At 65.7% G+C, this 56,261-nt stretch carries 51 protein-coding genes (1 of these 51 running past the window's edge); 29 read left to right on the top strand and 22 right to left on the bottom strand.

The features are described from left to right. Positions 1–2,614: the 5' portion of a glutamate synthase large subunit gene (gene gltB / locus BMY12_RS16810; RefSeq protein ID WP_245732590.1), read on the bottom strand. It extends 1,853 nt beyond the left edge of the window; the window shows 2,614 of its 4,467 coding nt (coding positions 1–2,614); it begins with the start codon at positions 2,612–2,614; its stop codon lies off the left edge, out of view. Positions 2,615–2,870: 256 nt separating this feature from the next. Here gltB and BMY12_RS16805 point away from each other — a divergent pair, with 256 nt between their 5' ends. From BMY12_RS16805 to BMY12_RS16795, 3 genes are all read left to right on the top strand, one after another. Beyond that, entirely contained in the window at positions 2,871–3,131 is a 261-nt protein-coding gene (locus tag BMY12_RS16805; protein ID WP_093288967.1) for a type II toxin-antitoxin system Phd/YefM family antitoxin, read from the top strand. Between the two features lie 7 nt (positions 3,132–3,138). Next, on the top strand, positions 3,139–3,567 hold the full coding sequence (locus tag BMY12_RS16800; protein WP_093288857.1) for a PIN domain-containing protein: 429 nt from the start codon (positions 3,139–3,141) through the stop codon (positions 3,565–3,567). 182 nt (positions 3,568–3,749) lie between these two features. Beyond that, positions 3,750–5,048 carry a YXWGXW repeat-containing protein gene (locus BMY12_RS16795; RefSeq protein ID WP_177189045.1) on the top strand — a complete coding sequence of 433 codons (1,299 nt, stop codon included), beginning with the start codon at positions 3,750–3,752 and terminating at the stop codon, positions 5,046–5,048. 67 nt (positions 5,049–5,115) lie between these two features. Here BMY12_RS16795 and BMY12_RS16790 read toward each other — a convergent pair whose 3' ends face one another. The 9 genes from BMY12_RS16790 to pilM all read right to left on the bottom strand — a co-directional run bounded on the left by BMY12_RS16790 (position 5,116) and on the right by pilM (position 12,453). Then, positions 5,116–5,742 (bottom strand): outer membrane beta-barrel protein, encoded by a 627-nt coding sequence (locus BMY12_RS16790; protein WP_143068987.1) that lies wholly within the window; start codon positions 5,740–5,742, stop codon positions 5,116–5,118. A 147-nt stretch (positions 5,743–5,889) separates the two neighbouring features. Then, positions 5,890–7,038, bottom strand: coding sequence for a deoxyguanosinetriphosphate triphosphohydrolase (locus tag BMY12_RS16785; RefSeq protein WP_093288853.1), 1,149 nt, complete (start codon positions 7,036–7,038; stop codon positions 5,890–5,892). 8 nt (positions 7,039–7,046) lie between these two features. After that, the gene (gene aroB, locus BMY12_RS16780; protein ID WP_093288851.1) at positions 7,047–8,141 is read right to left on the bottom strand and encodes a 3-dehydroquinate synthase; all 1,095 of its coding nucleotides are present in this window, start codon (positions 8,139–8,141) and stop codon (positions 7,047–7,049) included. Between the two features lie 56 nt (positions 8,142–8,197). Further along, positions 8,198–8,719, bottom strand: coding sequence for a shikimate kinase AroK (aroK, locus tag BMY12_RS16775; protein WP_093288849.1), 522 nt, complete (start codon positions 8,717–8,719; stop codon positions 8,198–8,200). Positions 8,720–8,755: 36 nt separating this feature from the next. Next, positions 8,756–10,078: a type IV pilus secretin PilQ gene (locus tag BMY12_RS16770; RefSeq protein ID WP_093288848.1), complete on the bottom strand. Its 1,323-nt coding sequence runs from the start codon at positions 10,076–10,078 to the stop codon at positions 8,756–8,758. Then, a complete protein-coding gene (locus BMY12_RS16765) occupies positions 10,075–10,449 on the bottom strand; it encodes a hypothetical protein (protein ID WP_093288846.1) in 375 nt (124 codons plus the stop codon). Before BMY12_RS16765 ends, BMY12_RS16770 begins: the two co-directional genes overlap by 4 nt. After that, positions 10,446–11,042 carry a type 4a pilus biogenesis protein PilO gene (locus tag BMY12_RS16760; RefSeq protein ID WP_093288844.1) on the bottom strand — a complete coding sequence of 199 codons (597 nt, stop codon included), beginning with the start codon at positions 11,040–11,042 and terminating at the stop codon, positions 10,446–10,448. The genes BMY12_RS16765 and BMY12_RS16760 overlap by 4 nt, the downstream gene beginning before the upstream one ends. After that, entirely contained in the window at positions 11,039–11,590 is a 552-nt protein-coding gene (locus BMY12_RS16755; protein WP_093288843.1) for a PilN domain-containing protein, read from the bottom strand. Before BMY12_RS16755 ends, BMY12_RS16760 begins: the two co-directional genes overlap by 4 nt. Continuing rightward, positions 11,587–12,453: a pilus assembly protein PilM gene (gene pilM / locus BMY12_RS16750; protein ID WP_177189044.1), complete on the bottom strand. Its 867-nt coding sequence runs from the start codon at positions 12,451–12,453 to the stop codon at positions 11,587–11,589. Before pilM ends, BMY12_RS16755 begins: the two co-directional genes overlap by 4 nt. Before the next feature lie 209 nt (positions 12,454–12,662). Between pilM and BMY12_RS16745 the strand changes: the two genes are divergently transcribed. Both BMY12_RS16745 and BMY12_RS16740 read left to right on the top strand, forming a co-directional pair. Beyond that, on the top strand, positions 12,663–15,032 hold the full coding sequence (locus BMY12_RS16745; RefSeq protein WP_093288840.1) for a penicillin-binding protein 1A: 2,370 nt from the start codon (positions 12,663–12,665) through the stop codon (positions 15,030–15,032). 11 nt (positions 15,033–15,043) lie between these two features. Next, positions 15,044–15,634 carry a hypothetical protein gene (locus BMY12_RS16740; protein WP_093288838.1) on the top strand — a complete coding sequence of 197 codons (591 nt, stop codon included), beginning with the start codon at positions 15,044–15,046 and terminating at the stop codon, positions 15,632–15,634. Positions 15,635–15,641: 7 nt separating this feature from the next. Here BMY12_RS16740 and gyrB read toward each other — a convergent pair whose 3' ends face one another. The 4 genes from gyrB to dnaA all read right to left on the bottom strand — a co-directional run bounded on the left by gyrB (position 15,642) and on the right by dnaA (position 21,940). Further along, positions 15,642–18,113, bottom strand: coding sequence for a DNA topoisomerase (ATP-hydrolyzing) subunit B (gene gyrB, locus BMY12_RS16735; RefSeq protein ID WP_093288837.1), 2,472 nt, complete (start codon positions 18,111–18,113; stop codon positions 15,642–15,644). 66 nt (positions 18,114–18,179) lie between these two features. Next, positions 18,180–19,241, bottom strand: coding sequence for a DNA replication/repair protein RecF (gene recF, locus BMY12_RS16730; RefSeq protein WP_177189043.1), 1,062 nt, complete (start codon positions 19,239–19,241; stop codon positions 18,180–18,182). A 7-nt stretch (positions 19,242–19,248) separates the two neighbouring features. Next, entirely contained in the window at positions 19,249–20,349 is a 1,101-nt protein-coding gene (dnaN, locus tag BMY12_RS16725; RefSeq protein WP_093288834.1) for a DNA polymerase III subunit beta, read from the bottom strand. Between the two features lie 247 nt (positions 20,350–20,596). After that, a complete protein-coding gene (dnaA, locus tag BMY12_RS16720; RefSeq protein ID WP_093288832.1) occupies positions 20,597–21,940 on the bottom strand; it encodes a chromosomal replication initiator protein DnaA in 1,344 nt (447 codons plus the stop codon). A 202-nt stretch (positions 21,941–22,142) separates the two neighbouring features. On the opposite strand from dnaA, the gene rpmH reads away from it, so the two are divergent. Genes rpmH through mnmE form a run of 5 tightly spaced genes read left to right on the top strand, consistent with a single transcriptional unit; the run spans position 22,143 to position 25,998 of the window. Continuing rightward, complete coding sequence (gene rpmH / locus BMY12_RS16715; RefSeq protein WP_093288830.1) at positions 22,143–22,280, top strand: 50S ribosomal protein L34; 138 nt, start codon at positions 22,143–22,145, stop codon at positions 22,278–22,280. A gap of 31 nt (positions 22,281–22,311) precedes the next feature. Then, complete coding sequence (rnpA, locus tag BMY12_RS20950) at positions 22,312–22,701, top strand: ribonuclease P protein component (protein ID WP_093288828.1); 390 nt, start codon at positions 22,312–22,314, stop codon at positions 22,699–22,701. Beyond that, a complete protein-coding gene (yidD, locus tag BMY12_RS16705) occupies positions 22,632–22,937 on the top strand; it encodes a membrane protein insertion efficiency factor YidD (protein WP_366516815.1) in 306 nt (101 codons plus the stop codon). Before rnpA ends, yidD begins: the two co-directional genes overlap by 70 nt. Positions 22,938–22,961: 24 nt before the next feature. Continuing rightward, complete coding sequence (gene yidC, locus BMY12_RS16700; RefSeq protein WP_093288826.1) at positions 22,962–24,614, top strand: membrane protein insertase YidC; 1,653 nt, start codon at positions 22,962–22,964, stop codon at positions 24,612–24,614. A gap of 31 nt (positions 24,615–24,645) precedes the next feature. Next, complete coding sequence (gene mnmE / locus BMY12_RS16695; protein ID WP_093288825.1) at positions 24,646–25,998, top strand: tRNA uridine-5-carboxymethylaminomethyl(34) synthesis GTPase MnmE; 1,353 nt, start codon at positions 24,646–24,648, stop codon at positions 25,996–25,998. A 52-nt stretch (positions 25,999–26,050) separates the two neighbouring features. Here the strand turns inward: mnmE and BMY12_RS16690 are convergent, their stop codons facing one another. Next, positions 26,051–26,416, bottom strand: coding sequence for a hypothetical protein (locus BMY12_RS16690; RefSeq protein ID WP_177189042.1), 366 nt, complete (start codon positions 26,414–26,416; stop codon positions 26,051–26,053). Positions 26,417–26,964: 548 nt separating this feature from the next. Here BMY12_RS16690 and kdpF point away from each other — a divergent pair. The 9 genes from kdpF (at position 26,965) to BMY12_RS16645 (ending at position 37,706) form a co-directional block, all read left to right on the top strand. Then, positions 26,965–27,051, top strand: a complete 87-nt coding sequence (kdpF, locus tag BMY12_RS20945; protein WP_093288823.1) for a K(+)-transporting ATPase subunit F — start codon at positions 26,965–26,967, stop codon at positions 27,049–27,051. 21 nt (positions 27,052–27,072) lie between these two features. Further along, positions 27,073–28,782 (top strand): potassium-transporting ATPase subunit KdpA, encoded by a 1,710-nt coding sequence (gene kdpA / locus BMY12_RS16680; RefSeq protein WP_093288822.1) that lies wholly within the window; start codon positions 27,073–27,075, stop codon positions 28,780–28,782. A gap of 14 nt (positions 28,783–28,796) precedes the next feature. Beyond that, positions 28,797–30,839: a potassium-transporting ATPase subunit KdpB gene (gene kdpB / locus BMY12_RS16675; RefSeq protein ID WP_093288820.1), complete on the top strand. Its 2,043-nt coding sequence runs from the start codon at positions 28,797–28,799 to the stop codon at positions 30,837–30,839. A 20-nt stretch (positions 30,840–30,859) separates the two neighbouring features. After that, positions 30,860–31,423 (top strand): potassium-transporting ATPase subunit KdpC, encoded by a 564-nt coding sequence (gene kdpC, locus BMY12_RS16670; RefSeq protein WP_093288819.1) that lies wholly within the window; start codon positions 30,860–30,862, stop codon positions 31,421–31,423. Between the two features lie 74 nt (positions 31,424–31,497). Further along, entirely contained in the window at positions 31,498–34,206 is a 2,709-nt protein-coding gene (locus BMY12_RS16665) for a DUF4118 domain-containing protein (protein ID WP_093288817.1), read from the top strand. Further along, on the top strand, positions 34,203–34,898 hold the full coding sequence (locus tag BMY12_RS16660; protein ID WP_093288816.1) for a response regulator: 696 nt from the start codon (positions 34,203–34,205) through the stop codon (positions 34,896–34,898). The genes BMY12_RS16665 and BMY12_RS16660 overlap by 4 nt, the downstream gene beginning before the upstream one ends. 93 nt (positions 34,899–34,991) lie before the next feature. Then, entirely contained in the window at positions 34,992–35,426 is a 435-nt protein-coding gene (locus tag BMY12_RS16655; protein ID WP_093288814.1) for a YiiD C-terminal domain-containing protein, read from the top strand. After that, positions 35,423–35,944 carry an NUDIX domain-containing protein gene (locus BMY12_RS16650; RefSeq protein WP_093288813.1) on the top strand — a complete coding sequence of 174 codons (522 nt, stop codon included), beginning with the start codon at positions 35,423–35,425 and terminating at the stop codon, positions 35,942–35,944. The genes BMY12_RS16655 and BMY12_RS16650 overlap by 4 nt, the downstream gene beginning before the upstream one ends. Positions 35,945–36,767: 823 nt before the next feature. Next, a complete protein-coding gene (locus BMY12_RS16645; RefSeq protein ID WP_093288811.1) occupies positions 36,768–37,706 on the top strand; it encodes a hypothetical protein in 939 nt (312 codons plus the stop codon). A gap of 123 nt (positions 37,707–37,829) precedes the next feature. On the opposite strand, the gene BMY12_RS16640 is transcribed toward BMY12_RS16645, so the two are convergent. Next, entirely contained in the window at positions 37,830–39,968 is a 2,139-nt protein-coding gene (locus BMY12_RS16640) for an acetyl-CoA hydrolase/transferase C-terminal domain-containing protein (RefSeq protein WP_093288810.1), read from the bottom strand. Between the two features lie 66 nt (positions 39,969–40,034). Continuing rightward, positions 40,035–40,943 (bottom strand): LysR family transcriptional regulator, encoded by a 909-nt coding sequence (locus tag BMY12_RS16635; RefSeq protein ID WP_093288808.1) that lies wholly within the window; start codon positions 40,941–40,943, stop codon positions 40,035–40,037. Positions 40,944–41,062: 119 nt separating this feature from the next. Here BMY12_RS16635 and aceE point away from each other — a divergent pair, with 119 nt between their 5' ends. The 4 genes from aceE to BMY12_RS16615 all read left to right on the top strand — a co-directional run bounded on the left by aceE (position 41,063) and on the right by BMY12_RS16615 (position 47,371). Further along, positions 41,063–43,735 carry a pyruvate dehydrogenase (acetyl-transferring), homodimeric type gene (aceE, locus tag BMY12_RS16630; RefSeq protein ID WP_093288807.1) on the top strand — a complete coding sequence of 891 codons (2,673 nt, stop codon included), beginning with the start codon at positions 41,063–41,065 and terminating at the stop codon, positions 43,733–43,735. A gap of 14 nt (positions 43,736–43,749) precedes the next feature. Beyond that, positions 43,750–45,429: a dihydrolipoyllysine-residue acetyltransferase gene (aceF, locus tag BMY12_RS16625; RefSeq protein WP_093288805.1), complete on the top strand. Its 1,680-nt coding sequence runs from the start codon at positions 43,750–43,752 to the stop codon at positions 45,427–45,429. A 94-nt stretch (positions 45,430–45,523) separates the two neighbouring features. Continuing rightward, entirely contained in the window at positions 45,524–45,967 is a 444-nt protein-coding gene (locus BMY12_RS16620) for an acyl-CoA thioesterase (RefSeq protein ID WP_093288804.1), read from the top strand. Positions 45,968–46,444: 477 nt separating this feature from the next. Next, entirely contained in the window at positions 46,445–47,371 is a 927-nt protein-coding gene (locus BMY12_RS16615; RefSeq protein ID WP_093288802.1) for a DMT family transporter, read from the top strand. Positions 47,372–47,425: 54 nt separating this feature from the next. Here the strand turns inward: BMY12_RS16615 and BMY12_RS16610 are convergent, their stop codons facing one another. Further along, positions 47,426–49,291: a M1 family metallopeptidase gene (locus BMY12_RS16610; protein WP_093288963.1), complete on the bottom strand. Its 1,866-nt coding sequence runs from the start codon at positions 49,289–49,291 to the stop codon at positions 47,426–47,428. Between the two features lie 121 nt (positions 49,292–49,412). Here BMY12_RS16610 and BMY12_RS16605 point away from each other — a divergent pair, with 121 nt between their 5' ends. Continuing rightward, positions 49,413–49,691 (top strand): hypothetical protein, encoded by a 279-nt coding sequence (locus BMY12_RS16605; protein WP_093288962.1) that lies wholly within the window; start codon positions 49,413–49,415, stop codon positions 49,689–49,691. Between the two features lie 3 nt (positions 49,692–49,694). On the opposite strand, the gene BMY12_RS16600 is transcribed toward BMY12_RS16605, so the two are convergent. From BMY12_RS16600 to BMY12_RS16590, 3 genes are read right to left on the bottom strand one after another with little or no spacing between them, the layout of a single operon-like run. Further along, positions 49,695–50,261, bottom strand: coding sequence for a YceI family protein (locus BMY12_RS16600; protein WP_093288801.1), 567 nt, complete (start codon positions 50,259–50,261; stop codon positions 49,695–49,697). A 50-nt stretch (positions 50,262–50,311) separates the two neighbouring features. After that, a complete protein-coding gene (locus BMY12_RS16595; RefSeq protein ID WP_093288799.1) occupies positions 50,312–50,881 on the bottom strand; it encodes a YceI family protein in 570 nt (189 codons plus the stop codon). A gap of 18 nt (positions 50,882–50,899) precedes the next feature. Further along, complete coding sequence (locus BMY12_RS16590; RefSeq protein WP_093288798.1) at positions 50,900–51,445, bottom strand: cytochrome b; 546 nt, start codon at positions 51,443–51,445, stop codon at positions 50,900–50,902. A 187-nt stretch (positions 51,446–51,632) separates the two neighbouring features. Between BMY12_RS16590 and BMY12_RS16585 the strand changes: the two genes are divergently transcribed. The 3 genes from BMY12_RS16585 to BMY12_RS16575 all read left to right on the top strand — a co-directional run bounded on the left by BMY12_RS16585 (position 51,633) and on the right by BMY12_RS16575 (position 53,514). Next, positions 51,633–52,529: a PhzF family phenazine biosynthesis protein gene (locus BMY12_RS16585; protein WP_093288960.1), complete on the top strand. Its 897-nt coding sequence runs from the start codon at positions 51,633–51,635 to the stop codon at positions 52,527–52,529. A gap of 157 nt (positions 52,530–52,686) precedes the next feature. Continuing rightward, positions 52,687–53,037 (top strand): hypothetical protein, encoded by a 351-nt coding sequence (locus BMY12_RS16580; RefSeq protein ID WP_143068986.1) that lies wholly within the window; start codon positions 52,687–52,689, stop codon positions 53,035–53,037. 123 nt (positions 53,038–53,160) lie between these two features. Beyond that, positions 53,161–53,514, top strand: coding sequence for an MGMT family protein (locus BMY12_RS16575; RefSeq protein WP_093288795.1), 354 nt, complete (start codon positions 53,161–53,163; stop codon positions 53,512–53,514). Here the strand turns inward: BMY12_RS16575 and BMY12_RS16570 are convergent. Continuing rightward, the gene (locus BMY12_RS16570) at positions 53,511–54,836 is read right to left on the bottom strand and encodes a hemolysin family protein (protein ID WP_093288793.1); all 1,326 of its coding nucleotides are present in this window, start codon (positions 54,834–54,836) and stop codon (positions 53,511–53,513) included. The genes BMY12_RS16575 and BMY12_RS16570 overlap by 4 nt on opposite strands. Positions 54,837–55,264: 428 nt before the next feature. Between BMY12_RS16570 and BMY12_RS16565 the strand changes: the two genes are divergently transcribed. Next, complete coding sequence (locus BMY12_RS16565) at positions 55,265–55,897, top strand: gamma-glutamylcyclotransferase family protein (RefSeq protein ID WP_218140239.1); 633 nt, start codon at positions 55,265–55,267, stop codon at positions 55,895–55,897. Between the two features lie 74 nt (positions 55,898–55,971). Further along, the coding region (locus tag BMY12_RS20055) for a transposase (protein WP_143068985.1) at positions 55,972–56,261 on the top strand (290 nt) is incomplete at its 3' end.

The following is a 56,261-nucleotide window of genomic DNA, read 5'->3' as shown; positions in this document are numbered from 1 at the left end:
ACATGCCGGCGGAGTCGAAGCGCTTGAGGATCGCTTCCACCGGTTCCACTTCTTCCACCGGGATCGGCTCGGCCTTCTTCAGCGCGAACAGATCGCGGATGGTGGCCACCGGACGGCCGTTCACATGATCGGCATAGACCTGGTAGTCGTCGTAGTTGCCGGACTTCACCGCCTTCTGCAGGGTGGCGATCACGTCCGGGTTGTAGGCGTGGTACTCGCCGCCGGCCACGTACTTGTAGAGGCCGCCCTGGGCGATGGGCTTGCGCGCGCTCCAGGCGATGTCGGCCAGCGATTCCTGCTCTTCCTGCAGGTCTTCGAAGCGCGCACCCTGGATGCGCGAGACCGTGTCCTCGAAACACAGGTCCACGATTTCATCCGAGAGCCCGACGATCTCGAACAGCTGCGCGCTGCGATAGCTGGCGATGGTGCTGATGCCCATCTTCGAGATGATCTTGAACAGGCCCTTGTTGATGCTCTTGCGATACGACTGCGCCAGCGCCTCGACCGGCTTGTTCTTGATCTGGCCCGAGCGCGCCATTTCATAGAGCGTGGCGTAGGCCAGGTACGGATACACGCAGGAGGCGCCGTAGCCGATCAGGCAGGCGAACTGATGCGGATCGCGCGCGGTGGCGGTCTCGACGAGAATGTTGCAGTCACAGCGCACGCCTTCGACCACCAGGCGGTTGTTGATCGCGCCCACGGCCAGCAGTGCGTGCAAGGGCAGCTTGCCGCGCTCGATGGCGCTGTCGGAGAGCACCAGCATCACCTTGCCGGACTTCACGGCGGCCACGGCCTCGTCGCAGAGCGCGAGAATCGCCGCCTTCATGCCCTGCGCCGGGTCGTAATTCAGATCCAGCACCTGATGCGCAAAGCTCGGATCTTCGTTGCCGATGGCGAGCAGACGCTTGAACTTGGCCTCGGACAGCACCGGCGAGTCCACCAGCAGGCGCGCGGCGCGCTCCGGGGTTTCCTCGAACATGCCGCGCTCGGCGCCGAGCTGGCATTCCAGCGACATCACGATCTGCTCACGCAGCGGATCGATGGGCGGGTTGGTGACCTGCGCGAACATCTGCCGGAAGTAGTCGTAGAGCGAACGCGCCTGGCCGCTGAGCACGGCGAACGGCGTGTCGTCGCCCATCGAGCCCACGGCTTCCTGGCCACCTTCGGCGGCCGGACGCAGCACCTGGTCGCGCTCTTCGAAGGTGAGCTGGAACATCTTGTGATACGTGGCCACGGTGTCGGGCGGCATCACGTCCAGCGAACTCGGGTCTTCCACCAGCGCGGTTTCCACGCGCTTCATCTTGGTCTTCAGCCACTGCTTGTAAGGCTTGCGGCTGGCCAGCATCTTGTCGATGTCTTCCGGACGCAGCAGCGTGCCGTTCTGGGTGTCCACGGCCAGCAGCTCGCCGGGCCGCAGACGGCCTTTCTCCACCACGTCCTGCGCCTTGAAATCATGCACGCCGATTTCCGAGGCGAGCACGATGTGGCGGTCGGCGGTGATGACGTAACGCGCCGGACGCAGACCGTTGCGGTCCAGCGTGCAGGCCGCATAACGGCCATCGGTGATCACCACGCCGGCCGGGCCGTCCCAGGGCTCCATGTTCACCGAGTTGTATTCATAGAAGGCGCGCACGTCGGAGTCGAGGTCTTCGACGTTCTGCCAGGCGGGCGGAATCAGCGCGCGCATCGCCGCGAAGATGTCCATGCCGCCGGCGAGCAGCACCTCCAGCATGTTGTCCAGGCTCTGCGAGTCGGAGCCGTTCAGGGTCACCAGCGGGGTGATCTCGGAAACATCCGGCAGCGCCTCGCACTGGAACTTCTTGGCGCGCGCCTGCGCCCACTTGCGGTTGCCGGAGATGGTGTTGATCTCGCCGTTGTGGGCGAGATAACGGAAGGGATGGCAGAGCCGCCATTGCGGCAGTGTGTTGGTGGAGAAGCGCTGGTGGAACACGCACATCGAGGATTCCAGCTGCGCGTCAGCGAGGTCCGGATAAAACGCCGAGAGAAACTCCGGCATCACCAGACCCTTGTAGACGATCACGCGGCAGGACAGATGCGTGACGTAGAACTCGCTGTCGCCCTCGGCCTGGATCAGCTTCTCGGCGCGGCGCCGGGCCTTGAACAGCTTCAGCTCGAAAGCATGCGCATGCAGGTCCTTGGGCCCGGTCACGAACACCTGCTCGATCACCGGCACGCTGCGGGAGGCTTCCTCGCCCAGTGCGGCGGGATCGGTGGGCACCGCGCGCAGGCCGGCGAGCTTCAGGCCCTGCAGCTCCAGGCTTTCCTTGATCAGGGTCTGCGCGCGGGCGCGCTTGGCGGCATCGCGCGAGAAGAAGACATTGCCCACGCCGTAGTCACCGGCACCCAGCTCCACGCCGGCCTCGGCCGCAGCGCGGCGCAGGAAAGCATCGGGCTTCTTCATCAGCAGACCGCAGCCGTCGCCGGTCTTGCCGTCGGCTGCCACCGCGCCGCGATGGGTCATGCGGTGCAGGGCGGTGATCGCGGTCTGCACCAGCTTGTGCGAGGGCTGGTCGTCCATGTGGGCGATCAGGCCGAAGCCGCAGCTGTCTTTTTCGAACTCAGGCCGGTACAGGCCGTGGGGCGGGCGTTCCATCATCGCGGGCTCCTGACACACATAAATAAGGAGGCGGATTCCGGCTCGCGGAACCTCGCGCTCAAGCCACCGCCGCTGAGGCGGGAGCGGGACACTAAGGACAGTGCCGCTCCAGCTGCAAGCGAAAACGGGGGCTGATTGATGAGCACGAAATGTGCCTAATTGAATCAAGCGCTTATCCGGGCGTAAGATGGCCATCTAGATAGCCATCTTGTGCGCCCCTGCGCGGAAGCCGCGCCGCAAAAGCCTGTTTGCCATGAAATCCGTCTCCATCGCCGACGCCAAGAACCGCCTCACCGAGCTGCTCTACGAGGCCGAGGAAGGTCAGACCCTACAGCTGACCCGACGCGGCCAGCCGGTGGCGGTGCTGTTGTCCGAAGCCGACTACCTGCGGCTGCGCGCGGCGGCGGCCGGCAGCCTGAACTTCGCCGCCTGGGCCCAGCAATGGCGCTCGGAGCTGCCGGCGGGCTTCGAGGGCATCAGTGCCGGCGAGCTGGAACGCTGGCGCGAGCTGTAGGACATCCGTGGCCAACAAGCTGCTTTATCTGCTGGACCTGGCAGTGCTGGCCGAGCTGAGCCGGCCCACGGGCAACCGCCGCGTGTTCACCTTGTATGAGCAGCGGCAGCGGCAGTGCGCGCTGGCAGCGCCGGCACTGTATGCGCTCTTGCGCGGCATCAATGGCCTGCATGGCGGCGAGCGCCAGACTCAGTTGGGGGTCTTCGCCGATGAACTGCAACGCAGCGGGCCGCAGCTGCTGAGCTTCGATGGCGATGCGGCGCAGTGGCTGGCACGCGAACGCAGCGAGCGCTGGCGGCAGGAGCGCGGCTGGTCGGTGCTGGAAGCGCAGCAGACGGCGATCGCGGCGACGCGGGAGTTGAGTCTGGTGACGCGCAATGCCAGTGCGTTTGCGGGGATTGCAGAGTTGCGGGTGGAGGACTGGTTCCGGCCTTAGGGCACGTCCTGTACAAGACCGCGCCATCCTTGGCGCGGGGATCAAAAATGGCGCGCGGTAGGGGCCAGGGACATGCTTCGAGTCCTGCAGCGGTCTGGAAGTTTTCACGGCCGGTTCAGTGTGGCCGGGCATAGTGGCAACGCGCACGCTTGGTCGTGCATGGAGAATGTGTGATGCGAGCAATGCTGATTCGTTTGCGTTTTGTGCCGCTGCTGCTGGCCATCCTGCTGTCGCCGCTGAGCGCGCGGGCGGATCTGCAGATTTCGGTGAACTTCGCGCCGCCGGAACTGCCGGTCTACGACCAACCGTACTGCCCGGGACCGGGCTACCTCTGGGTGCCTGGCTACTGGGCTTACGACCCCGATTACGGTGAGTACTACTGGGTGCCTGGCACCTGGGCGCGACCACCGCGTCCGGGCCTGCTGTGGACGCCGGGCTACTGGGCCTGGAACGAGTTCGCCTACGTCTGGTATCCGGGTTATTGGAGCACGCAGGTGGGCTTCTACGGCGGCATCAACTACGGCTATGGCTATCCGGGCAGCGGCTTCTACGGCGGCTACTGGCGCGGCAATCAGTACTACTACAACCGCTCGGTGAGCCGCGTCGATACCCGCCGCATTCCTTACTTCTATCAGCGCAATGTGGTGAACAACATCACCATCAACCGCATCAGCTTCAACGGCGGCGACGACGGTGTGCGCTATCGCCCCAACGAGCGCGAGCGCGAGTACGGACGCCTGTCGCGCTTTGCGCCGACCTCGCCGCAGCTGCAGCACATCCAGTCGGCACGTCAGGACCGGCAGTTGTTCGCACGCGAAAACGGCGGGCGCCCGCCGATTGCTGCGACCTTGCGCCCCGGCGCTTTCGGTCCGCGCGATATCGTGCCCTCACGCGAGGCTTGGCGTGGCGGCGATCCGCGCCGCGATGAGCGAGACCAGGACCGCCGCGACGTACAGCAGCGCTGGCAGCAGCAACAGGAACGCCAGGACGCCTGGCAGCGTGATGGCGATCGCCGACGCGCCGAGCAGCAGCGTGAGGAGCGCGACCAGTTGCAACAGCAGCTGCTGCGTCGCAACGATGAGCAGCAGCGCCGCGAAGCGCAGGACCGCCAGAACTGGGCGCGCCAGCAGCAGCAGGCGCAGCAGCGTGAAGAGCGCATGCGCGACCAGCAACGCCAGCAGCAGGACGAGCAGCGCCGCCAGATGCAGCAGCGGCAGAACGATTTCGAGCAGCAGCAAAGGCAGATTCAGCAGCAGCGCGAATATCAGCAGCGCGAGGCGCAGCAGCAGCAGGAGCGGGCACGTCGCGAGATGCAGCAACAGCAGGAACGCCAGCAGCGGGAAATGCAGCAGCAACAGCAGCAGCAGCGCCAGCAACGTGAGATACCGCAGCGTCAGCAGCAGGGTGAGCAGCAGCGCCGACCGGACGCGCCGGCCTGGACACGCATGATGCAGCGCGGCCAGGACGATTCACGCAACTAGGCAGGCGCCGCAAACGAAAAGCCCGCCGGATGTGCGTCCGGCGGGCTTTTTTCTGTAAGCTGGGCGATCAGAAGCTCAGCTTCAGACCCAGCGTGAAAGTTCCCAGGGTGGTATCGACGCTGTCCTTGCTGAGGGCATAACCCTGGCCGCCGAGCACGGCGGCAAACATCGGCGTGAAGCGATAGCCGAGGTTGTACTCGAACACCGCGCCCGTGCCGATGTCACCCATGTCGATATAGCCCAGCGACACATCCCAGAGGAAGGCGCCCTTGCCGGCATCGCGCAGGCCGGCACCGGCGACGAAACCACTGTCATCGTCCGAACCACCATCACCACTGAGCTTGACCTTGCCGTAATCAGCCAGGACATAGGCAGCAAAACCGCCGCTGTAGAACTGATAGCGCAGACCGGCGCGCAACACGCTCAGATCCGTATCGCCTTCGTACTTGACACCGTCAAAGCGGAAGTCATTGGCGCTGGTGCTCAGATAGCTCACCTGAGCCGCCAGCTCGGGCGTCAGATTGAAGCTGCCGCGCAGATCGAAGCCATCGCCCTCCACCTCCGCCTTGTCGAAGTCGTCTTCGATTTCCACCTTGCTGCCGGCGTAACGCAGGTCCAGCGACCCGATCGGTGCCGCCTGGCTGGCGCAGGACGCGGACAACAGCAAACCCGTCAAAACCATTTTTTTGAACATGAACACTCCCGGTGTGTATTGCCTTTATCGCCGCCCTTGTTGTGTACCTCTCGGATACCAGCGGCGGTCGGCGCGCACCTTAGCAAAAACGCTGCGCTGTGGAGACGGCAGCGGCGAGGGCGACTGCCAAGCCGCGCACAATGTGCTTCAGCGCAGGCGGCGCGGGTCGAACAGACGTTCGTGCTCGTCCAGTGCGTAACGGTCGGTCATCCCGGCGATGTAATCGGCGACGATGCGGGCGCGGCCGTCCGCACCCAGGGCCTGCTCCAGGCGCTGCGCTTCCTGATAGTGCTCGGGTGGCAGCAGCTTGGCATCGTCGATCAGGGCCGCGAACAGCTCGCGGATCACACGCCTTGCCTTGACCATCATGCGGTGCACCTGATGATGGCGGTACAGCTGCTCGCGCAGGAAACGCTTGAGCTCTTCGTTCTCGGCACTGACCTGCGGCGAGAACGAGATCAGGGCCTTGCTCTGTGCCCGTACCGCTTCCAGGCTGTCGATGGCCTGTGCCTGAAGCTGCTGCTGGCTGTGCGCGATCAGGTCCACCACCAGGGTGTTGATGATGCGCCGGATGGTTTCATGACGCTGCTGCTTGGGGGTGATGCTGCCGTAGCGCGCCAGCACCTCGTCGTGGTGGCGGCGGAACAAGCTCACCTCGCGCAGCTGGTCCAGCGTCAGCAGCCGCGCGCGCAGGCCGTCGTCGATATCGTGATTGTTGTAGGCGATCTCGTCGGCGCTGTTGGCCAGCTGCGCTTCCAGCGTGGTCTGGCGGCGTGTGAGAAAACGCTCGGCCACCTCGCCGAGCTGTCGCGCACGCGCCGCCGAGCAATGCTTGAGGATGCCTTCGCGGGTTTCGAACATCAGGTTCAGGCCGCGAAACTCCGCGTACTTGTCTTCCAGCTCATCGACCACGCGCAGCGATTGCGCATTGTGCTCGAAACCGCCGTAAGGCTTCATGCAGTCGTTGAGCGCATCCTGACCGGCGTGACCGAAGGGCGTGTGGCCCAGATCGTGGGCCAGTGACACTGCCTCGCAGAGATCTTCGTTGAGCCGCAAGCTGCGCGCGATGGTGCGTGCGATCTGCGCCACTTCCACCGAATGCGTCAGCCGCGTGCGGAACAGATCGCCTTCGTGATTGACGAAGACCTGGGTCTTGTACTCCAGGCGCCGGAAGGCGCCGGAGTGGATGATGCGGTCGCGGTCGCGCTGGTATTCGCTGCGATGTCCCGCGCCCGGTTCCGGATGCAGCCGGCCGCGCGAGTGGCGGTCATTGGCGGCGTAGGGCGCGAGGTCCATCTGCGGCTTCAGGCGCTGGTGAAGTGGGTGAAGCAGGCGTCGAGCGCGGCCTGATCGAAGTTGCTGCTGACCAGACTCTGGCCCAGCGGCTTCATCAGCACCAGACGCAGCCTGCCGGAGACGTTCTTCTTGTCCAGGCCCATCAGATTGCGGAACTGCGCCGCGTCCAGACCGGCCGGCGGTTTCACCGGCAGGCCGGCGCGCGCGATCAGCGCGATGCAGCGCTGCGCGTCCGCCTGCGCCATCCAGCCCAGGCGCGCGGACAGATCCGCCGCCATGCACAGGCCGGTGGCCACCGCCTCGCCATGCAGCCACTCGGTGTAGCGCGTGTAGGTTTCGATGGCGTGCGCGAAGGTGTGACCGAGATTGAGCGTGGCGCGCGGGCCGGCGCCGCCGGAGACGGTCTCGCGCTCGTCCTGGGCCACGATCGCGGCCTTCATCTCGCAACTGCGGCGGATGGCGTAGCTCAGCGCTTCGCCGTCGAGCTTGAGCAAGGCATCGAGGTTCTCTTCGATCCAGTTCAGGAACTGCAGATCGCCCAGCATGCCGTACTTGATCACCTCGGCCAGACCCGCGAGCAGCTCGCGGCGCGGCAGCGTCTTGAGCGTGTCGGTGTCGGCCAGCACCAGCTGCGGCTGGTGAAAGGCGCCGATCATGTTCTTGCCCAGCTCGTGATTGACGCCAGTCTTGCCGCCCACCGAGGAATCCACCTGCGCCAGCAGGGTGGTGGGCACCTGCACGAAGTCGATGCCACGCTGATAGATGGCGGCGCAAAAACCCACCAGATCGCCAATCACGCCGCCGCCCAGGGCCACCAGCACGCCGTCGCGCGGCAGGCGTGCGCGCAGCAGCAGGCCCATCACTTCATTGACGTTGGCGAGGGTCTTGGCGGTTTCGCCCGGCGCCAGGGCCAGCGCCCTGGCGGGGTCGCTGCCCAGCGACGCGCAGAGGCGCTCCAGGTACAGCGGCTTTACGTGTTCATCGGTGATCACGAACAGCGGCCGGCCCCGCAAGGGTTCCAGCAATTGCGGCTGGGACAGCAGGCCTGGGCCGATGTGGATCGGATAGCGGCGTTCGGCGAGTTCGACGTGCAGGGTGTTCATGAGGTGCTGCTGGGATTTTCGCCGCGCATCGTAGCAAATGCCGGCCGGGCGCCGGTTCAGTCGCGATCCACGTGCCGCTCGATTTCACGCAGCAGGGTGCGTGCGCCGCGATGGTCGGTGTGCAGCACCAGATCGGCGATCTCGCGGTACAGGGGATCGCGGATTTCAAACAGGCGCGCGAGGGTTTCGCGTCGGTCGCTGGAGGCCTGCAGCAGCGGCCGGTTGGCAGCGCGCGCGGTGCGCTGCACCTGCTGTTCGACGCTGGCGTGCAGATACACCACGAAGCCGTGCGCGGCCAGGGCCTGACGGTTGCGCGGATCGAGAATCGCGCCGCCGCCGGTGGCCAGCACGATGCCCTGGCGTTCCACCAGCTCGGCGATGGTCTGCTGCTCGCGCCTGCGAAAACCCGGCTCGCCTTCCTTTTCGAAGATGTAGGGAATGTCCACGCCGGTGCGCGCTTCGATCTCGTGATCGCTGTCGATGAATTCCAGACCACGCTTGTCCGCCAGGCGGCGGCCGATGGTGGTCTTGCCGGCACCCATGGGGCCTATGAGAAAGATATTGCGGCTGCTGAGCATGGTGTCGGGCCCGCTCCCTACGGGCAGAACGACACTTTACCGTGTCGCCGTCTGCTCTTCGAGAATGCGGGGCGTGACGAAGATCAGCAGCTCACGCCTGGCGCTGCTGCGCGCGCTGTTGCGGAACAGATAGCCCAGCAGCGGAATATCGCCCAGCAAGGGCAGCTTGCCGGTGCTGCGATTGCGTTCTTCCTGCGTCACGCCGCCGAGCACCAGGGTCTCGCCGCTGTGGATCAAGGCCTGGGTCTGCAGGCGCCGCGTGTCGATGGTCGGCGCCGCGCCGCCGGTGCCGGTGCTGACGCTGCTGCCCTGGCTGTCGTTGGTGACGCTGAGGTCCATGATCACGCGACCATCGGGCGTGACCTGCGGCGTCACGGTCAGCGACAGCACCGCTTTCTTGAACTGGGTGTTGGTGCCGTTGTTGCTGCTCGATGTCTGGAACGGAATCTCGCGGCCTTGCTCGATCAGGGCCTGCTTGCCGCTGGCGGTGAGCACGCGCGGCTGCGCAATCACATCGCCGCGGCCTTCGCTTTCCAGGGCCTGCAGTTCCAGGTCCAGCTGAAACTCGGGGCCGAGGATGGACCAGCCCAGCGTGCCGATGGCGGTGTTGGCGGTGGGCGCGTGCACGGCCAGTGCGCTGTCCAGCGCCGGCTGACCGCCGGCCAGGCGTTCGCGCGCCGCCGCCGCGCTGCCGGCGATGGCGTAGTGCCCGCTGCCGCCGGCGCCGCCCAGACGCGCGCCGAGCTGCCGCGCGAAATCCTCGCTGGCAATCACGATGCGCGACTCGATCAGCACTTGCGGCTGCGGTTGGTCCAGTTCGGTCAGCAAGCGCATCAAGGTCGGCAGACGGTCTTCTTGTTCCTGCAGCAGCAGCGTATTGCTGCGCTCGTCCACGCCGACGCGGCCGCGTTCGCTGAGCAGCGAATTCTTGTCGGACTGCAGCAGGTTTTTCAGCTCGGCCGCCTTGGCATAGCGCAGTTGCAGGGTCTGCAGCTGCAGCGGCGCGCTCTGCGCATGCGCGCGCTCGGCCTCTTCCAGGGCTTTTTCACGTTGCGTGAGTTCGGCCGCCGGTGCGATCAGCCACACCGTGTCGAGCTGTCGCAGGCCCAGCCCCTGGCTGCGCGCAATCACGCTCAAGGCCTGTTCGGGCGGCAGATCCTGCAGGTGCAGGCTGATGCGGCCCTGCACCGAGGGGCTGATCACCAGCTGCAGGCCGGCGATGGCGGCGATGCTGCGCAGCAGCTCGCCGAGTTCGGCATCGCGCACCGACAGGGATATCGGTTTCGCAGGCTCCGCCAGCGGCACTTGCGCAGCCGAGGCCGTGCTCAACAGCAGGAGCAGCGCAGCGAGGGCCTTCATGGCAGCGGCGGCGGGTTCGCCATGCGCAGCCGCAGCGGGCGCCCGTTTTCGATTTGGAGCAGCAGCGCCTGTTCATCCAGGGCCAGCACGCGCGCCTGCTCGATGCCGATGCGCTCGCGAGCATCCACGGCCTGCGTGCGGCCGTCGCTCGTACCCAACAGGATCATCTTGCGCTCGCCGTAGCACAGCAGGCCGAGCCACTGCAGGGTGTAGACCGACACCGTATGCAGACCGCGCATGGCCTCGGGCTTGGCCGCTGCGGCGCTGGCGGCGGGAAGCAGAGCGGCGAAGGGATCGCGCGCAGGCGACGGCCCGGGCCGGCCCTGCGCGCCGCAGAGCAATGCCGCGAGGGGCAGCAGCAGGATTCTCATGGCGACTTGCCCTCGGCCGGACGGTAATGACGCAGCACCAGACTCAGGCGCAGAACCTGGTTGTCGTTCTCGCTCTGCAGCTGCCAGTGCATCTGCTCGATCAGCAGCAACTCGCTCAGCTGCGGCAGATCATCCAGCCAGCCGCGCAGCTCGCCGTAAGCGCCGCTCAAGCTCAGGCGATAGCCCGGCGCGTCACAGCAGTCCAGGTGGATGGCCGGCAGCGGTTCGTAGCTGTCCTGGCGCAGACCATGCGCGGCACGCAGTTCTTCGAGCGCGTGCAGCAGACCGGCCGTCTCCGTGCCGGCCAGGGCGCGAAGGGCGCGTTCGTAGTCCGCTTGCAGCGACCGGTCACCGGCCTGCTGCTTGCGCAGGGCTTGCAGACGCAGCGCCTGCTCCTGGCTTTGTTTGGACAGCGCCTGCGTCTGCTCGCGCTGCTGTTGCCAGCGCTGCCAGCCGGGCAGCAGCAGCCAGGGTGCCAGGAGCACGCATGCCGCGGTGAAAACCAGCATCTGCAGCAGGCGTCGCCAGCGCGGTGGCCAGCGCTGCGCTGCGCGCCAGCGTTCCGGCAGCCAGGGCAGGTGCAGCGCCGTCATAAGCCTGCCGCCAGCGGCGATGGCTGCAGAAAGAGCACGAAGCGCTGCAGGCCGCCTTGCGCTTCGCTCTGCTGCGCCTGCAGCTGCACCTGGGCAAACACCGCGCTTTGCTGCAGGGCTTGCAGATAATCGCCCAGCTGCGCGGCGTCTTGCGCCTGGCCCTTGAGCAGCAGGCCATCGGCGGTCTGCTGCAGCTCGCTCCAGCGCAGGGTAGGCGGCAGGCTTTGCTCCAGGGCCTCCAGCCACAAGTCCGGCAGCTCGCGCTGGCGGCGCAGGGCCTCGATCTGCTGCAGCTGCAGACGCCAGCGGCGCGCCTGCTCGGCGTGCCGGTAATGCGCCTGCAGCTGCTGTTCCTGCTGCTGAAGCTGCTTGCGCAGCTGCGCCTGCTGCCGGCCTTGCCGTTCGCTCAACAGCTGCAGGCCGCCATAGAGCAGCAGCAGCAGGAACAGCGCCGCAAGCAGGCTCAGCTGCAGCTGCCGGCGCAGGCGCTGCTGCGCCTGCACGCGGCGCAGACTGCGCCAGTCCAGCAGATTCAAGGCCGGACTCATGCCCGCCTGAGCTGTGCGCGCACAGCCACGCCGTAAGCCAGCAGCGCGGCGCCGTGGGCACTGGCAGGCAGACGCGCGGGCGTGCAGCGGCGTCGCAGATCCTGCGTCAGTCGCGCAGCCAGACTGTTCAGCGTCGGGCCGGCACCACCGAGCAGCAAGGGCAGATCGGCTCGTGGACTGCCGGCCAGTGCCGTGCGCAGCTGGCTGAGCACGCGCGCATAAGCCGGCGGCTCATCGAGCCACAGTCCGTAGCCGGGCAGTTCCTGCATGAGACTGGTTTCACCGGCGTCGAGCAAAAGCAGATCGCAGCGGCGCCGGCGCAGGTAGAGCAGCGCACCATCGCCTGGCGGCGGCAGGCAGGCGCGCAGCCCCGCTTCCAGGGCGTAGCTTTCCAGGTCGGCGGCGATCACCTCCAGGCCCGCCAGCCGCAGTGCTTCGCAGCGAGGTTCCAGCTGCCGACGCGCACAGGCATAAAGACGCAGCTCGGTGTGCGCGCTGCTGGCGGTGGGAAGACATTCGAAATCGAAACAGCATTCGGCGGCGGGGTAGGGCAGATAGCGCTCGGCGTCGGCGTGCAGCAGTTCCTGCAGGCTGTCCTCGTCCAGCCCCGGCGGCAGTTGCAGGCGACGGATCTGCAGCATGGCGGCGGGCAGGGCCAGTGCCGCCCGATGCGCGCGCAGACCGCCGCGCTTGAAGGCCTCGCGTATGGCGGCGGCGGTGATTGCGGCGTTGAAGCCCTCGGCTGCGGGCAGTTCCGCGCTGACAGCGGCGCGAACCTCTTGCCCGCCGCCGAGTTCGAGCAGATGCACCTGCTCGTCGGCGAGATCCACGCCGACCACGGCAGCTTTCTGTCTATGCCGCATCCATGCGCTGAGTGATGCCCCCATAGCGGCGCCCCCTCTGCGACTTGCGTTGACTTTCCCCCGCCGGACCTCAACACTGCCGCCCGGACCGACGACGCCCGCCCTTGTCAGGCGATGACGAGCTCCGATGTGGTCTATAACAGCACGGCACCGATGCCGACCTTGAATCCGTTCACAGCCAGCAGCCTGCACGCTCCGGCGCCCTTACGATGAAATCCCTCACGATCAAACTCGCCGGCGCCGCACTCGCGCTGGTTCTGCTGGGCTTGCTGGCCGCCTGGGCCGGTATCCAGCATCTCAAGCAAGACCTGCCATCCGTAGCCAGTCTCAGCGAGTTGCAGCTGGCGCAGCCGCTGCATGTCTACAGCCGCGACGGCAAGCTGATCGGCGAGTTCGGTGCCGAACGCCGCGCGCTGCTCAAATACCAGGACATTCCACCGCAGCTGGTTCACGCCTTTCTCGCCGCCGAGGATGATCGCTTCTTCGAGCATCCCGGCGTGGACTGGCAAGGCCTGGCCCGCGCCAGCCTCAAGCTTGCGGCTTCCGGTGAGAAGGCCCAGGGCGGCAGCACCATCACCATGCAGCTGGCGCGCAATGTATTCCTGAGCAATGAGCGCACCTTCACGCGCAAGTTCCGGGAGATTCTGCTGGCGCTGCGCATCGAGGATGAGCTGTCCAAAGAGCAGATCCTGGAGCTGTATCTCAACAAGATTTTTCTCGGCGAACGCGCTTACGGCGTGGGTGCCGCCGCGCTGGTTTATTTCGGCAAGGACGTGCACGAGCTGAGCTTGTCGGAAGCCGCGGTGATTGCCGGTCTGCCCAAAGCACCTTCGCGTGACAATCCGGTGAGCAATCCGCAGCGCGCCCGCGAGCGTCGCGACTATGTGCTGTCGCGCATGCATACCCTGGGCTATATCAACGACGCGCAGTACCAGGAGGCGCGCGCGGCGCCGGTGGCGGTGCATCCTTATCGCGCCGCAGTGGATGTCGATGCGCAGTATCTGGCCGAGATGGTGCGCACGCAGCTCTACGAGCAGTATGGCGAAGATCTCTACTCGCGCGGCCTGAGCGTGATCACGACCATCGACTCGGCCAAGCAGGCCGCCGCCAATGGCGCGGTGCGTCGCTCGCTGCTTGAATACAACGAGCGCCACGCCTGGCGCGGGCCCGAGGGCAAGCTGTCGACGCAGGCCATGAGCAGCCCCGAACTGCTGCGCGAATCCCTGGATGCGCTGCCGCAGCTGAGCGATCTGCCGGTGGCGGTGGTCACGCATTACGAACCCGAGGCCCTGAGCCTCAAGCTGCGCGACGGCAGCGCGCTGACGCTGGAGAGGAGCGCGTTTGCCTGGGCCAACTGGGCCAAGAAGCCGCCGGAAGTGGGCGATGTGCTGCGCCTGCGGCGCAGTGGCGGCAACTGGCGTCTGGCGCAGATTCCCCAGGTTCAAGGCGCGTTTGTCGCGCTCAGTCCCAGCGATGGTGCGATTCAGGCACTGGTCGGCGGTTTCGATTTCTTCGTCAACCGCTATAACCGCGTGACGCAGGCACGGCGCCAAGTGGGCTCGGGCTTCAAGCCTTTTCTCTATGCTGCCGGCATGGCTTACGGTTACACGCCGGCCTCGGTGTTTCTCGATGCCCCGGTGGTGGTCGGCGATGGTGCCAGCGATTCGGCCTGGCGTCCGGAAAACTACGAAGGCGATCTGCAGGGCCCGATGCGCCTGCGTGAGGCGCTGGTGCATTCCCGCAATCTGGTTTCGATCCGTCTGCTGCAGGCCATCGGCCTGAACTATGCGCGCGATTTCATTCCGCGCTTCGGTCTGCCGGCAGACCGCCTGCCCAATGATCTGACCATGGCCCTGGGCAGCGCCGTGTTCACGCCGCTGGAGCTGGCACGCGGCTATGCCACTTTCGCCAATGGCGGCTTCGTGATTGATCCTTACTTCATCGCCGAAGTACGCGATGCCGGTGGCAAGGTCTTGTTCCAGGCGCAGCCCAAGCGGGCCTGTCCGCTATGCGGCGACGTCAGTGCGGCCACCACCACCACCAGCGCCGACAGTGCCGCGCCGGCCGCTGCAGCCGCACCGGCCAATACGGCCGACAGCCTGGCGCGCAGCATCGATCCGCGCGTGATCTGGCTCGCCACCAGCATGATGCATGACGTCACCGTGCGCGGCACCGGCGCGGCGGTCAATGCGCTGGGCCGCGTCGATCTGGCCGGCAAGACCGGCACCACCAACGACGAGACTGATGCCTGGTTCGACGGCTTCCAGAAGGACGAGGTGGGCATCGCCTGGGTGGGTTTCGATCAGCCCACACCTCTGGGTCGTGGCGAAGTCGGTGCGCGCGCGGCGCTGCCGATCTGGATCGACTACATGCGCACCGCGCTCAAGGGCGTGCCGCAGCAGACACTGCCGCAGCCCACCGGGCTGGTGAGCGTGCGCATCGATCCGGCCACCGGCAAGCTGGCAGCGCCGGGCACGACAAACGCGATCTTTGAAACCGTGCAGGAAGACCATGTGCCGGAAGCCGCGCAGGCTGACGAACATGAGCCGGGCAAGAAGTCCCTGGAAGATCTCTACTAAAGGCGCACCGCATGTCGAGTCCGCAGCGCAATGGCATCGCCGAGGAAGCGGCGCGCCTCGTCTGCGAGGAGCTGCTGATCGACTATCGCAGCGCCAAGCTCAAGGCCTTGCAGCGTCTGGGTCTGCCACCGCGCACGCCGCTGCCGGACAACGCACGCGTGCATGAGGCGGTGATTGCGTACCAGCGTCTGTTTGGTGGCGAGGCCTATCAGAAGCAGCTGGCGCGCATGCGGGCGGCGGCGCCGAAGCTGATGCGCTTGCTGGCGGCGTTCTCACCGCGGCTGGTCGGTGGCGCGGTCAATGGCGCGGTGACGGAGGCTCATCATCTGCAGCTGCATCTGTTCGCCGATCAGCCCGAGCTGGTGGACGTGTTTCTGCTGGAACGCAATATCGATTTCGAAACCAGCGAACGACGTTTCCGTTACCCCGGCGGACGGGAGGAAAACCTGCCGGTGCTGAGCTTCGACTACCAGGGCCTGGGCGTGGACCTGAGCCTGTTCGAGCAGGACGATCTGCATCGCCTGCCGCTGAGTCCGCAGGACGGCCAGCCCTATCAGCGCCTGGATCTGGCCGCCGCCGAGCGGCTCGCCCAGCAGGCCTGAGACCGCTTCAGAGATCGAGGTTGCCGACCAGCAGCGCGTTCTTCTCGATGAACTCGCGGCGTGGTTCCACCTGCTCGCCCATGAGCATGGTGAAGATCTGATCGGCAGCCACGGCGTCCTCGACGTCCACCTTCACCAGACGGCGGTTCTTCGGTTCCAGCGTGGTTTCGCGCAGCTGTTCCGGATTCATCTCGCCCAGACCCTTGTAGCGCTGCACATGCAGGCCGCGCCGTGCCTCACTCAGCAGCCAGGCAAAAGCCGCATCGAAACCCTGCACGGTGCTGCCGCGCTCGCCACGCTTCAGCTGCCACTCGCCGCTGCCCAGCTCCAGCAGGCGGCTGCGCAGTGCCGCGATCCGCTGATAATCCGGGCCGTTGAAGAAATCGCTATTGAAATTAAAGATTTGCTCATTGCCGTGGATGCTGCGCACGACCTGGAGCAAGGGGCTTTCGGCACCGGCACGCAGCTGCACGCTGAACTGGCCGCGCAGGCCTTCGCCATTGAGCGCGTCGGCGTAACGCTCGGCCCAGCCCGGCAGACCTTCCGCCTGCGTCGGCAGCGGCGCGAGACGAGCCAGCTGATTGAGCACGTGATGGTCGTAGCGACGCGCCTGGCGCTCGATCAGCTGTTCCACGGCCGCGTACTCGCGGGTTAGCTCGGCGAGCGTCGCCGCCGGCAAGGGGCCCGCCGGCAGATTCAGGCTGGCGTCGTTCAAGGCCGCGTCGATCAGCCAGCTGTTGAGCTCGCCATCGTCCTTCACATAGGTTTCCAGCTTGCCGCTCTTGACCTTGTACAGCGGCGGCTGCGCGATATAGACGTGGCCGCGCTCGATCAGCGTGTACATGTGCCGGTAGAAGAAGGTCAGCAACAAGGTGCGGATGTGCGCACCGTCCACGTCGGCATCGGTCATGATGATGATGCGGTGGTAGCGCAGCCTCTCCGGCTTGAATTCGTCCTTGCCGATGCCGCAGCCCAGGGCTGTGATCAGGGTTGCAACTTCCTGAGAAGAAAGCATTTTTTCCAGTCGGGCGCGTTCCACGTTGAGAATCTTGCCCTTCAGCGGCAGGATTGCCTGGAACTGGCGGTCGCGGCCCTGCTTGGCGCTGCCGCCGGCCGAGTCACCCTCGACCAGGAACAGTTCCGATTTGGCCGGGTCCTTTTCCTGGCAGTCCGCCAGCTTGCCGGGCAGGCCGATGCCGTCCAGCACGCCCTTGCGGCGGGTCATTTCGCGCGCCTTGCGCGCGGCCTCGCGGGCGGCGGCGGCTTCGACGATCTTGCCGCAGATGGTCTTGGCCTCGCTGGGACGTTCCAGGAGGAACTCGGCGAGCTTGGCCGCCACCACTTCCTCCACCGCCGGGCGCGCTTCGGAGGACACCAGCTTCATCTTGGTCTGCGAGGCGAACTTCGGATCCGGCATCTTCACCGAGAGCACACAGGCCAGACCTTCGCGCATGTCATCACCGCTGATGTCCACCTTGGCCTTCTTGGCGAACTCGCTTTCCTCGATGAACTTGTTGATCACGCGGGTCATGGCCGCACGCAGACCGGTCAGATGCGTGCCGCCATCGGCCTGCGGGATGTTGTTGGTGAAGCACAGCACCTGTTCGGCATAGGAGTCATTCCATTGCATGGCGACTTCCACCTGCACCTGCACCGGACCGCCGGTGCCGCTGCTGACCTCGGCCACGCCGCCTGCGTGGAACACCGTGGGATGCAGGGCGGTCTTGGCCTTGTTGATGTACTCCACGAAGCCCTTCACACCGCCGGAGAAAGCGAAGTCTTCCTCCTTGCCGGTACGCTCGTCGATCAGACGGATGCGCACCCCGTTGTTGAGGAAGGACAGCTCGCGCAGACGCTTGGCCAACACTTCGTAGTGATATTCCACCTTGCCGAAGATGCCCTCGTCGGCCATGAAGTGGACCTCGGTGCCGCGCTTGTCGGTTTCGCCCAGCAGCTTCAGCGGCGAGACTTCCACGCCATTCTGTATTTCCAGCACGCGGTCCACCGGCACGCCATGATGGAATTCCATGAAATGCTTCTTGCCGTCGCGGCGGACCGTGAGCTTCAGCCACTGGCTCAGGGCGTTGACGCAGGACACGCCCACGCCATGCAGACCGCCGGAGACCTTGTAGCTGTTCTGGTTGAACTTGCCGCCGGCGTGCAGCACGCACATCACGATTTCGGCAGCCGAACGCTTGGGCTCGTGCTTGTCATCGAACTTGATGCCGACCGGAATACCGCGACCGTTGTCGGTGACCGAAATCGAGTTGTCGGAATGAATGCTGACGACGATGTCGTCGCAGTGGCCAGCCAGGGCTTCGTCGATGGCGTTGTCCACTACTTCGAACACCATGTGATGCAGACCGGTACCGTCCGAGGTGTCGCCGATGTACATGCCCGGGCGTTTGCGCACCGCTTCCAGACCCTCAAGCTGCTGAATGCTGGATTCGTCGTAATCCGCGTTGGGCTGTACGCTCATGGAAGCTCTAAACCTTGGACTAAACGTTGATTTTAGCACTCCAGCAAGGCTGACGGCTCGCCGGAACTATGCGCGGACCCGCCCTTGTTCCACGTGGAACAAGGCCAGCTCGGAATCCTTCAGCACCCCGCTCTGCTCGAAGGCGGTCAGGAACACCTGACCGGGATAAACCTTGAGCTGCGCCAGCAGTGAGGCCTGGAAATGCTCGGCCAGTTCCGCACTGAAATCATCGACCAGCAGGATCGGCGCGATGCCGGCATCCTGGAGCAGCAACTCGCATTGCGAGATCAGCATCGCCGCCAGCACCAGCTTTTGCTGACCACGGCTGATGCGATGCCGAACCGCCAGCTTGCCGGCACGGATGCGGAGCTCAGCCCTGTGGGGACCGGATTGCGTCATTCCCAATCGACGGTCCCGCTCGCGGTGACGTTCCAGGTCTTCCAGCAGGCTGTGCTCGGCGCTCCAGCCGGATTGCAGCTCGAAGCTCCAGTCCGGCTCCTCCAACAAGCGCGCGATCCGCTCGCTGACCTGCTGTCGCATGCGGCTCAGGTGTTCCAGCCGATAACCATGCAGCTCCTCTCCGCTCTCTGCCAGCTCAGGTTCCCAGGCGGAAATCTCGGCATTGGATCGGCGCTCCCGCAACAGCTGATTGCGCTGCCGCAGCGCGCGACGGAAGCGCCGCCAGGCGGGCATGAATCGTGGTTCCACGTGGAACACACCCCAGTCGATGAAGCTGCGCCGATAAGTCGGACCCTCGGCGATCATGCGGTGCATGCCGGGTTCCAGGATTTGGGTCGGCGCCAGCTGTACCAGGTCCAGGGCCGAAGCCGGCTTGCCCTCACGGCGCGCCTGTATGCCCTGCTCTGCCCATTGCAGCCCGGCGGTCTGCGGACCACGCTCGCCTTCATAGCGTCCAAAAACCGTCCATTGCGCCTTGGCCGGTCCCATCAGGTCTTGATACGCACTACCCCGAAAGGACTTGCTGCGGTTCAGACAGTAAATCATTTCCAGCAGACTGGTCTTGCCGGCGGCATTGGCGCCCACAAACAAATTAAGCCTGCCCGGGATGGGCAGGCTCAGCTTGGTAAAACGACGGAAGTTGTCAGCCTTGAGCTGCGTCAGCTGCATGCCGGATTCACAGCCGCATGGGCATGACCACGTACTTGCTGGAGGCATCGCCAGCCGCATAAATCAGACCGCTGGAATCAGCATTCTTCAGTTCCATGACGAACTGCTCGCTGCTCAGCGCGCCGAGGGCGTCCAGCAGGTAGTTCACATTGAAGCCGATTTCAATATTGCTGCCCTGGTATTCGACTTCCAGATCTTCCTCGGCTTCTTCGTGCTCGGGGTTATGGGTCTGCAGGCTCAGCTTGTTGCCGTCCAGGCTCAGCCGCACGCCGCGGAACTTCTCATTGGACAGAATCGCGGTCCGCGCCAGCGCGCGGCGCACCAGTTCGCGATCCGCCTGCAGACGCTTGTCGCCCGAATCCGGCACCACGCGCTCGTAATCCGGGAAACGGCCGTCGATGAGCTTGGTGGTCAGACGCACCACATCCAGATCCACTTCCAACTGCGAGGCGCCGATCTTGAGGCTGACGGTTTCATCCGTGGCATCGAGCAGGCGCTGCAGTTCCAGAATCGCCTTGCGCGGCACCACCACCTGACGCTGCTCGGTGAACTCGGTTTCCAGGCCCACTTCGCTCAGGGCCAGACGATGGCCGTCGGTGGCCACTACACGCACACGCTGCGCGCTGACTTCCAGCAGCATGCCGTTCAGGTAATAGCGCACGTCCTGCTGCGCCATCGCGAACTGCGTACGCTCGATCAGGCCCCGCAGCTGCTGCCGGCTGAGCTGCAGCGTCTTGCCCTCGGCCACACGGCCCAGGGCCGGAAACTCCTCGGCCTTCAGGCAGGACAGCGAATAACGGCTGCGGCCGGATTTGAGCAAGGCCTTGTCGCCGGTGAATTCGAGATTGATCTCGGCGCCTTCCGGCAGGCCGCGACAGATATCGAACAGCTTGCGGGCCGGCACTGTGGCGCGACCGGGCGCCAGATTCTGCACCTGGGCGCGCGCCTGTAGTTCGATCTCCAGATCAGTGCCGGTGACGATCAGCTCATTGTCCTTGAGCTCGAGCAGAAAATTGGACAGTACCGGCAGGGTCTGACGGCGTTCCACGACGCCGATCACCGCCGACAGCGCCGACAACAACTCATTGCGACCCACTTGCAGTTTCATAGCCGTGTCCGATTGTTCTTCACTTTTCAATAAATTCAGATTCAACAACAACAGGCCCGGGCGCCCGCTGTTGATTACTTGTCAATCTCTTTTAAAAACATAGCGTTAATATAAAAACGCTGCCCCAGAAACCTTGTGCCGGCAGCAGGACAGTCTGTGGATAAAGTCTGCATGGATTCTATCCACAGCTTGTTCGGCTTCCTATTCAATACCTCATCCCGCCGTTTACCCACGGCTTTTGCGCAGCTCAGAAGCCGAGCTGACGCTGCAGTATTTCGTAGTCCTCGCGGTACTTCACATCAGTGTCGCGCAACTCGGCAATCTTGCGACAGGCGTGCAGCACGGTTGTGTGATCCTTGCCGAAAGCCTCGCCGATCTCCGGCAGACTGTGCTGCGTGAGTTCCTTGGCCAGGGCCATCGCCACCTGTCGCGGTCTTGCCAGCGAGCGCGTGCGGCGCGGCGAGTTCAGATCGGTGACGCGGATGTTGTAGTAATTGGCGACCGTGCGCTTGATGTTGTCGATGGTCACCATGCGCTCGTAGGCGGCCAGCATGTCCTTGAGCGTGCTGCGCGCAAACTCGGTGGTGAGCGGCTCGCCACGCAGGCGCGAACTGGCGGACAGACGCAGCAGCGCGCCTTCCAGTTCGCGGACATTGGAGCGCACGCGCTGCGCGACGAACATCGCCACTTCCTTCGGCAGGCGCACCTGGTTCTGGTCGGCCTTGGCCAGCAGGATCGCCACGCGTGTTTCCAGGTCCGGGGGCTCCACCGCCACCGACAGGCCCCAGGTGAAGCGCGACTTCAGGCGCTCGTCCACACCGTCGATGTCCTTCGGATAGCGATCCGAAGTCAGCACGATCTGCTTGCGACCGTCGATCAGGGCATTGAAGGTATGGAAGAACTCTTCCTGCGTGCGTTCCTTGTGCGCGAAGAAATGAATGTCGTCGATCAGCAGCGCGTCGATGGAACGGTACAGGTTCTTGAAGCCGTCCATGCGGCCATGACGGATCGCGGCGGTGAACTCGTTCATCCACTGCTCGGCACCGATATAGACCACGCGCGCGCGCGGATTGCCCTGCAGCACGGCATTGCCCACCGAGTGCATCAAATGGGTTTTGCCCAGGCCCGAGCTGCCGTAGATCAGCAGGGGGTTGTAGGCGCCGCCGGGCGTCTCCACCACGTGCTGGGCTGCGGCGCGGGCATGGGAATTGGACTTGCCCTCGATGAAATTCTCGAAGGTGTAATCGGGGTTGAGCCGGCCGCTGGACATCACGGCAACCTCATCGCTGGCGCCGCTGATCGGCGCCTCGGCCTGGCTCTGGCCATTGAGCAACGGCTTCTGCTCAGCGGCGCCCACCGCAATCTCGATCTCGTTCAGATCGCGGCCGCCATTGACGCGCACCGCACGGCGGATCAGCTCCAGAAATTCCTGACGTACCCGCTCCTGCACCATGCGATTGGGTGCCAGCAGGGTCAGGCGATCGCGGTTCAGCACGGGCTGCAGCGGGCGGATCCAGGTGTGTACGTCGCGGTCAGCCAACTCGCCTTCCAGCCAGCGCACACACTGTGCCCAGAGATCCTCGTCGGACATGCTCAAGCTGCTCTTGTATCGTATGGATCGCCCGCGAGTGACCGGAGCGTCCGTGAGAGCGCACAACGGCGCCGGCCGGCAAGTCTATAGCGTCAAAGTTCACTTATCCACAGGCACGCCAAGATCCTCGGCTTGCCCCGCTGCAGCCCAGCCGCTACACTCCGCGCCCTTTTGCATAAACCGTTTCAATCGCAGGTGATTTATGTCCAAGCGTACCTACCAGCCGAAGAAGCTGCGTCGTAAGCGCACGCACGGTTTCCGTGCCCGCATGGCCACTGTCGGCGGTCGTCTGGTGCTCTCGCGCCGTCGCGCCAAGGGCCGCAAGCGTCTGATTCCTTAAGGCTTTCGGTTTAGACCTTTTTCGCAAGCTCATGTCGGCGCGCTTGCTACGGCGCGCACGCCTGCTCAAGCCCGCCGAGTTCAAAGCCGCTTTCGCGCAAGGCAGACGCCTACACGAAAGTGGCCTGACCCTGGTGGTGGTGGCCAATGAACTCGGTCATCCCCGTCTGGGCATGGCGGTTCCGAAAAAAGCGGTGGCGCTGGCCGTGGAGCGCAACCGCATCAAGCGCCAGATTCGCGAGAGCTTTCGCATCCGCCAGACTGAACTCCCCGCTGCGGATTTCGTCGTACTGGTCAAGCCCGGCAAGCGAGCGCTGAGCACTCCGCTGTTACGCCCGAGCCTGGAGCGAATGTGGACACGAGCATCGGCACCATCGGCAAGACTCTCCTCGCCATCCCGCGAGGCTGCGCCCTCTTCCTGATCCGTTGCTACCAGCTCCTGCTCAGCCCGCTGCTCGGGCCGCGCTGCCGTTTCTATCCCAGTTGTTCGCACTACGCGGCCGAGGCCATCGTCGTGCACGGCCTGCTGCGCGGCAGCGCGCTGGCGCTGCGCCGCCTCAGCCGCTGTCATCCCTTGAATCCCGGTGGCTACGATCCTGTGCCGCCTGCGTCCTGCTGTGCCTCAGCGCCGGCGGATCACGCGCATCCCCATTCCTGAAATATCAACCTTCGACCTGAAACGATGGAAAACCGTCGCTTTATTCTGATTGGCATCCTGGGTGCCCTGCTGTTCTTCATCTATCAGGCCTGGCAGAAGGATTACCCGGCTGCGGCGCCCGTGCCGGCGACTGCCGCTGCACCGGCAGCGGACGTCCCCAAAGCCGCGGCCACCGAAACCAGCGCTGCGGCCGCCACGCCGGCCGACGCGCAAGCCGCCGACACCGGCGAGCGCATCCGCGTCGAGACCGATCTGTTCATTGCCGAAATTGCCGCGCGCGGCGGCGAGCTGCGTCGTCTGCAGCTGAAGGACTATGCCGCGGTCAAGGATCAGCCGGCGCGCATGGCGCTGCTGGACGACGAGGCCGGCCGTCTGTTCGTGCTGCAGAGCGGCCTGGCGGGCCCGCAGGCGCCGCTGAGTTCTCCGGATACGGTCTACAGCAGCGCGCAGAGCAGCTACCAGCTGAGCCAGGGCAACGATCAGCTGGAGGTTCTGCTCACGCACCAGAACGCCGACGGTGTGCTGATCCGCAAGACCTATGTCTTCAAGCGTGGCAGCTACCAGATCGATCTTGCCCAGAGCGTGCAGAACGCCAGCGCCGCGCCGCTGAGCCTGAGCCCCTACGTGCGCCTGCTGCGCACTGCCTATCAGCAGGGCGGCGAGCCGCGCTTCGCGCACACCTTCACCGGCGTCGGCTTCTATCAGCAGGCCGAAGCCGGCAGCGCCAAGTACAAGTTCAAGAAGACCGCGCTGGACAAGCTGGACAAGGAAAAGGTCGAGCAGGCGCAGACCGGCGGCTGGATCAGCATCCTGCAGCACTACTTCGTCGCCGCCATCATTCCGCCGGCTGACGAGGCCGTCACTTACAGCGCGCGGCCGCGCAGCAGCGCACCGGGCTATATCGCGCAGTACGTGGGCAACGCCGTCAGCGTGGCGCCGGGCGCCGAGCAGCGCTTTGCCACGCGTCTGTACATCGGCCCCAAGCTGCAGGATCACGTTGCCGAAGTGGCGCCGGGTTTCGAGCTGACGCTGGACTACGGTCTGCTGTCCTTCATCGCCAAATACATGTTCCTGGTGTTGAAGTTCTTCCACGGCCTCACCGCCAACTGGGGCGTGGCGATCATCCTGCTGACCCTGGTGGTGAAGCTCGCGCTGTACAAGCTGTCCGAAGCGCAATACCGCTCGATGGCGCGCATGAAGGTGTTCAGCCCCAAGATCCAGGAAATCCGCGAACGCTATGCGGACGATCGCGAGCGTCAGCAGAAAGCGATGATGGATCTGTACAAGAAGGAAGGCTTCAATCCGCTGGCGGGTTGCTGGCCCATTCTCGTGCAGTTCCCAGTGTTCATCTCGCTGTACTGGGTGCTGCTGGAATCGGTGGAACTGCGCCAGGCGCCGTTCGCGCTGTGGCTGCAGGATCTCTCCGCGCCCGATCCCTTCTACGTGCTGCCGGTGCTCTACGGCATCACCATGTTCCTGCAGCAGCGCCTCTCGGGTAACCAGACCATGGACCCGACGCAGCAGCGCGTGATGCAGATCATGCCGATCGCGCTCACCGCCTTCTTCGCCTTCTTCCAGTCCGGCCTGGTGCTGTACTGGGTGGTCAACGGTCTGATCAGCATTGCGCAGCAGTGGTACATCATGCGCAAGCTCGACCGCGAGGGCGCCAAGAAGTAAAGCGCTGCTGGCGGCCGCTACTCTGCGGAACATGTCCGCCCACACCGATACCATCGTCGCCGTCGCCACCGCGCCCGGACGCGGTGGTATCGGTGTGCTGCGTCTCTCCGGGCCGCAGGCCGGCGCCATCGCCGCACGGATAGCGGGCACCCTGCCACCGCCCCGGCAGGCGACGCTGCGCCACTTTCGCGATGTGCGCGGCGAGGTCATCGATCAGGGCCTGTTGCTGTATTTCCCGGCGCCGCATTCCTTCACCGGTGAAGACGTGGTGGAGTTGCAAGGCCATGGCAGCCCGATGGCGCTACAGCTGCTGCAGCAAGCCTGTTGCGCCATCGGCGCGCGTGCGGCGCGGCCCGGTGAATTCTCCGAACGCGCCTTTCTCAACAATCGCATCGACCTGGCGCAGGCCGAGGCCATTGCCGACCTGATCGACGCCGCCAGCGCCCAGGCCGCACGCGCCGCGCAGCGCTCGCTGGACGGTGAACTCTCACGCCGCGTGCAGCAGCTGGCCGAAAGCCTGATTCAGCTGCGCATGTACGTGGAAGGCGCGCTGGATTTCTCCGACGAAGATGTGGACTGGCTCGGCGATCAGCACTTGAGCGCGCAACTCGGCGCTGCGCAAGCACAGCTTGCGCAGCTGCAGCGCGAGGCCGCACAAGGCCGACGCCTGCGCGAAGGTCTGAACATCGCGCTCACCGGCCGCCCCAATGTCGGCAAGTCCACGCTGCTCAACCGCCTCGCCGGCGCGGACGTGGCCATCGTCACCGAGATCGCCGGCACCACGCGCGATGTGCTGCGTGAGCATCTGAATCTGCGCGGTCTGCCCATCACCCTGATCGACACCGCCGGTCTGCGCGACAGCGAAGACCCGGTGGAACGCGAAGGCATCCGTCGTGCACGTCTGGCCCTGGAGCAGGCCGAGCTGGCGCTGTTCATCCGCGATGCCCGCGAAACGTTCAGCGATGAAGACCAGCAGCTGATGGCCACGCTGCCAGCGCAGCTGCCGCGGCTGATCGTGCACAACAAGATCGATCTCGCCGGCCTGCCGCCGCAGCGATGCGAGCGACAGGCCGGTGTCGAGCTGTTCATCAGCGCCGTCAGCGGTCAGGGTCTGGACCTGCTGATCGAGGCGCTGCACCGTTTCGCCGGCCTGCAGGACGGCGCGGAAAGCGCGTTCTCCGCACGCAGCCGTCACCTGGAGGCCCTCGCGCGCTGCCAGCACCATCTCGATCAGGCCGCCGCGCGCCTGCAGGACCGTCAGCTGCCGGAACTCGCCGCCGAAGAACTGCGTCTGGCACTCGAAGCCCTGGGGGAAATCACCGGCCGCTTCGGCAGCGAGGATCTGCTGGGGCGCATCTTCGCCAGCTTCTGCATCGGCAAATAAAAAGGCCCGCGATCACTCGCGGGCCCTGCTTGCTGCGGTACTGCGCAGCGTTTTAGTAGCCGTTCCAGTAGCCACCGCGATACTGCGAATCACGCCAGTCGTCGCGGTCACCGCGCCAGCGGCGATCATGACGCTCGCGGTCGCGGCAGTGACGGTCCTCGTCACGGTAGTAGCCGCGATAGCCCACATAGGCCGGCGCCGCCGCATAGCCGCGCACACCGTAGTACACCGGACGCGGCGCCGGGTAATAGATCGGGGCGGGTTCCACGTAAGCCGGCTGACTGTAGACGGTCGCGTAGCCCGGCGCGTAGCCGCCGAAACCGAGGCTGACCGAAACATCGGCGTGGGCGAACGCGCTCACCGGCACCAGCGAGACCAGCGACAGACCGGCAATGGCGAGAACAGACTTGGCTTTCATGACCGCTTTCCTTTGATGCCTGGGGCATCGATGAGATGAGCCCACTCTAGGCGGCGGCCATGAATTGATTCTGAACTTGGAAAGCCCCGAAACCGGCAGCTGACGCGCAGGTGAATGCGCGACGCATCCACAAAAGCGAGCGCACAAAAAAAGACCCGCGCCATCCGGGGGGGACGTCGCGGGTATTGTCCCGCACCGGAGGAGAGTGGTACGGGCACTTTCGGGGGCCTGTTGCCAGACCGAGGTCATCATCGTGCGATACAGCTAGTGCGGCATTGATCTGGATCAGTGCCGCAATCACAAACGCTTGGACAAAGCAAGTGATGGCTGCGATGCGCGGATCTATATGTCCCTTATATGCCGGCGCCCGGTGCGTCCATCTCGAATTCCTATGCCTGGCCGGGGCGTAATGCGCGGGCTGCAGCAAAGCAGCGTCACTGCCTGAAGACCACCTCATGTCGGATGTCGTGTTTCTCGGCCTTGGCCTCTTCGGCTTTCTGCTGATGTTCGTCTACCTGCGCATCTGCGCCAGGCTCTAGGAGCCGCTCATGCTGGACTACCTGCTTGGCGGGCTCGCTGCCCTCGCCCTGTTTGCTTATCTCGTCTACGTGCTCGCACGTCCCGAGAAATTCTGAAGCCCTTGCCTGGACACGCCCATGACCGCCAATGGCTGGCTGCAAATACTCTTCTACTGCCTGTTGCTGCTGCTCAGCGTGCGTCCCCTGGGCGCCTATCTGCATCGACTCTTCACGGGCGAACGCGTGATGCTGATGCCGGCACTCGGCGGCCTGGAACGCGTTTTCTACCGCCTGTCCGGCGTCGATGCGCGCAGCGAGCAGACCTGGCAGCAGTACGCGCTGGCCATGCTGCTGTTCAATCTGCTGGGCTTTGCGCTGCTGTATCTGCTGCTGCGCACGCAGGCCTGGCTGCCGCTCAATCCGCAGCAGCTGCCGAACCTGAGCGCGGACCTGGCTTTCAACACCGCGATGAGCTTCACCACCAATACCAACTGGCAGTCCTATAGCGGCGAGCAGGCGCTGAGCTATCTCTCGCAGATGGCGGGCCTGACGGTGCAGAACTTCCTCTCCGCCGCGACCGGTATTGCGCTGGCCTTCGCGCTGATCCGGGGCTTCGCCCGCAAGAGCACGCAGCAACTCGGCAATGCCTGGGTGGATGTGACGCGCCTCACGCTATATCTGCTACTGCCGGCGTGTCTGCTGTTCGCGTGCCTGCTGATCTGGCAGGGCGTGCCGCAGAACTTTTCGGCTTACACGCAGGCCAGCACGCTGGAAGCTGCGCAGCAGCTGATCGCGCAAGGCCCCATCGCCTCGCAGGAAGCGATCAAGATGCTGGGCACCAATGGCGGCGGCTTTCTCAATGCCAATTCCGCGCATCCGTTTGAAAACCCCACGCCGCTGTCCAATCTGCTGCAGATGCTGTCGATCTTCGTGATCGGCGCCGCACTCACCGATGTCTTCGGCCGCGCCGTGAACAATCGCTGGCAGGGCCACGCCATTCTCGGCGCGATGCTGGTCCTGTTCATTGCCGGTGTGGCGATCACCTACTGGGCGGAGAGCGCCGCGCCCAATGCCTTGAGCGGCTTCGATGGCGTGCAGGGCCCGGGCAATCTGGAAGGCAAGGAGACGCGCTTCGGCATCGCCGCTTCCGCGCTGTTTGCGGTGATCACCACCGCCGCCTCCTGCGGCGCGGTCAATGCCATGCATGACAGCTTCACCGCGCTGGGCGGTGCCATCCCCTTGTTCAACATCCAGCTCGGCGAGGTGATCATCGGCGGTGTCGGTGCCGGCTTCTACGGCATGATGCTCTACGCACTGATTGCGATCTTCATGGCCGGGCTGATGGTGGGCCGCACGCCGGAGTACATCGGCAAGAAGATCGAGGTGCGCGAGGTGAAGCTGGCCACGCTCGCGGTGCTGGCCGCGCCGCTGGCGATCCTGCTGTTCACGGCCATCGCCTGCGTGCTGCCGGCGGGTCTCACCGGTCTCAACAACGCCGGCCCCCATGGCTTCACGGAAATTCTCTACGCCTATGCCTCGGCCGCCGGCAACAACGGCAGCGCCTTCGCAGGCCTGTCCGCCAACTCGGTGTTCTACAACAGCACGCTGGGCATCGCGATGCTGATCGGGCGCTTCGCGATCATCGTGCCCATGCTTGCCATCGCCGGCAGTCTGGCGGCGAAGAAACAGATCCCGGTTTCGGCCGGCACCCTGCCCACCGACGGTGGCCTGTTCGTGGCCCTGCTGGTGGCGGTGGTGCTGGTGTTCGGCGGCCTCACCTTCCTGCCCTCCCTGGTGCTGGGACCGCTGGCCGAGCACTTCGCGATGCTCGCCGGCACGCAGTTCTAAACACGAGCACGATCATGAAAGCCAAGCCTCCAGCTTCCAGCCCTCTCTGGCGCAGCGCGCTGCTCGACGCTTTTCGCAAGCTCGATCCGCGCAGCCTGCTGCGCAATCCGGTGATCTTCACCACGGCGGTGGTGGCCGCACTGGCCAGCCTGCTGTTTGTGCGCGATGTGCTCAGCGGCCAGGCGCAGCTGCTGTTCTCCGCCCAGGTGATCGCCTGGCTGTGGTTCACGGTGCTGTTCGCCAATTTTGCCGAAGCCCTGGCCGAAGGACGCGGCAAGGCGCAGGCAGCCGCGCTGCGCAGCACGCGCACCCAGACCCAGGCCAAGCTGCTGGCCGGCGCCAACACAAGCACCTATAGCCGGGTGTCGGCGGCGGAGTTGAAGGTCGGTCAGATCGTGCTGGTGGAAACCGGCGATCTGATTCCCGGCGACGGCGAGGTGATCGAGGGCCTGGCGATGGTGGATGAGTCCGCCATCACCGGCGAGTCGGCGCCGGTGCTGCGTGAATCCGGCGGTGATCGCAGCGCCGTCACCGGCGGCACACGCGTGCTCTCGGATCAGATCAAGGTGCGCATCACCGCTGCCGCCGGCAGCAGCTTTCTGGATCGCATGATCGCCCTGGTGGAAGGCGCGGCGCGGCAGAAGACGCCCAATGAGCTGGCGCTCAATGTGCTGCTCGCCGGCATGACCCTGATCTTCATCCTGGCCTGCGCCAGCATCCCCAGCTTCGCGCGCTACGCCGGCGGACAGGTGTCCACCATCGTGCTGATCGCGCTGTTCGTGACGCTGATCCCCACCACCATCGGCGCGCTGCTGTCCGCCATCGGCATTGCCGGCATGAACCGTCTGGTGCGTTTCAATGTGCTGGCGCTCTCCGGCCGCGCGGTGGAGGCGGCGGGCGATGTGGACACCCTGCTGCTGGACAAGACCGGCACCATCACCCTGGGCAATCGTCAGGCGGCGGAGTTTCGTCCCGCGCCGGGCGTGGAGGCGCGTGCACTGGCCGAGGCCGCGCAGCTGGCCAGTCTCGCCGATGAAACGCCCGAGGGTCGTTCCATCGTGGTGCTGGCCAAGGAGCGCTACGGCCTGCGCGCGCAGGACCTGGCCAGCCTGCAGGCGCGCTTCCTGGCCTTCTCCGCGCAGACGCGCATGTCCGGCGTGAATCTGCCGGACCAGGAAATCCGCAAGGGCGCCGTCGATGCCATCGAGGCTTATGCGCGCGCCCACCCGCAGGGCCAGGCCGTGCCGCCCCAAGTGCGCGAAGAAGTGGAACGCATCGCCAGAGCCGGCGGCACGCCGCTGGCGGTGGCGCGCGACGGCCGCGTGCTCGGCGTGGTGTATCTGAAGGACATCGTCAAAGGCGGCATCCGCGAGCGCTTCGCCGAGCTGCGCCGCATGGGCATCAAGACCGTGATGATCACCGGTGACAATCCGCTCACCGCCGCCGCCATTGCCGCCGAAGCCGGTGTCGATGACTTTCTCGCGCAGGCCAAGCCCGAGGACAAGCTGGCGCTGATCCGCGCCGAACAGGCGCAGGGCAAGCTGGTGGCGATGTGCGGTGACGGCAGCAACGATGCGCCGGCCCTGGCGCAGGCCGATGTCGGCGTGGCCATGCAGACCGGCACGCAGGCAGCGCGCGAGGCCGGCAATATGGTGGACCTGGATTCAGACCCCACCAAGCTGATCGAGATCGTCGCCATCGGCAAGCAGCTGCTGATCACGCGCGGCGCGCTCACCACGTTCTCGGTGAGCAATGACGTGGCCAAGTACTTCGCGATTCTGCCGGCGATGTTCGCAGCCCTGTATCCGCCGCTGGGCGCGCTCAACATCATGGGTCTGCATTCACCGCAGTCGGCGATTCTCTCCGCCACCATCTTCAATGCCCTGATCATCCTGCTGCTGGTGCCGCTGGCCCTGCGCGGCGTGCGCTACCGCCCGGCGCCGGCCGCGACCCTGCTGGCGCGCAATCTCGCCGTGTACGGCGTGGGCGGACTGATCGCGCCCTTTCTCGGCATCAAGCTGATCGACCTGCTGCTCAGCGCCAGCGGCCTGGCCTGAAGCCTCCGGAGTCTCTGCTCATGAACACCTATCTGCGTCCTGCCCTGCTCATGCTGCTGCTGTTCACGCTGCTGTGCGGCGCTGCGTATCCGCTGGCGGTCACCGGCCTGGGCCAGCTGCTGTTTGCGCATCAGGCGCAGGGCTCGTTGATCGAGCGCCAGGGCCGCATCATCGGCTCGGAACTGCTGGGCCAGAACTTCAGCGCCGCGAAATACTTTCACGGCCGCCCCTCGGCTGCCGGCACGGAGGGTTATGACGCCAGCGCCTCGGGCGCCAGCAATCTGGGGCCTTCCAGCGCCAAGCTGCGGCAGAGCATCGAGGCCAGGCTCGCCACGCTCAAGGCCGAGAATCCAGGCCAGCTGGTGCCGGCCGAGCTGCTGACGGCTTCCGCCAGCGGCCTGGACCCGGACATTTCCCCGCAGGCCGCGCAGTTCCAGATTCCCCGCGTCGCGAGTGCGCGCGGCCTGGATGCGCAGCGCCTGCAGCAGCTGATCGACCAGCACACGCAAGGCCGCTGGCTGGGCTTCATCGGCGAGCCGCGCGTGAACGTGCTGCAGCTCAATCTCGCGCTCGACGCCTTGTAGGAGCGGCCTCTGCCTGAGGGAGCACGGCGCCCGCTACAGCCGACGCAGGCTTTGCCCGATACTGTGCAGCGCCGATGAACCTGCCGCCCGCCACGCCGACCGATCCGGATCGCCGTCCCTCGCCCGAGGCGCTGCTGCGTGATGCGCAGCGTGCGGGGCGCGGCCGGCTGAAGATCTTTCTCGGCGCGGCGCCGGGCGTGGGCAAGACTTACGAGATGCTGCAGTCGGCGCGGCGCCGGCGCGAAGCCGGCGTGGATGTGGTGGCCGGCATCGTGGAAACCCATGGCCGTGTCGAAACCCAGGCCCTGCTTGCCGGCCTGGAAATCCTGCCGCGCCGCCGCGAGCGTTATCAGAACGCCGAGCTGGAAGAGCTGGACCTGGATGCCCTGCTCCAGCGTCGTCCGCAGCTGGCCCTGATCGACGAGCTGGCGCACAGCAACGCGCCGGGCTCGCGCCATCCCAAGCGCTGGCAGGACGTGCTGGAGCTGCTGGATGCCGGCATCGATGTCTACAGCACGCTCAACATCCAGCATCTGGAAAGCCTCAACGATGTGGTGGCCAGCATCACCCATGTGCGCGTGCGCGAGACCGTGCCCGACTCGGTGCTGGAAGCGGCGGAAGAGATCGAGGTGGTGGACATCACCCCCGCCGATCTCATGCAGCGCCTGCGCGAGGGCAAGGTGTATCGCGGCGAGGCCGGCGAACGCGCCCTGCAGCATTACTTCACCGGCGCCAATCTCACCGCGCTGCGCGAGCTGGCCCTGCGCCGCACCGCCGAGAGCGTGGAGGATCAGCTGCAGCAGCAGCGTCGCGTGCGCGGGGTGGCGCAGGTCTGGGCGGCGGCCGAGCGCGTGCTGGTCTGCGTGGACGATTCCGGCAGCGGGCCGGATCTGGTGCGCTATACCAAGCGCCTGGCCGACAAGCTCGATGCACCCTGGACCGCCCTGCATCTGGAAACCGCGCGCAGCCTGCGCTTGAGCGAGCACCAGCGCGAGCAGGTGCTGGCCACGCTGCGCCTGGCCGAGCAGCTGGGCGCCGATACGCAGACCCTGCCGGGCGGCGCCGATCTGGTGGACACGCTGCTGCATCTGGTGCGCGAGCACAACATCACGCAGCTGATACTCGGGCGCCGGCCGCGGTCGCGCCTGCACGAGCTGCTGCATGGCTCGCTGGCGCGTGAGCTCCTGCGTCGCGCGCAGGGCTTCACCGTGCAGGTGCTGGCGGTCGATCCCGCGGGCAGCGAACGCAGCATGCGCCGCGTCACGCCCGCGCCCGTCTGGTACTGGGGACGCGGTGCCGATCACTTGCGCGCGCTGCTCTACGCCGCCATCGCCACCGCCGTGGGCCTGCTGCTGGACCGTTACCTGAGCTTGCCCAATGTCTCGCTGGTGTTTCTGCCGGCGGTGATGCTGGCGGCGATGCGCGGCGGCCTGATGCCGGGCCTGGCCTGCGCCCTGCTCAGCGCGCTGGCGTACAACTTCCTGTTCCTGCCGCCGCTGTACACCTTCACCATCGGTGACCCGGCGAATGTGCTGGCGCTCATCGCCTTTCTCGCCACGGCGGTGTTCACCAGCCGCCTCACCGCGCGCGGCCGCGAGCAGGCGCAGCTGGCCAGCGATCAGGCCATGCTCAATGGCGAGCTGCTGCAGTTCAGCCGCCAGATCGCCGGACTGCGGCGCCTGGATGAACTCATGCAGGTGGCGGCGCGACGCATTGCGCAGATGCTGGATGCCGAGGCGGTGGTGCTGGCCGCCGAGCCCGATGGCTTGAAAATCCGTGGCGCGTCCTCGCCGCAGGCGGTGCTGGAGGAAGCCGATCTGGCCGCCGCCAACTGGTGTCGCGACAAGGCGCAGCCCACCGGCCATGGCTCCGACACTCTGCCTGGCGCGCGCTGGCTGTTTCTGCCCATGTATTCGGAGCAGGCCGTGGTGGGCGTGATCGGTCTGCTGCAGCGGCGCCTCAGCGCCGGCGAGCGCCGGCTGCTGGATGCGCTGGCCGATCTGGTGGCCATCGGTGCCGAACGCATCCGTCTGGCCAAGGACGTGGACCAGGCCAAGATGCTGGCCGAGACCGAAAAGATGCGCGCCGCCATGCTCACCTCGGTATCGCATGATCTGCGCACGCCGCTGGCCGGCATCCTCGGCGCCATCACCTCGCTGCGCGCCTATGACGCGCGCTACAGCGCCGCGCAGCGCGATGAGCTGCTGGCCACCGCGCAGGATGAAACCGAGCGCATGAGCCGCTTCGTCGCCAATCTGCTGGACATGACGCGCCTCGACGCCGGCGCCCTGCAGGTCAAGCGCGAACTCTGTGATCTGCAGGACGTGGTGCAGGCCGCCGTGCAGCGCAGCGCCAAGCTGCTGGCGCGGCATCGCCTGCAGCTGGAGCTGCCCACGCTGCCGCCGTTTCTGCTGGCCGATGCCACGCTGCTGGAACAGGTGCTGGTGAACCTGCTCGACAACGCCGCCAAGTACGCGCCCGAGCAGAGCCAGATCAGCCTGCGCGTGCAGCAGCACCGTTATGCGCTGACCCTGGAAGTGGCCGATCACGGTCCCGGCATTCCGCCGGCGGAGCAGGAACGCATCTTCGATGTCTTCTACCGCATCCAGCAGGCCGACCGGCAACGCGCCGGCACCGGCCTGGGTCTGGCCATCTGTCGCGGCTTCGTGCAGGCCATGGGCGGCCGCATCCGCGTGCGCAATCAGGAAGAAGGCAGCGGCGCGATCTTCGAGATCGAATTCCCCGCCAGCCTGCTGCGCACGCCCAGCGAGAACCCGGCATGAGCCACGGCGCGCGCATTCTGGTGGTGGACGATGAAAAACCCATCCGGCGCCTGCTGCGCACCACGCTGGAAGCGCAGGACTACGAGGTGCTGGAAGCCGCCGATCTGCGCGGCGCACGCGCGGCGCTGGCCAGCGACAAACCGGACCTGATGATTCTGGACCTGGGCCTGCCCGATGGCGACGGCCTGGAATTGCTGCGCGAGCTGCGCCGTCATAGCGCGCTGCCGGTGCTGGTGCTCTCCAGCCGCCACTTCGAAGCCAGCAAGGTGCAGGCCCTGGACGAAGGGGCCGACGACTACGTGAGCAAACCCTTCGGCAGCGAAGAACTCATGGCGCGCATCCGCGCCGCGCTGCGTCATCGTCTGCAGCAGCAGGGCGCGCGGCCGGTGTATCAGAGCGGCGCGCTGCGTGTGGACCTGGTGCATCGCCGCGTGCAGCTCGCCGGTGCGGAACTGCGGCTGTCGCCGAAGGAATACGCGCTGCTGGAGCAGCTGGTGCTGCACGCCGGCAAGGTGCTCACGCACAAGCATCTGCTCAAGGCGGTGTGGGACTCGCAGGAAGTCAGCGATGTGCAATACCTGCGCATCTACGTGCGCCAGCTGCGCCAGAAGATCGAAGCCGATGCGCAGCAGCCGCAGCTGCTGCAGACCGAAGCCGGAGTCGGCTATCGTCTGCGCGCACCCGAGGCCTGAGGGCCTGTCATGCCTGTACCGGCGCACATCCCGCCTGCGCCGGCATGACATCCGCATGCCGGCTTTCGGACCCCATCACCCACACCAGACCCGATGACGCCTGAAGCACTCACCGCCTTTCTGCAGCAAGAGATTCCCCTCACCGCCGCCATGCAGCTGCGCGTGACGCAGTGCGGCGAAGGTCGCCTGCGCATCGCCGCGCCGCTGGACGCCAACCGCAATCCGCACGGCACCGTGTTCGGCGGCAGCCTGGCCACGCTGGGCATCGTCGCCGGCTGGACGCTGCTCTATGTGGAGCTGCAAGCGGAGCAGCTGCATCCCAATCTGGTGATCCAGCATTACGACTGCGACTATCTCGCGCCCGGCACTGCCACATTTTTTGCCGAGGCGCAGCTGCCCGAAGACTGGCCGCGCTTCATCGAACAGCTGCGCGCCGGCCGGCGTTCGCGCCTGGATGTGGCGGTGCGGCTGACATGCGAAGATCGTGAAATCCTCACCGCTCGCGCCCGTTACGCCGCCCTGCCATGAGCCATTACCAATACTGCCCGCGCTGTGCCCAGCCCCTTGCCGATCGCGAAGAAGGCGGCTTCACGCGTCGCGCCTGCCACACGCCCGGCTGCGGTTTCGTGTTCTGGGACAACCCCACGCCCGTGGTCGCCGCCGTGGTCGAACACGAAGGCCACATCCTGCTCGCCCGCAACGCCGCCTGGCCCGGCGAGTTCTACGCCCTGATCACCGGTTTTCTGGAAAAGAACGAAATCCCCGAAGAGGCCGTGCAGCGCGAAGTGCAGGAAGAGCTGGGCCTGGAACCGCTGGGCGCCAGCTTCATCGGCCACTACGGCTTTTCCCGCATGAACCAGCTGATCATCGCCTACCACGTGCCCGCGCGCGGCACGGTGCAGCTCAACGAGGAGCTGGTGGCGTGGAAGCATGTGCCGTTTGATCAGGCGCGATATTGGGAGGCGGGGACGGGGCATGCGCTGCGGGATTGGTTGCGAGGCAAGGGGTTTGAGCCGCAGCCGATGGAGATTCCGCGGCTGCGGTGAGTTCGGAAGTCAGCCAAGGACATGTAGGCTGGCTTGGGCGCGTGAGCGCCGCAAGCCGCCACTCTCGTCTCTTGGCTGATCGCTCGATTGCGCCTTGGTTTCGTGCGCCTCCGGCGCCCGAGGCAGAAGCTCCCCCGTAGGTCGCTTCTGCTCTCTTTGCTCGTGCAAAGAGAAGTACCCAAGAGAAAACACGCCCTACGCCTCGCATCCGTCGCCGCTGTCGCGGCGCCGGCAGGTAAGCGCTGCTCGCGTGCTCGGGGCCGTTGCAGACGCGCCATCCCTGGCGCGGCTGCAACTGAATCGAACTTCCTGTTCGATTCTTCCACTGCGCTCGCTGCGCTGCTCGGTGCGAGGCAAAGGGGGTTTAAAAGCAAAGCCACAGCAACAGCGGCTTCGCGCGCGGAGCGTCGCTGCGCTGTTGCTTTTGACTTTGGGGTCCCCGTCTCTGGCGCCGGAGCCGGGGTGTGCTTTCTTTTGGTTCCTTTTCTTTGCACAAGCAAAGAGCGAAGCGACCTACGGGGGAGGCTTCGCGGACTCCGCCGCCGAAGGGCGGTGGAAGAAGCCAATAGATCAGGAACAAAACGAAGCAACAACAGCAACCCCACAACGGCGGCTTACGGCGCTCACGCGCCTAAGCCGCCTTACGATTTGTCTTCGTTCTGGAAGGTCGCGGACGCTGGCAACGCCAGCAGCGTGTTGATGATCACCCTGCCTGCCGTGCTTCGCACTTAAGCAGCGTTTAAGACGCAAGCCCCAAGCTTGCCGCCTTCATTCAACACCGCATCCGCCCAAGACACGCGGCCGATGCACAGGGAGACAGGGCATGCGTTTCAAGGCAGTCTGCGTTCTGGCGCTGGGCATGGCGGCTTCGGGTCTGGCTTCGGCCAGCGATCTGCTCATCAACTTTCCTGACACCACGCCCGTATCACGTACGGCCTCGGCGCCGGTGCTGTGCAAGGTGGTGGTGCAGAACTATGAGTTTGATTCCACGCTGCTCGGCGCCGGCAATGCCAGCTCCACCTGCACGGCCAGCAATCTGTTCCCGGCCAATGCGCCGGGCTATCTGGCGGTGGGCAAGTACGGCACCTCGCCGGCCGTGGGCGGCTATGTGAATCTGGTACCGCCGGTGGGCGTGAGCTTCGATCTGCTCAGCCTGCGCATCAACGACTATGGCGTCGGCAATGATCTGACCGTGTACGGCACCGACAGCAGCGGCGCGTCCATCGTCTATCCGCTGAGCACGGTGGCGGGCGTGGCCGATTACGCCATTCCGGCGTCCTCGGGCCTGCGCAATCTCAGCGCCGCCACCATCGCCAGCGCCAACAATCGCTTTGACCTCACCCATGTGCAGCTTCACGACAGCGCCACGCCGCTGCCGGTGTCGTACGCCGACACCTGGACCGGCAACGGCTACGGCGGCAGGGATCTGAGCAACGAAGGCAGCAGCACGGCGGGCAAGGCGACCATCCAGCTGCTGCCCGATCCGGCGCGCTTCACCGGCACGGTGACCGGCGGCAGCATCGTGTATCTGCTGCCCTCGGGTGAGCGTCTCACCATCGACAACCCCACCTGGACCTTCAAGCCGCAGTATCCGCGCCTGCTGGGCAAGAGCGCGGTCTCGACGCTGACGGCAACGGGCACGGGCGTGGACGCCAAGGGTTATCCGGTGACGGTAAATATCCGCGAGGAGCTGCGCACGTACTTCCAGGGTCTGGCCTGGCATTACGGCGCGCTGAGTGGGCGGATTGAGGTGAAGTACTGAGGCCTGCGGCTCGCTGCTGTGTCCGGGTCGCCGCAGATCCTGATCGCTGCGGGCCAGCCCACAGCTGACAAAGGTTCCAGTCGCGGGCAGGCCCGCTCAGACAACTGCGGCGAGCGAGCCGGCTCAGTCGCGAAGCAGGCGCACCAGCAGCATGCGCGCGACGCGCTGTTCCAGGGTCTGCGGCTGGTCGAGCTTCAGGCGCCTGAGATGCGGCTGCAGCGATTCGGGAATCGTGTCGGCGCGAAAGCCGGCCAGTTGCAGCAGCAGCTTCCACTTCGGCGTTTCGGCGGCCAGCTTGCGCAGGCGGCCGAGTGCGGGCAGCAAGGCTTCTTCCACGGCGTCGAAGTCGGAGCCCAGGGGCAGCAGGGGCAACAGGCCGCGCTGGCGATACGGTGCCAGCTTCTCCGCCAGGGCTTCCGGCGTGTTGTGGCGCTGCGCTTCGGGGATCTGCCAGCCGGCTTCGATCTTGCCGGCCTGCTTGGCCTGCGCCAGCAGGCGCGGCTGGAAGCGGGAGTCGGCGATGCCGATCAGGGCCTTGGCCACTTCGTTGTCATTGCGGGAGCGCAGCTCGGCGATGCCGTACTCGGTGATGAGCAGATCGCGCAGATGCCGGGGAATGGTGATGTGTCCGTAGTTGAAGACGATGTTGCTGCTGGCCGGATGGTTCTCACGCACCGCGCGCAGCAGCAGGATCGAGCGCCCGCCCGGCAGCTGCTGTGCCTGCGCCACGAAGTTGTACTGCCCGCCCACGCCGGAAACCACGGTGCCGTCGGCCAGGCCGTCGCTGACGAAGGCGCCGGAGAGCGTGGCCATCATCGTGGTGTTGATGAAGCGGGCATCGCGGCGCTGCAGACGGTAGAGGCGCGGATTGCGGTCCAGCTGGTTGATCCTGTCCACGCCGCTCATGCCGATGCGGTCGCGCTGCGCCTCGCTCAGCTCGCGCAGGGCGCGATAGAAATCACGCGGGCCCAGGAAGAAGCCGCCATGCAGCACGATGCCATGGCGCAGGCGCTGGCCCATGCACTGCTCGGCCATCACCGCGCGCGTGCCGGGGTCGGCGAAATTGGCCAGCACGCGCCCGCCGTCCGGTGCGATCAGATGGCCGTGCTCGTAGCGCGTGGCCTCGTTGAAGAAGCCGTGGTACTGCAGCACCGCGAAGTCCTGGCCGCGCAGGGTGCGTACGCCCAGCGCATCGAAGTCTTCCAGCACGGAAGGCGAGAGCGCGTCGGGATCGCAGCGGCCCTCGTCCACCAGCTGCTGCAGCGCCCAGAAATCATAGACGCGGCGCTTGAGGATGCCGGCGCGCAGCAGATGCCAGAAGCCGTCGACGAACATCTCGGTGGCGCCGTAGACGCCCTGCTGCAGCGGCTCGCGTCCGCCCAGGGTCTGGCTCAGTGCCCGCTGTTCCGGCGTCGGACCCAGGGCATCGAGCAGGGCGCGGTACTCGCCATTGTTCTGCTGGCGCAGCAGCAGGCCCTGCACGATGGCATCGCCCAGGCTGCCGATGCCCAGCTGCAGGGTGCCACCGTCCTTCACCAGGCTGCTGGCGTGCAGGCCGATGGCGTAGTCGGCGTCGGCGATCGGCTGCTTGGGCGTGGAGAACAGCGCGCTGTCGTAGCGCGGATGCTCCACGATCAGATCGAACGCCTCGGCCGGCAGCTCGGCATCGTGGCCGAAATAAGGCAGCTGCTGGTTGCGCACGCCGACCAGCAGATGCGGCCGCCCCGCCTCGCGCAGCATCCGCAGCAGCTCCGGGCTGGTGTCGGGATTGCAGGACAGGCTGTAGCGGCTGGCATCGTCCTCGCGCCGGCAGACGCTCTGTGCCAGCACATTGCAGCCGCGCGCAAAGACATCGCGCGCCGCATGCGTGTAATTGCTGCTGATGTAATGCCGCTGCGCCTCGGCGTTGTGCAGCAGCGCGCCGGTGAGCAGGAAGAATTCCTCGATGACGATGTTGGCCGGCAGCCGGCCTTCACGCTGCGCGCGCACGTAGTCGAGTTCCGGCACGCCTTCGTAGACGCGATCCAGGAAGGGCTGCAGGAAGGCGCCTTCGAGGCCCTTGCCGGGCTCCGGCCTGGCCAGGGACAGCGCAGTGAGGATGCGCAGCTGGATGGAAGCATCCTGCTCGGCGCGGCGATACAGGGCATTGACCAGTTCCACCGGCTTGCCCAGCCCCAGGGGGATGCCGAGCACGATGGTCTTGCCGATGCGCGCCAGGATGGCATCGACGGCGGCGTCCACGTCTTGCAGGATCAGGGCCATGCGCAGCTCTTCAAGAAAGGGATCGTCCCAGTATGCGATGCGCCGGCGCCGGGACGATGACCGCGCTCAAGGCCTGGCGCCGCCCGCGCCCTTGAGCTCGCTGATCAGATCGCGCAGCTTGCGCACCTGCGGCGCCTCGGCGGTGTCCACGCGGCAGATCAGCGACAGCCGCGCCTTGGGCACCGGCCGGGTCAGCGGACGGAAGGTCACGCCCTCGGCCTGGATGTGCTGCATGGAGGCCGGCACGATGGACACGCCCAGGCCCGAGGCCACCAGATTGACGATCGAAGTCACCTGCGAGGCTTCCTGCAGCACGCGCGGCGAAAACCCGGCCTGCGCGCAGGCGCTGACGATTTCATCGTGCAGGCCGGCGCCCACCGCGCGCGAGAACAGCACGAAAGGCTCGATGGACAGGGCCATCAAGGGCACGCGGCTCTTGGCTGCCAGGGCGTGGCCGGCGGGCAGGGCCACGATCAGGTCTTCGTCGAGCACCGTCTCCATGTGCAGGCCGGTGGCATCGCCCAGCAGCGGGCGCACGAAGGCCAGGTCCACGCTCTGGTTGCGCACCGCCGTCACCAGGCCCGGCGTGGTGCGTTCCTCCAGCGAGAAGGCCACGTTGGGATAGCGGCGGCGGAATTCGCGGATCAGGCGCGGGATCAGCGGATGAAAGGGCGCGGAATTGATCAGGCCCACGCGCAGCCGGCCCAGCTCGCCGCGCGCCACACGCTGCGCGCGCTGCGCGGCATCGTCCACTTCGCGCAGAATGCGGCGGGCGTCATCGGCAAAGGCGTGGCCGGCTTCGGTCAGGGCCACGCCGCGTGCCAGACGCTTGAACAGCGGCGTGCCGAGTTCCTTCTCCAGTTGCTGGATCTGCTGGGACAAGGGCGGCTGGCCAATGCCCAGCTTGGCGGCGGCGCGCGTGAAATGCGCCTCGTCCGCCACCGCCAGGAAATAACGCAGATGCCGCAGCTCCATCAGCTCACCCGAGAGATACTTAATAAATATCGATCAGCTCAGGCTCATATATTGGACGTATGAAGCTCGCGGGTCTACATTTTGCGTTCGCGTAAAACGAGACGGATGAGGAGCAGGGTATGGCTGCAGATGACGCCAAGCTGGTGCAGGACAGTGATCCATTGGAGAGCCGCGAGTGGCTGGAAGCGCTCGATGCGGTGCTCGACCACCAGGGGCCGGAGCGTGCGCACTTTCTGCTGGAACAGCTGATCGACAAGGCGCGGCGCAGCGGCTCCTTCATCCCGTTCCGCCCCAACACGGCTTATCTCAACACCATCCCGCCGCATCTGGAGCAGCGCTCGCCGGGCGACCACGAGCTGGAGTGGCGCATCCGCTCCATCATCCGCTGGAACGCGATGGCCATGGTGGTCAATGCCAACCGCGAGCATTCCGGCATCGGCGGCCACATCGCCAGCTTCGCCTCCAGCGCCACGCTCTATGACGTGGGCTTCAACCATTTCTGGAAGGGGGCGGATCATCCCGACGGCGGCGATCTGATCTACATCCAGGGCCATGTCGCGCCGGGCATCTATTCGCGCGCCTTCCTCGAAGGCCGGCTCAGCGAAGAGCAGATGAAGCGCTTCCGCATGGAAGCCCTGCAGCCGGGACTGTCCAGCTATCCGCATCCCTGGCTGCAGCCGGACTTCTGGCAGTTCCCCACGGTGAGCATGGGCCTGGGCCCCATCACCGCGATCTATCAGGCGCGCCTGATGAAGTACCTGGAAAACCGCGGCCTGGTGAAGGCCAGCGGCCGCAAGGTCTGGTGCTTCTGTGGCGACGGCGAGATGGACGAGCCCGAATCACTGGGCGCCATCGACATCGCCGCGCGTGAAAAGCTCGACAACCTGATCTTCGTCATCAACTGCAACCTGCAGCGTCTCGACGGCCCGGTGCGCGGCAACGGCAAGATCATCCAGGAGCTGGAAGGCACCTTCCGTGGCGCCGGCTGGAATGTGATCAAGCTGATCTGGGGCTCGCTCTGGGATCCGCTGATCGCGCAGGACAGCAGCGGGCATCTGCTGCAGGTGTTCAACGAAACCGTCGACGGCGAATACCAGAACTACAAGGCCAAGGGCGGCAAGTACACGCGCGAGAACTTCTTCGGCAAGTTCCCGGAGCTGCGCCGCCTGGTGGAAACCATGTCCGACGAGGACATCGCGCGCCTGAACCGCGGTGGTCATGACCCGCACAAGATCTACGCCGCCTACGCCGCCGCCAGCCAGCACACGGGTTCGCCCACGGTGATTCTGGCCAAGACCGTGAAAGGCTACGGCATGGGCGAGGCCGGCGAAGGCCAGAACATCACGCATCAGCAGAAGAAGATGGGCGAGGACGCGCTGCGCGCCTTCCGCGACCGTTTCCGCATTCCCATCTCCGACGACCAGATCGCCAGCACGCCGTTCTACAAGCCGGCCGAGGACTCGCCGGAAATCCAGTACCTGAAGGCGCGTCGCGCCGCGCTGGGCGGCTCGCTGCCCGCGCGCCGGCCTGTGAAGACCGCGCTGTCGATTCCGCCGCTGTCGAGCTTCGAGAAGCTCACCGCCGCCACCGGCGAGCGCGAGATCAGCACCACCATGGCCTTCGTGCAGATGCTGCAGACCCTGCTGCGCGACAAGAACATCGGCAAGCTGATCGTGCCCATCGTGCCCGACGAGGCGCGCACCTTCGGCATGGAGGCGATGTTCCGTTCGCTGGGCATCTACTCGGTGGTGGGACAGAAGTACCAGCCCGAAGACGCCGACCAGCTCGCCTTCTACAAGGAAGACATCAAGGGCCAGATTCTCGAAGAGGGCATCACCGAAGCCGGCGCCATGTCCTCCTGGCTGGCGGCCGCTACCTCCTACGCCAATCACGGCCAGCCGCTGCTGCCCTTCTACATCTTCTATTCGATGTTCGGCTTCCAGCGCATCGGCGATCTGTGCTGGGCGGCGGGCGATGCGCGCGCGCGTGGCTTCCTGCTCGGCGCCACCGCCGGCCGCACCACGCTCAATGGCGAAGGCCTGCAGCACGAGGACGGCCATTCGCACATCTACAGCGCCACCGTGCCCAACTGCCTGTCCTACGATCCGGCCTTCTCCTACGAGCTGGCGGTGATCGTGCAGCACGGTCTGCAGCAGATGTACGGCGAGAACCGCGACGTCTACTACTACCTCTCGCTGTACAACGAAAACTATCCGCACCCGGCGATGCCGGCCGGTGCCGAGAGCGGCATCATCAAGGGCATGTACCTGCTGCGCAGCGAGGAAAAGCGCGCCAAGGCGCATGTGCAGCTGCTGGGCTCCGGCGTGATCCTGCGCGAGGTGCTGGCCGCCGCCGAACTGCTCAAGGAAGAATGGGGCGTCACCAGCGACATCTGGAGCGTGCCCTCCTTCACCGAGCTGGCGCGCGATGGCCGCGCCGCCGAACGCTGGAGCCTGCTGCATCCCGAGCAGCCGGCGCAGAAGAGCTATGTGCAGGAATGCCTGGAAGGCATGAGCGGTCCGGTGATCGCCTCCACCGACTGGGTGCGCGCCTACGCCGAACAGATCCGCCCCTATGTGCCGGGCCGTTACCATGTGCTGGGCACCGACGGTTTCGGTCGCTCCGACAATCGTCCGGCGCTGCGTGACTTCTTCGAGATCGACCGCCGCTGGATCGTGGTGAAGGCGCTGCGTGCGCTGGCCGAGGAGAAGAAGGTGACGATGGAAAAAGTGGCGCAGGCGATCAAGATCTACGGCATCAAGGCCGATCGCGCCGCGCCCTGGACGGTTTGAGAAAGAGACCGCACATGGCCAATCAGAAAATCACGATTCCCGATATCGGCAACTACCATGATGTGCCGGTGATCGAAGTGCTGGTGAAAGACGGCGAGCAGATCGAAAAAGACGCGCCGATGCTGGTGCTGGAGTCCGACAAGGCGACGCTGGAAGTGCCGGCCCCGGTTTCCGGCGTGGTGCGCAATCTGCGCATCAAGGTCGGCGACAAGGTGTCGCAGGGCGCGGAAGTCTGCGACATGGAAACCAGCGCGGCGGCCGCACCCGCGCCGGCTGCAGCGCCGGCCCCGGTCGAGCCGCCCAAGCCTGCGCCCGCACCCGCCGCTGCCGCTGCCGCACCCGCGGCACCTGCAGCGAGCGCGGCCAGCGGCAGCATCGAGGTGAAGATTCCCGACATCGGCAGCTACCACGATGTGCCGGTGATCGAGCTGCTGGTGAAGGAAGGCGAGAGCATCGACAAGGATGCCACGCTGCTGGTGCTGGAATCCGACAAGGCCACGCTGGAAGTGCCGGCCCCGGCCGCCGGCGTGGTGCGCAACATCAGGCTCAAGGTCGGCGACAAGGTGTCGCAGGGCACGCCGGTGTGCACGCTGGAAGGTGCGCCGCTGCCGGCGGAAGTGGCGGCTGCGCCGAGCAAGCCGGCGGCCGCACCGGCTGCTGCTGAGCCGAGCAGTGTCGCCGTCCCTGGCGCGACGACAGCGCCTGAAATACCCCCGGCCCCGCCATCCCTGGCGGGGCGCGCGGCGGGACAAGCTGCCATTCAAGGCAGCTTGTCTTCATCCGCCGCGCCCGCCGTGCCCTATGCCGGCCCCGCCACCCGCAAGTTCGCTCGCGAACTCGGCGTGGACCTGGGCAAGGTCAGCGGCAGCGGCGTGCGCGGCCGCATCATGATCGAGGACGTGCAGGGCTTCGTGAAGAAGACCCTGGCGCAGCCGGCTGCTGCACCGGCAGCGGCCAGCGGCGGCATGGGCATTCCGCCGATTCCCGCGCAGGACTTCTCCGTCTTCGGCAGCATCGAAACCAAGCCGCTGGCGCGCATCCGCAAGATCTCCGCCGCGCATCTGCATCGCAGCTGGCTCAACATCCCGCACGTCACGCAGACCGACGAGGCCGACATCACCGAGCTGGAAGCCTTCCGCAAGGCGCAGAGCGAGGAAGGTGGCGTGAAGCTCACCCTGCTGCCGTTCATGATCAAGGCGGTGACCGCGGCGCTGAAGGCCTATCCGGAGTTCAACAGCTCGCTGTCGGCCGATGGTGAAAGCCTGATTCTGAAAAAGTACTTCCACATCGGCTTTGCCGCCGACACGCCCAATGGCCTGGTGGTGCCGGTGGTGCGCGATGCCGACCAGAAGGGCATCGTGCAGCTGGCGCAGGAAACCGCCGAGCTGGCCAAGAAGGCGCGCGACGGCAAGCTCAAGCCCGACGAGATGCGTGGCGGCTGCTTCTCCATCTCCTCGCTGGGCGGCATCGGTGGCAGCTTCTTCACGCCCATCGTCAATGCGCCGGAGGTGGCGATCCTGGGCGTGTCCAAGAGCCAGATCAAACCGGTCTGGGACGGCAAGGCCTTCCAGCCGCGTCTGATGTGCCCGCTGTCGCTGTCCTACGATCACCGCGTGATCGACGGCGCCGCAGCGGCGCGCTTCACCGTGCTGCTTGGCAAGCTGCTTGCTGATCTTCGCCGCCTGGTTTTGTAAAGCTAAAGCCGTTGTCGCGGCCCAGGCCGCTCCTGCTGTCGCCCTTGCAGGAGCGGCCTGGGCCGCGACCGTCACCTTCGAGGATCAACTGTCCATGGACCTGCCGCGCCACCAATTGACCATGACCGTGCTGATGACGCCGGACATGGTGAACTTCTCCGGCAAGATCCATGGCGGGCACATCCTCAAGCTGCTGGATCAGGTGGCGTACGCCTGCGCCAGCCGTTATGCCGGCCGCTACGTGGTGACGCTCTCGGTGGACCGCGTGATGTTCCGCGAGCCGATTCATGTCGGCGAGCTGGTGAGCTTTCTCGCTTCGGTGAATTACACCGGCCGCACTTCCATGGAAGTGGGCATCAAGGTGGTGGCGGAAGACATCCAGAAGCAGACCGTGCGTCACGCCAACAGCTGCTTCTTCACCATGGTGGCCGTGAACGAAGCCGGCGAACCGCAGGCGGTGCAGCCGCTGGAGCCCAGCACCCCGGATGAAATCCGTCGCTACGCCGACGCCCAGGCGCGCCGTTCGCAGCGCATTTGAGTCTGGCGCGCGCATCGTCAGGTGCGCGGCCGCATCAAGTCCCGAAGCGTTAACTTCGTAGGGCGGGTTGGCGGCGAAGCCGCGTAGCCGGCCATGGCTTTGCTGTGGGTTGCGGTGTGTGATGCCCGATCTATTGGCTTCTTCCGGCGGCGGCCGCAGAAGCTCTCCGTAGCTCGCTTCACGCTTCTCTTTTGCTTTTGAGCCCCCTTTGCGGCGCACCGAGCAGCGCTTACCTTCCGGCGCCGCGACAGCGGCGGCGGACGAAACGACCATCAGATCAAGCGCAACCATCCAAAGACGACGGCAAAGCCATGGCGGGTTATGGCGCTGGCGCGCCTAACCCGCCCTGCGACTGCGGTCCCCGCCAGGTCCGCTACATCCCCCAGCGCCCAGCCTGAGGGCTCCCCCGGCTGTTCAAGGTCGCTCATTGCAGGCAAGCTGCGCGCCGTTTGTTTTCGTGATGAGAAGCGCAAGGCCATGTCGCCCCTGTTCAAAGCCCAGTTGCAGATTCACTTCTGCGTCCTGCTCTGGGGCTTCACGGCGATTCTCGGCAAGCTGATCAGCCTGGACGCGTTTGCCCTGGTGTGGTGGCGCATGCTGATCGTCACCGCCCTGCTGCTGCCCCTGCCGCGCGTGTGGCGCGGACTGCGCGCGCTGCCGCCGAAGCTGATCGCCACCTACGCCGGCATCGGCGTGCTGGTGTCCCTGCACTGGCTGGGCTTCTACGGCGCCATCAAGCTCGCCAATGCTTCGGTGGCCGTCACCTGCATCGCGCTGGCGCCGGTGTTCCTCGCGGTGATCGAGCCCTATGTGATGAAGCGGCGCGCCGACCGGCGCGAGTTTCTGCTCGGCGCCGCCGTGGTGCCCGGCGTGGCCCTGGTGGTGGGCGGCATTCCGCAGGCGATGCAGATTGGCCTCGTCATCGGCGTGTTCTCGGCCCTGGCCGACGCCTGCTTCGGCGCGCTCAACAAGCGCTATGTGCACGAGGCCGATCCGCTGCTGGTCACCACCATCGAGCTGGGCGCGGGCTTCTTGTTCCTGACGCTGATCTCGCCGTTCTGGCCCGGCGCGCTGAGCGGCATGCTGCACTGGCCGTCTGCGCATGATCTGGGTCTGCTGCTGCTGCTGGCGGTGGGCTGCACGATTCTGCCCTTCACGCTGTCGCTGGTGGCGCTGCGTGAACTCTCGGCCTTTGCCGCACAGCTGGCGGTGAACCTCGAACCGGTCTACGCCATCGTGCTGGCGGTGCTGCTGCTGGGCGAGCAGCGCGATCTGTCGCTGGCGTTCTACATCGGTGTGGCGGTGATCCTGAGCGCGGTGTTCATCCACCCGCTGCTGCGCCGCGGCGCGCCGATTCACGCCGAGACCCTGGCCGTGAGCGAGTCGCGCGGCGCGGCGGACTGAAGCGCTGAAGGGAATCCGCTGTCAGTCCCGCGTGCCCGCGCCTGCCCGGGGACGCTAGGGCTTGTCGGCCAGCAGCGATTCGATCGCGGTCTGCGCAATCGGGTGATAACGCGGCTTGTCTTGCGCGAACAGCGCTTGCGCGCGCGCGCGGCCTTGCGGCGTCTGCGCCAGGGCGCGGTAGATGGGCGTGATCAGACGCATGCGGCCCACGTCGCGCAGGTATTGCGCGATGCCGGCATCGGCCGGCGCGTAGGCGCTGCGCGCCGCCAGCGCCCACCAGTGGCCGGCGATGATCTGGTTGCGGCTCCTGGAAAAACCATAGGCCTGATCCAGGGCCTGCATCTGCGCGACGCTGAGCACCGGCAGGGTGTCGAGCCAGTACACCCAGTGGCGCGGATTCCAGTTCGCGGTGTCCAGCTGCGCCAGCGTCAGCTTGCCGTCCAGCCAGGCCTGACGCTGCGCATCGAGCTGCGCAAAAGCATCCGCCGGCCAGGGCGTGTCGGCCGGCATCTGCGGCGCGTGGATCCACTCGTCCACCTTGGCCATGCTCACGCGATCCGGATACTTCGCCATCAGCTGCGTCTGCAGATAGCCGAGAAAATCCGCGGTGTGCACGCTCTGGAAGGCGTGGCTGTCGAACCAGCCGCGCAGGAAGGCATCGAACACCGGCCGCGTGTAACGCTGCTCCAGATAGGCGAGGAAGAAGGCGCCGCGGTCGTAAGGCACATCGGTGACGCCGTCATCCGGATCGCGGCCCTTGAGATCGGGCGCCAGGGTGCGGTCGCCGTCGCGGTCTGCCAGTTCCAGCGACTTCTTCAAATCCACCGCGCCCAGCGCGCGCTCCTGCTGCGCGATGTCGGCACCGTAGACCTCTTCCATGATCCGGTAGGTGAGATGGTTGGTGAAGCCCTCGTTGAGCCAGAAGTCCGCCCAGCTGGCATTGGTGACCAGATTGCCGGACCAGCTATGCGCCAGCTCATGCGCCACCAGCGAGACCAGACTCTTGTCGCCGGCGATTACCGTGGGCGAGGCGAAGGTCAGGCGCGGATTCTCCATGCCGCCGTAGGGAAAGCTCGGCGGCAGGATCAGCAGGTCATAGCGGCCCCAGCGGTACGGGCCGAACACCGCCTCGCAGCGCTGCATCATCTGCTCGGTGTCCTCGAATTCCTTTGCCGCGGCGGCCACCACCGAAGGCTCGGCATAGACGCCGGTGCGCGGGCCGGTGCTGCGAAACTCGATATCACCCACGGCCAGCGCGATCAGATACGAGGGAATCGCCTGCGGCATCTCGAATTGATAGCGGCCATTGCGCGGCGACTGCGGATCATTGTTGGCGCTCATCACCGCCCGCAGGTTTTTCGGCGTTTTGATGTGCGCACGATACGGCGCGCGAATCTGCGGCGTGTCCTGCAGGGGAATCCAGCTGCGCGCGTGGATGGCCTGCGACTGCGTGAACAGATAGGGCTGCTTGCCGCCGGCGGTCTGTGCGGGGCTGAGCCACTGCAGGCCGGAGGCCTGCGGCTGCGTGCTGTATTCGATGCGCACGCGGTCGGCCTGCGCCGGCATCTGGATGCTCAGCGCCTGGCCCAGCACCGCATCGCGCGGCGCCAGCGTGAAGCCCGTGGCCTTCAGCCGCTTGTCGTCACCGGCCTGCACGGCGCGGATCGTGAGGTCGCGGGTGTCCAGAATCAGGGTCCGTGCCTGCGGGTTCACACGTTCCAGCTGCAGCTCCACATGGCCGCGCAGCACCTTGGCCGCGAAGTCCACATCGAGGTCCAGCGACAGCGCGCGGGTGCGGAAGTCCTGCGTGTTGGCGTAGGAATGCGGATCGCTCATGGAGACGCTCGGCGTGGCGGCTTGCGCGCTGCCCAGCAGCAGACCCAGCAAGGGCGCGGGCAGGAAACGGCGAAGGGTGGACATGATGAGGCTCAAATGAAGAACAGCCGGCATCTTAGCCAAGCATCGCGTGTTTCCGGTGGCGGGGATTTTCCTCAAGCGCGAATGGCGGCATGCTGTGCCGGCACATCGCCAGGAGGCGCACATGAAATTCACACGCTGGCTGTTGCTCGGCCTGGGCCTGCTGCTGGCGGCCTGTCAGTCACCGGCGGCCGGGCCCTTGCCGGGCAAGGTGGAAGACCTTTCGGCCTTCGCGCGGTTCATCGCCACGCAGCCCAGCCCCGAGCAGTTTCACGCGCGCTATCCGGATGTGCTGCTGGTGCTGCCGGGGCAGATCGCCACCAAGGAACTGCGTCTGGACCGCAGCCGCTATTTCGCGGAAGTGGATGCCGCCGGTCGCATCACCGGCGGCCGCTTCCAGTGAGCCTTACTTCTTGCGCGCTTCCACTTCGATCAGGATGCTGACCTCGTCGCCCACCATCGGCACGGCGTAGCTGATGCCGAAGTCCGAGCGCTTGACGGTGGTTTCCAGATCGGCGCCGCAGACCGCGATCTTCATCATCGGGTGCTGACCGCAGTTGAAGCTGGTGAACTTCAAGGTCACCGGCTTGGTGACGCCGTGCATGCTCAGCTCGCCCGTCACTTCCACCGGCTTGTCGCCCTCGAACTTGAACTGCGTGCCCTTGAAGCTGATGGTGGGGAACTTGGCGGCATCGAAGAAATCCGGCGCCTTCAGATGTTCGTTGAGCTTGTCCACGCCGGTGCTGATCGAAGCCACCTCGATGGTCGCCTCCACGCTGCCGCTCTTCTTGGCGGTGTCGAGCGTGGCGCTGCCCGTGGTCTTGTCGAAGCGCGCGCGGAAGGTGGAAAAGCCCAGATGGCTGATCGAGAAGCGCGGGAAGGTATGGGTGGGATCGAACTCGTAGGTGTCGGCAGCCTGGGCGGCGATGACGAAGCCGGACAGCGCGGTGGCGCACAGCAGTTTCTTGAACATGAGACCCTCGAAGTGTGTGGTTGTTGTGAGTGAAGACATGAAAAAGCCGCTCAGCGCGCCGCGCCCAGCAGCAAGTGAAATTGCACGGTGACTTCCTTGGCGACCAGATTGCCCTCGTTCCACTCGCCGCCGCCGATGCCGAAATCGCTGCGCAGCAGATTGAAGCTGCCTTCGGCCAGCAGCGTGCCGTCCTTCTGCTCGCGCAGCGTCAGCGGCACCAGGATGCTGCGCGAACGATCACGCAGGGTCAGGGTGCCGCTCGCCTCATAGCGATCCGCGCCCAGCGGCTTGAGCGCGCTGAGCGTGAAGCGCGCCTGCGGGAAACGGGCCTTGTCCAGCCAGTCGCTGTTGAGCGCGGTCTGGTCGGTGTCGTCATCGCCGCTGTCGATGCTGGCGATCTGCACCGTCACCAGCGCGCGCGTGGCGGCGGGCTTGGCGGCGTCGAAGTCCAGCTGCACCTCGAACTGTTTGAAGCGCCCGCTGACGGTGACGCCCATCTGCTTGATGGCGAATTCGATCCTGCTCTGCGCCGGCAGCAGCGGACGCGGCGCGGCCTGTGCGGCGCCGCTGAATAGGATGGCGGCGAACAGGGCCTGAAGCAGCGGGCGGGAGGTGCGCATGCGTCGTCTCCGCAGGCTTCAGGCGCCGCGCCGCGGCAGCATGCGCCGCAGCGAGCCGTCGTGATCGATCAGATGATGCTTGAGCGCGGCGGCCACATGCACCGCGAGCAGCGCCAGCATCAGCAGGGCGAAGGATTCGTGCACTTCCTCCAGCGTCTCGGCCAGGGCCTTGTCCTTGTGCAGCAGATCGGGAATCGGCAGCACGCCCAGATACACGGTCTGGAAGCCGTGCGCCGAACTCATCAGCCAGCCGGACAGCGGCAGCAGGAACAGCATGAGATAGATCGCGCGATGCGTGTATTCGGAGGCCAGGCGCTGCCAGGCCGGCATCGCCACCGGCTGCGGCGGCGGCACCGCCAGACGCCAGAGCACGCGGATCAGGCTCAGCAGAAACACGGTCACACCAATCCATTTGTGGCTGACGAACATCTTCAGCCGGGTCGGCGACACCGGCAGGTCGGCCATGATGAAGCCCAGGGTGTAGCCACCCAGCATCAGCAGCAGGGTCAGCCAGTGCAGCCACTTGGCGGTGGCGCTGTAATGGGTTTCGGGCACGGTGTTCATGAACTCTCCGATGCGGCGATGCTAGAGGGCGGCCAGGGGACTGCGAAAGCGAGCGCTTTCGAAAGCTTTGTTCAGACACTTCGAATAGTAATGCGCAGCGCCCTGCTCGTGATGCGGGAGTTTGCTCTCGCGCCTGTCCCGTGCACGGCGCAGAATGCGCGGCCTGCCCGCCACGGAAGCGACCAAGATGACACTGCGATTTCATACCCTGGACGTGTTCACTTCGGCGCTGCATGGCGGCAATCCGCTGGCCGTGGTGTTCGGCGGTGACGGCCTGAGCAAGGCCCAGCAGCAGCGCGTGGCGCGCGAGTTCAATCTTTCCGAAACCGTTTTCGTGCTGCCGGCCACCGTGCCGCAGGCCGCGCATCGCCTGCGCATCTACACCCCGGCGCGCGAGCTGCCCTTCGCCGGCCACCCCACGGTGGGCACGGCCTGCCTGCTGGCCGAGCTGGGTCTGGTCAGCGGCCAGGGCGAGTTCGAATTCCTGCTGGAGGAAGGCGTGGGCCTGGTGCCGCTGCGCGTGCGGCTCACGCCGGGCGAGCCGGCCTATGCCGAGCTGACGGCGGCCAAGCTGCCCGAATACGGACCGCCGGCGCCGCCGGCCGAGGCCCTGGCCGAGGTGCTGGGTCTGGACCCCGCAGTGATCGGGACGCGGAGCGAGCAGCCGCGCCAGGTGAGCTGCGGCCTGCCCTTCGTGCTGGTGCCGCTGGCCGCGCCCGAGCAGCTGGCCGCCATCGATTTCAACGCGCAGCGCGCCCGCGAGCTGCTGGCCGGCGGCTGGGCCGGCGAGCTTTATGTGTATGCCTATGGCTACGAGGGCGAGCTGCGCGCGCGCATGTTCGCGCCCGGCCTGGGCATCGGCGAAGACCCGGCCACCGGCTCGGCGGCCGCGGCCCTGGCCGGCGCCCTGGCCAGCGAGGCGCAGCAGGATGGCGAGCTGCGCTGGGAGCTGCACCAGGGCGTGGAAATGAACCGCCCCAGCCTGCTGTCCCTGCGCGCCGAGCGTCGCCAGGGGCACGTGCAGAGCGTGCATGTGGGCGGCTACAGCGTGCGGGTCAGCGAAGGCCAGCTGCTGGGGTTTTGACCCCGCGCCGCGCCGCATGGGACTCAATTTTCGTACGGTGCTGCCGATACAGATGTCGGGGAGAAAGCGCTGGATGACGGCGGACTGGTAAAAAATCTGACAAACAGCTCCGTGTTTCTGCCGTTCAGGCCTGAGCGGCCGAGCCGAAATAGTGAACATGGATGCCGCCACTCTTCCCGCCTACGGTTCTCACGACGAACTCAGCACCCGTCTCGAAGACGTCGAGACGGTGCTGTTCAACAGCCTTCTGCTGCCCGCCGAAGCCGGCGTCTGCGGCGCCCGCGCGGTCTTCATCAGCCGCGACGGCGCCGGCCAGCACTGGCTGCGCGTCTGCGAGGGCGGCGACGAGCGCTGGATGCGCTGGGTTGATCAGCGCCGCCTGCGCATGCAGTTCGGCCGCGCGTACGCGCAGGCCCTGGCGCAAGCCTGGATTCATCGCTGGGAACAAAGCGGCTGGAAACTGGAATGGAGTCTGCAGACCGAGACGCCGGAGGCGCTGGTCGCCTGAAGAATTGAGCGGTTGGGGCTTGGGGGCCTTGCGGGGGAGTGGGGGAAGTGGGGGAAGGAACGCGCCGGGTGACGGGGGTCGCCCGGCTGCGACTTTTGCTGTTTTGCGGCTAAGCTCGGCCGCATGCCCCGCGAGCCTGCCGACACCGCGCATCAATCCTATGTCCGTATCTGGGCGCAGCTGAAAAAGATTCCGCGCGGTCGCGTGGTCACTTACGGCCAGCTCGCCGAACTCGCCGGTCTGCCCCGCGCCGCCCGCCTGGCCGGCTACGCGCTGCACCATCTGCCCGAAAACAGCCGCCTGCCCTGGCACCGTGTGCTCAATGCGCAGGGCCGGCTGTCGTTTCCCCTGGACAGTGAGGGCTATCGCCGCCAGCAGGCGCTGCTCGCTGCCGAAGGCGTGGTGATGCTGGCGGGGCGTGTGGATCTGGGCCGCTATCGCTGGCAGCCGCGCAGCGCCGCGCCGGTCCTGGACTAGCCGCCGCGCTCGTCGTCCTCGCTGCTGCGCCGCTCGCTGACCCGCAGGCGGCCGATGCGCGGCCCCGCCACTTCCAGCACCTCGATGTGCAGATCGTCATGGTCCAGCACATCGCCGTTCTGCGGCAGACGGTCCAGCACCTGCATCACCAGTCCGCCGATGGTGTCGGCCTGCGGCGCTTCGATGTCGCGTTCCAGCAGCCGTTCCAGGGTGTAGATCGGCAGCCAGCCCGGCCCCTCGAAACTTTGCGGCCCCACCTCCGCCCAGTCGCTGCGCGCACGGCGGAATTCGTCCTGCATGCGGCCGAAGATGGCTTCGAGAATGTGTTCCAGGGTGATGAAGCCGACCACGCGACCGATCTCGTCGCTGACCAGCGCCAGATGCGGCAGGCCGCGCCGGAAGCGGCGGAACAGGCGCTGCGCCGGCTCCTCGCGCGGCACCACCGGAATCTCGCGCAGCAGCGGCCGCAGATCGGCAAGCTGCGGATTCTCCTGCAGGGCCGCGAACAGATCGCGCACATGAATCAGGCCGATGTAGTGATCGTCCTGCGCGCTGTCGCGCACCGCGTAGCGCGAGTAGCGGTGCCGCGCGATGGTGGCGATGCTGTCGGCGAAGCCGTCGCGGATGTCCACGGACACCAGATCGAACAGCGGCCGCATCAGCTCGCCCACGCTCAGCTCCGGCAACTCCAGGGTGCGCGACATGGCCTGCGCCTGCTGCGAGCCCAGTTCGCCATGGCGATGGCTGTCGGCGAGCAGCTTCTTGATCTCCTCGGCCGAATGCGGCTCGGTGCCCTCCTCGGCCAGTTCCACGCCGAAGCGCTTCAGCAGCAGCACGGCGCTGCCATTGAGCACCAGGATGAAAGGCTTCATCAGCCAGTGGAAGGCGAACAGCGGCAGCGCCGCCCACAGCGACAGCGTCTCCGCCTCACGGATCGCAAAGGACTTGGGCGCCAGCTCGCCGAGCACGATGTGCAGATAGGAGATCAGCGAAAAGGCGATGGCCACCGCCAGGCTGTGCTGCAGCTCCGGCGAATCCACGCCCAGGCTGATCAGCAGCGGCGTCAGCAATCGAGAGAAGGCCGGTTCACCCAGCCAGCCCAGGCCCAGCGAGGCCAGGGTGATGCCGAGCTGGCAGGCGGAGAGATGCGCATCGAGCTGCGTGCGCACCTTGAGCAGGGTGCGGCCGAGCAGGCCATGTTCTTCGGCCAGATCCTCGGCCTGGGTGATACGCAGTTTGACGAGGGCAAACTCGGCGGCCACGAAAAAGCCGTTGACGAACACCAGCAACAGCGCCAGCAGAATCAGCGAAAAATCGTTCATTCACGAGCGGCCCGCGCTGCATGTGGCGCGCCCGCTTCGGGTGTGGAGGGGGCGCCATTATCGGGCAAAGGCGGCGGGAGCGTTCAACACCGCCTGCCGCGATCGGATCAAATCAGCTGCGATCTCGGCCGGCCGGCAAGGCGGCAGCCGTAGGGTGGGTTAGCGGCCACAGGCCGCGTAACCCACCATGACGCGATCCCCACGCGCCAACACATACGCACCCCAGGCCCCGTCATGCCCGCGCAAGCAGGCAGCCAGTGAACGGGCTCGGACCGACTCGCGGGCAGCACTTGCCGAGGAATGAGGCGAGGCGTTTAATCTGAAATACCTACGCCGTTTCGGTCCGCAAGCTGCAATGCTTGACGCGAACCCTCTGGCGGACCTGATCCAGCAAGCGGGGCTCCTGCGAAGATGGCAGCTTATCCGACATGGCGAAGTCCTCCGGCAACTCGGACTTCGCATCATTCAAAGACTTGCCAGCGACGTGCCTGGATTATCAGACAGTCGTCCAGCTTGTTTGGCAGCCTTTTGTTATCTACTTTGCGTTAGCTGCTATGGCCACGTTTCTTTACTTTGCGTATGGCTCCAACATGCTTGTCCAGCGGCTCCGTGATCGCACTCCATCGGCATCCGTTGTTGGGGTCGGCCACGTGGTCGGTCGCCGGCTCGCATTTCACAAGGTAAGCACGGACGGGTCAGGTAAATGCGACATAGAAGCAACTGGCGTTACTACAGACCAAGCCTACGGTGTGCTGTTCTCCATTGAGGCTTCGGAGAAAACAAAGCTTGATAGGGCGGAGGGCGTCGGCAATGGCTACGACGCACAAGAAATTGATGTGTACAGGCCTGATGGTTCCGCTGTCAGAGCAACAACCTACGTTGCAACAGCGGTCGAGCGTGCCATGTTGCCGTACCACTGGTACAAAGCCTTGGTATTAGCCGGAGCCATAGAGCACGATCTACCTTCTGCTTACGTCGAGTGGATTCGTACATTCCATTCACAGCAAGATCCAAATACGGAAAGGCGGGCAAAGAATGAGGCTCTACTGTTTCGCAGCTAACCAGAGCATCAAGCCGACGTGACGATTCCTTCGGTTTAGTGGACACCCTGAACTAACCATTCAGGAGTCCTCAGATGCCCAAGCCTGGTCCAAGAACGACGTATCGATATAGCGATGAATTCAAAGCCACGGCAGTTCGCCTGAGCCAGCTGCCGGGTGTAGCGATACAGGATGTGGCCGAGTCGCTTTGCATCCATCCGTACATGCTGTCACTTTGGCGCAAACGAGCGCGAGAGGGATTGATCATGACCAAGGGCGTGTCGGTGGACAAAGGCGTTGCGGCCGAGCTCAAAGAGCTGCGCCGTGTGAAGAAGGCGTATGAGCAGCTCAAGATCGAGCACGACCTTTTAAAAAAAGCGATCGC

Source organism: Solimonas aquatica, from assembly GCF_900111015.1.
Lineage (GTDB): Bacteria > Pseudomonadota > Gammaproteobacteria > Nevskiales > Nevskiaceae > Solimonas > Solimonas aquatica.
The sequence above is the reverse complement of the archived record's forward strand: the minus strand, read 5'-3'. Positions and strand labels throughout refer to the sequence as shown.

Excerpts from the sequence above, each read along its gene's own strand:
- BMY12_RS16640 (WP_093288810.1), bottom strand. The coding sequence starts at position 39,968 with ATGGCCCTGATCCTGCAAGACGTGGACGCCGCCGTCGATGCCATCCTG.
- BMY12_RS16665 (WP_093288817.1), top strand. The coding sequence starts at position 31,498 with ATGAACCTGCCGCCCGCCACGCCGACCGATCCGGATCGCCGTCCCTCG.
- BMY12_RS16590 (WP_093288798.1), bottom strand. The coding sequence starts at position 51,445 with ATGAACACCGTGCCCGAAACCCATTACAGCGCCACCGCCAAGTGGCTG.
- aceE (WP_093288807.1), top strand. The coding sequence starts at position 41,063 with ATGGCTGCAGATGACGCCAAGCTGGTGCAGGACAGTGATCCATTGGAG.
- BMY12_RS16790 (WP_143068987.1), bottom strand. The coding sequence starts at position 5,742 with ATGTTCAAAAAAATGGTTTTGACGGGTTTGCTGTTGTCCGCGTCCTGC.
- BMY12_RS16615 (WP_093288802.1), top strand. The coding sequence starts at position 46,445 with ATGTCGCCCCTGTTCAAAGCCCAGTTGCAGATTCACTTCTGCGTCCTG.
- gyrB (WP_093288837.1), bottom strand. The coding sequence starts at position 18,113 with ATGAGCGTACAGCCCAACGCGGATTACGACGAATCCAGCATTCAGCAG.
- BMY12_RS16805 (WP_093288967.1), top strand. The coding sequence starts at position 2,871 with ATGAAATCCGTCTCCATCGCCGACGCCAAGAACCGCCTCACCGAGCTG.
- aceF (WP_093288805.1), top strand. The coding sequence starts at position 43,750 with ATGGCCAATCAGAAAATCACGATTCCCGATATCGGCAACTACCATGAT.
- BMY12_RS16760 (WP_093288844.1), bottom strand. The coding sequence starts at position 11,042 with ATGACGGCGCTGCACCTGCCCTGGCTGCCGGAACGCTGGCGCGCAGCG.
- BMY12_RS16605 (WP_093288962.1), top strand. The coding sequence starts at position 49,413 with ATGAAATTCACACGCTGGCTGTTGCTCGGCCTGGGCCTGCTGCTGGCG.
- BMY12_RS16660 (WP_093288816.1), top strand. The coding sequence starts at position 34,203 with ATGAGCCACGGCGCGCGCATTCTGGTGGTGGACGATGAAAAACCCATC.
- BMY12_RS16690 (WP_177189042.1), bottom strand. The coding sequence starts at position 26,416 with ATGAAAGCCAAGTCTGTTCTCGCCATTGCCGGTCTGTCGCTGGTCTCG.
- pilM (WP_177189044.1), bottom strand. The coding sequence starts at position 12,453 with ATGCGGCATAGACAGAAAGCTGCCGTGGTCGGCGTGGATCTCGCCGAC.
- BMY12_RS16645 (WP_093288811.1), top strand. The coding sequence starts at position 36,768 with ATGCGTTTCAAGGCAGTCTGCGTTCTGGCGCTGGGCATGGCGGCTTCG.
- BMY12_RS16785 (WP_093288853.1), bottom strand. The coding sequence starts at position 7,038 with ATGGACCTCGCGCCCTACGCCGCCAATGACCGCCACTCGCGCGGCCGG.
- BMY12_RS16755 (WP_093288843.1), bottom strand. The coding sequence starts at position 11,590 with ATGAGTCCGGCCTTGAATCTGCTGGACTGGCGCAGTCTGCGCCGCGTG.
- kdpC (WP_093288819.1), top strand. The coding sequence starts at position 30,860 with ATGAACACCTATCTGCGTCCTGCCCTGCTCATGCTGCTGCTGTTCACG.
- recF (WP_177189043.1), bottom strand. The coding sequence starts at position 19,241 with ATGCAGCTGACGCAGCTCAAGGCTGACAACTTCCGTCGTTTTACCAAG.
- yidC (WP_093288826.1), top strand. The coding sequence starts at position 22,962 with ATGGAAAACCGTCGCTTTATTCTGATTGGCATCCTGGGTGCCCTGCTG.
- dnaA (WP_093288832.1), bottom strand. The coding sequence starts at position 21,940 with ATGTCCGACGAGGATCTCTGGGCACAGTGTGTGCGCTGGCTGGAAGGC.
- BMY12_RS16565 (WP_218140239.1), top strand. The coding sequence starts at position 55,265 with ATGGCGAAGTCCTCCGGCAACTCGGACTTCGCATCATTCAAAGACTTG.
- BMY12_RS16745 (WP_093288840.1), top strand. The coding sequence starts at position 12,663 with ATGAAATCCCTCACGATCAAACTCGCCGGCGCCGCACTCGCGCTGGTT.
- BMY12_RS16795 (WP_177189045.1), top strand. The coding sequence starts at position 3,750 with ATGCTGATTCGTTTGCGTTTTGTGCCGCTGCTGCTGGCCATCCTGCTG.
- mnmE (WP_093288825.1), top strand. The coding sequence starts at position 24,646 with ATGTCCGCCCACACCGATACCATCGTCGCCGTCGCCACCGCGCCCGGA.
- BMY12_RS16610 (WP_093288963.1), bottom strand. The coding sequence starts at position 49,291 with ATGTCCACCCTTCGCCGTTTCCTGCCCGCGCCCTTGCTGGGTCTGCTG.
- BMY12_RS16655 (WP_093288814.1), top strand. The coding sequence starts at position 34,992 with ATGACGCCTGAAGCACTCACCGCCTTTCTGCAGCAAGAGATTCCCCTC.
- BMY12_RS16580 (WP_143068986.1), top strand. The coding sequence starts at position 52,687 with ATGGATGCCGCCACTCTTCCCGCCTACGGTTCTCACGACGAACTCAGC.
- rpmH (WP_093288830.1), top strand. The coding sequence starts at position 22,143 with ATGTCCAAGCGTACCTACCAGCCGAAGAAGCTGCGTCGTAAGCGCACG.
- BMY12_RS16575 (WP_093288795.1), top strand. The coding sequence starts at position 53,161 with ATGCCCCGCGAGCCTGCCGACACCGCGCATCAATCCTATGTCCGTATC.
- kdpB (WP_093288820.1), top strand. The coding sequence starts at position 28,797 with ATGAAAGCCAAGCCTCCAGCTTCCAGCCCTCTCTGGCGCAGCGCGCTG.
- BMY12_RS16765 (WP_093288846.1), bottom strand. The coding sequence starts at position 10,449 with ATGAGAATCCTGCTGCTGCCCCTCGCGGCATTGCTCTGCGGCGCGCAG.
- aroB (WP_093288851.1), bottom strand. The coding sequence starts at position 8,141 with ATGAACACCCTGCACGTCGAACTCGCCGAACGCCGCTATCCGATCCAC.
- BMY12_RS16600 (WP_093288801.1), bottom strand. The coding sequence starts at position 50,261 with ATGTTCAAGAAACTGCTGTGCGCCACCGCGCTGTCCGGCTTCGTCATC.
- aroK (WP_093288849.1), bottom strand. The coding sequence starts at position 8,719 with ATGCTCAGCAGCCGCAATATCTTTCTCATAGGCCCCATGGGTGCCGGC.
- rnpA (WP_093288828.1), top strand. The coding sequence starts at position 22,312 with ATGTCGGCGCGCTTGCTACGGCGCGCACGCCTGCTCAAGCCCGCCGAG.
- BMY12_RS16740 (WP_093288838.1), top strand. The coding sequence starts at position 15,044 with ATGTCGAGTCCGCAGCGCAATGGCATCGCCGAGGAAGCGGCGCGCCTC.
- kdpF (WP_093288823.1), top strand. The coding sequence starts at position 26,965 with ATGCTGGACTACCTGCTTGGCGGGCTCGCTGCCCTCGCCCTGTTTGCT.
- dnaN (WP_093288834.1), bottom strand. The coding sequence starts at position 20,349 with ATGAAACTGCAAGTGGGTCGCAATGAGTTGTTGTCGGCGCTGTCGGCG.
- BMY12_RS16770 (WP_093288848.1), bottom strand. The coding sequence starts at position 10,078 with ATGAAGGCCCTCGCTGCGCTGCTCCTGCTGTTGAGCACGGCCTCGGCT.
- BMY12_RS16570 (WP_093288793.1), bottom strand. The coding sequence starts at position 54,836 with ATGAACGATTTTTCGCTGATTCTGCTGGCGCTGTTGCTGGTGTTCGTC.
- kdpA (WP_093288822.1), top strand. The coding sequence starts at position 27,073 with ATGACCGCCAATGGCTGGCTGCAAATACTCTTCTACTGCCTGTTGCTG.
- BMY12_RS16635 (WP_093288808.1), bottom strand. The coding sequence starts at position 40,943 with ATGGAGCTGCGGCATCTGCGTTATTTCCTGGCGGTGGCGGACGAGGCG.
- BMY12_RS16595 (WP_093288799.1), bottom strand. The coding sequence starts at position 50,881 with ATGCGCACCTCCCGCCCGCTGCTTCAGGCCCTGTTCGCCGCCATCCTA.
- BMY12_RS16620 (WP_093288804.1), top strand. The coding sequence starts at position 45,524 with ATGGACCTGCCGCGCCACCAATTGACCATGACCGTGCTGATGACGCCG.
- BMY12_RS16650 (WP_093288813.1), top strand. The coding sequence starts at position 35,423 with ATGAGCCATTACCAATACTGCCCGCGCTGTGCCCAGCCCCTTGCCGAT.
- BMY12_RS16585 (WP_093288960.1), top strand. The coding sequence starts at position 51,633 with ATGACACTGCGATTTCATACCCTGGACGTGTTCACTTCGGCGCTGCAT.